At 42.7% G+C, this 57,671-nt stretch carries 48 protein-coding genes and 5 tRNA genes (2 of these 53 running past the window's edge); 26 read left to right on the forward strand and 27 right to left on the reverse strand.

Annotated features, from left to right (window positions below; genetic code table 11):
* Positions 1–1,023, forward strand: the 3' portion of a protein-coding gene (meaB, locus tag NBH14_RS10465; RefSeq protein WP_128132956.1) for a methylmalonyl Co-A mutase-associated GTPase MeaB. Its footprint begins 72 nt before the window's first position; the window shows 1,023 of its 1,095 coding nt (coding positions 73–1,095); its start codon lies beyond the left edge, outside the window; the stop codon is at positions 1,021–1,023.
* An 81-nt stretch (positions 1,024–1,104) separates the two neighbouring features.
* Here meaB and pfkA read toward each other — a convergent pair whose 3' ends face one another.
* The 4 genes from pfkA to porQ form a co-directional block, all read right to left on the reverse strand.
* Positions 1,105–2,085: a 6-phosphofructokinase gene (gene pfkA / locus NBH14_RS10470; protein WP_007654871.1), complete on the reverse strand. Its 981-nt coding sequence runs from the start codon at positions 2,083–2,085 to the stop codon at positions 1,105–1,107.
* A 96-nt stretch (positions 2,086–2,181) separates the two neighbouring features.
* Positions 2,182–3,054, reverse strand: a complete 873-nt coding sequence (locus tag NBH14_RS10475) for a 4-hydroxy-3-methylbut-2-enyl diphosphate reductase (RefSeq protein ID WP_128132955.1) — start codon at positions 3,052–3,054, stop codon at positions 2,182–2,184.
* 6 nt (positions 3,055–3,060) lie between these two features.
* On the reverse strand, positions 3,061–3,750 hold the full coding sequence (cmk, locus tag NBH14_RS10480) for a (d)CMP kinase (protein ID WP_128132954.1): 690 nt from the start codon (positions 3,748–3,750) through the stop codon (positions 3,061–3,063).
* A gap of 21 nt (positions 3,751–3,771) precedes the next feature.
* A complete protein-coding gene (gene porQ, locus NBH14_RS10485) occupies positions 3,772–4,773 on the reverse strand; it encodes a type IX secretion system protein PorQ (protein WP_250817413.1) in 1,002 nt (333 codons plus the stop codon).
* 220 nt (positions 4,774–4,993) lie between these two features.
* Here porQ and NBH14_RS10490 point away from each other — a divergent pair, with 220 nt between their 5' ends.
* The 8 genes from NBH14_RS10490 to NBH14_RS10525 all read left to right on the forward strand — a co-directional run bounded on the left by NBH14_RS10490 (position 4,994) and on the right by NBH14_RS10525 (position 10,160).
* Positions 4,994–5,683 carry an energy transducer TonB gene (locus tag NBH14_RS10490; RefSeq protein ID WP_128132953.1) on the forward strand — a complete coding sequence of 230 codons (690 nt, stop codon included), beginning with the start codon at positions 4,994–4,996 and terminating at the stop codon, positions 5,681–5,683.
* Positions 5,684–5,762: 79 nt separating this feature from the next.
* Positions 5,763–6,737 carry a polyprenyl synthetase family protein gene (locus NBH14_RS10495; protein ID WP_128132952.1) on the forward strand — a complete coding sequence of 325 codons (975 nt, stop codon included), beginning with the start codon at positions 5,763–5,765 and terminating at the stop codon, positions 6,735–6,737.
* Positions 6,738–6,739: 2 nt separating this feature from the next.
* Positions 6,740–7,525, forward strand: coding sequence for a TatD family hydrolase (locus tag NBH14_RS10500; protein WP_186959080.1), 786 nt, complete (start codon positions 6,740–6,742; stop codon positions 7,523–7,525).
* A 150-nt stretch (positions 7,526–7,675) separates the two neighbouring features.
* Positions 7,676–7,763, forward strand: a tRNA-Ser gene (locus NBH14_RS10505).
* 80 nt (positions 7,764–7,843) lie between these two features.
* Complete coding sequence (locus NBH14_RS10510; RefSeq protein ID WP_186959081.1) at positions 7,844–8,581, forward strand: MotA/TolQ/ExbB proton channel family protein; 738 nt, start codon at positions 7,844–7,846, stop codon at positions 8,579–8,581.
* Positions 8,582–8,590: 9 nt separating this feature from the next.
* Positions 8,591–9,064, forward strand: a complete 474-nt coding sequence (locus NBH14_RS10515; protein WP_186959082.1) for a hypothetical protein — start codon at positions 8,591–8,593, stop codon at positions 9,062–9,064.
* 35 nt (positions 9,065–9,099) lie between these two features.
* On the forward strand, positions 9,100–9,693 hold the full coding sequence (locus NBH14_RS10520; RefSeq protein WP_186959083.1) for a biopolymer transporter ExbD: 594 nt from the start codon (positions 9,100–9,102) through the stop codon (positions 9,691–9,693).
* Positions 9,693–10,160, forward strand: coding sequence for an ExbD/TolR family protein (locus tag NBH14_RS10525; protein ID WP_186959084.1), 468 nt, complete (start codon positions 9,693–9,695; stop codon positions 10,158–10,160). The genes NBH14_RS10520 and NBH14_RS10525 overlap by 1 nt, the downstream gene beginning before the upstream one ends.
* Before the next feature lie 68 nt (positions 10,161–10,228).
* Here NBH14_RS10525 and NBH14_RS10530 read toward each other — a convergent pair whose 3' ends face one another.
* Positions 10,229–10,780, reverse strand: coding sequence for a GNAT family N-acetyltransferase (locus NBH14_RS10530; protein ID WP_186959085.1), 552 nt, complete (start codon positions 10,778–10,780; stop codon positions 10,229–10,231).
* Between the two features lie 146 nt (positions 10,781–10,926).
* Between NBH14_RS10530 and NBH14_RS10535 the strand changes: the two genes are divergently transcribed.
* Positions 10,927–11,397 carry an Lrp/AsnC family transcriptional regulator gene (locus NBH14_RS10535; protein ID WP_007654892.1) on the forward strand — a complete coding sequence of 157 codons (471 nt, stop codon included), beginning with the start codon at positions 10,927–10,929 and terminating at the stop codon, positions 11,395–11,397.
* A 79-nt stretch (positions 11,398–11,476) separates the two neighbouring features.
* Here the strand turns inward: NBH14_RS10535 and asnS are convergent, their stop codons facing one another.
* The 3 genes from asnS to purB form a co-directional block, all read right to left on the reverse strand.
* On the reverse strand, positions 11,477–12,883 hold the full coding sequence (gene asnS / locus NBH14_RS10540) for an asparagine--tRNA ligase (RefSeq protein WP_186959086.1): 1,407 nt from the start codon (positions 12,881–12,883) through the stop codon (positions 11,477–11,479).
* Between the two features lie 67 nt (positions 12,884–12,950).
* On the reverse strand, positions 12,951–14,468 hold the full coding sequence (locus NBH14_RS10545; protein ID WP_186959087.1) for a pseudouridine synthase: 1,518 nt from the start codon (positions 14,466–14,468) through the stop codon (positions 12,951–12,953).
* 60 nt (positions 14,469–14,528) lie between these two features.
* Positions 14,529–15,872 (reverse strand): adenylosuccinate lyase, encoded by a 1,344-nt coding sequence (gene purB, locus NBH14_RS10550; protein WP_186959088.1) that lies wholly within the window; start codon positions 15,870–15,872, stop codon positions 14,529–14,531.
* Positions 15,873–16,109: 237 nt separating this feature from the next.
* Between purB and NBH14_RS10555 the strand changes: the two genes are divergently transcribed.
* The 3 genes from NBH14_RS10555 to NBH14_RS10565 all read left to right on the forward strand — a co-directional run bounded on the left by NBH14_RS10555 (position 16,110) and on the right by NBH14_RS10565 (position 16,388).
* Positions 16,110–16,184 (forward strand) — tRNA-Val (locus NBH14_RS10555).
* A gap of 26 nt (positions 16,185–16,210) precedes the next feature.
* A tRNA-Val gene (locus NBH14_RS10560) sits at positions 16,211–16,285 on the forward strand.
* A gap of 28 nt (positions 16,286–16,313) precedes the next feature.
* A tRNA-Val gene (locus tag NBH14_RS10565) sits at positions 16,314–16,388 on the forward strand.
* 491 nt (positions 16,389–16,879) lie between these two features.
* Here NBH14_RS10565 and NBH14_RS10570 read toward each other — a convergent pair.
* From NBH14_RS10570 to NBH14_RS10580, 3 genes are all read right to left on the reverse strand, one after another.
* Complete coding sequence (locus NBH14_RS10570) at positions 16,880–17,260, reverse strand: helix-turn-helix domain-containing protein (RefSeq protein WP_007654909.1); 381 nt, start codon at positions 17,258–17,260, stop codon at positions 16,880–16,882.
* Between the two features lie 617 nt (positions 17,261–17,877).
* The gene (locus NBH14_RS10575; protein WP_007654911.1) at positions 17,878–18,318 is read right to left on the reverse strand and encodes a DoxX family protein; all 441 of its coding nucleotides are present in this window, start codon (positions 18,316–18,318) and stop codon (positions 17,878–17,880) included.
* 728 nt (positions 18,319–19,046) lie between these two features.
* Positions 19,047–19,119: transfer RNA gene (locus NBH14_RS10580), tRNA-Arg, on the reverse strand.
* 228 nt (positions 19,120–19,347) lie between these two features.
* On the opposite strand from NBH14_RS10580, the gene asnA reads away from it, so the two are divergent.
* Positions 19,348–20,385, forward strand: a complete 1,038-nt coding sequence (gene asnA / locus NBH14_RS10585; protein WP_128132940.1) for an aspartate--ammonia ligase — start codon at positions 19,348–19,350, stop codon at positions 20,383–20,385.
* Positions 20,386–20,394: 9 nt separating this feature from the next.
* Positions 20,395–21,057, forward strand: coding sequence for a uracil-DNA glycosylase (locus tag NBH14_RS10590; protein ID WP_128132939.1), 663 nt, complete (start codon positions 20,395–20,397; stop codon positions 21,055–21,057).
* Positions 21,058–21,130: 73 nt separating this feature from the next.
* On the opposite strand, the gene NBH14_RS10595 is transcribed toward NBH14_RS10590, so the two are convergent.
* The 3 genes from NBH14_RS10595 to NBH14_RS10605 form a co-directional block, all read right to left on the reverse strand.
* Complete coding sequence (locus NBH14_RS10595) at positions 21,131–23,863, reverse strand: putative LPS assembly protein LptD (protein ID WP_186959089.1); 2,733 nt, start codon at positions 23,861–23,863, stop codon at positions 21,131–21,133.
* A 173-nt stretch (positions 23,864–24,036) separates the two neighbouring features.
* On the reverse strand, positions 24,037–24,579 hold the full coding sequence (locus NBH14_RS10600) for an HDIG domain-containing metalloprotein (protein ID WP_128132965.1): 543 nt from the start codon (positions 24,577–24,579) through the stop codon (positions 24,037–24,039).
* An 85-nt stretch (positions 24,580–24,664) separates the two neighbouring features.
* A complete protein-coding gene (locus NBH14_RS10605; RefSeq protein WP_186959128.1) occupies positions 24,665–24,847 on the reverse strand; it encodes a hypothetical protein in 183 nt (60 codons plus the stop codon).
* A 154-nt stretch (positions 24,848–25,001) separates the two neighbouring features.
* Here NBH14_RS10605 and NBH14_RS10610 point away from each other — a divergent pair, with 154 nt between their 5' ends.
* The 3 genes from NBH14_RS10610 (at position 25,002) to NBH14_RS10620 (ending at position 31,424) form a co-directional block, all read left to right on the forward strand.
* The gene (locus NBH14_RS10610; RefSeq protein WP_186959090.1) at positions 25,002–26,213 is read left to right on the forward strand and encodes an exo-beta-N-acetylmuramidase NamZ family protein; all 1,212 of its coding nucleotides are present in this window, start codon (positions 25,002–25,004) and stop codon (positions 26,211–26,213) included.
* Between the two features lie 192 nt (positions 26,214–26,405).
* Entirely contained in the window at positions 26,406–28,625 is a 2,220-nt protein-coding gene (locus NBH14_RS10615) for a sensor histidine kinase (RefSeq protein ID WP_186959091.1), read from the forward strand.
* 114 nt (positions 28,626–28,739) lie between these two features.
* Positions 28,740–31,424, forward strand: a complete 2,685-nt coding sequence (locus NBH14_RS10620) for an MG2 domain-containing protein (RefSeq protein WP_250817415.1) — start codon at positions 28,740–28,742, stop codon at positions 31,422–31,424.
* A 69-nt stretch (positions 31,425–31,493) separates the two neighbouring features.
* Here NBH14_RS10620 and NBH14_RS10625 read toward each other — a convergent pair whose 3' ends face one another.
* Complete coding sequence (locus NBH14_RS10625; RefSeq protein ID WP_186959092.1) at positions 31,494–32,264, reverse strand: hypothetical protein; 771 nt, start codon at positions 32,262–32,264, stop codon at positions 31,494–31,496.
* Between the two features lie 531 nt (positions 32,265–32,795).
* On the opposite strand from NBH14_RS10625, the gene NBH14_RS10630 reads away from it, so the two are divergent.
* The 5 genes from NBH14_RS10630 to NBH14_RS10650 all read left to right on the forward strand — a co-directional run bounded on the left by NBH14_RS10630 (position 32,796) and on the right by NBH14_RS10650 (position 40,529).
* Positions 32,796–33,563, forward strand: a complete 768-nt coding sequence (locus NBH14_RS10630; RefSeq protein ID WP_186959093.1) for a DUF4469 domain-containing protein — start codon at positions 32,796–32,798, stop codon at positions 33,561–33,563.
* A gap of 181 nt (positions 33,564–33,744) precedes the next feature.
* Entirely contained in the window at positions 33,745–37,014 is a 3,270-nt protein-coding gene (locus NBH14_RS10635; protein WP_186959094.1) for a SusC/RagA family TonB-linked outer membrane protein, read from the forward strand.
* A gap of 23 nt (positions 37,015–37,037) precedes the next feature.
* Entirely contained in the window at positions 37,038–39,020 is a 1,983-nt protein-coding gene (locus NBH14_RS10640) for a RagB/SusD family nutrient uptake outer membrane protein (RefSeq protein WP_186959095.1), read from the forward strand.
* A gap of 19 nt (positions 39,021–39,039) precedes the next feature.
* The gene (locus NBH14_RS10645; RefSeq protein ID WP_186959096.1) at positions 39,040–39,783 is read left to right on the forward strand and encodes a DUF5018-related domain-containing protein; all 744 of its coding nucleotides are present in this window, start codon (positions 39,040–39,042) and stop codon (positions 39,781–39,783) included.
* A gap of 113 nt (positions 39,784–39,896) precedes the next feature.
* Positions 39,897–40,529, forward strand: coding sequence for a hypothetical protein (locus NBH14_RS10650; RefSeq protein ID WP_186959097.1), 633 nt, complete (start codon positions 39,897–39,899; stop codon positions 40,527–40,529).
* A 56-nt stretch (positions 40,530–40,585) separates the two neighbouring features.
* Here the strand turns inward: NBH14_RS10650 and NBH14_RS10655 are convergent, their stop codons facing one another.
* From NBH14_RS10655 to NBH14_RS10665, 3 genes are all read right to left on the reverse strand, one after another.
* Complete coding sequence (locus NBH14_RS10655) at positions 40,586–41,029, reverse strand: META domain-containing protein (RefSeq protein WP_186959098.1); 444 nt, start codon at positions 41,027–41,029, stop codon at positions 40,586–40,588.
* Between the two features lie 5 nt (positions 41,030–41,034).
* A complete protein-coding gene (locus NBH14_RS10660) occupies positions 41,035–41,460 on the reverse strand; it encodes an META domain-containing protein (RefSeq protein WP_186959099.1) in 426 nt (141 codons plus the stop codon).
* Between the two features lie 206 nt (positions 41,461–41,666).
* Entirely contained in the window at positions 41,667–45,329 is a 3,663-nt protein-coding gene (locus NBH14_RS10665) for a BACON domain-containing protein (protein WP_186959100.1), read from the reverse strand.
* A 264-nt stretch (positions 45,330–45,593) separates the two neighbouring features.
* On the opposite strand from NBH14_RS10665, the gene NBH14_RS10670 reads away from it, so the two are divergent.
* Positions 45,594–46,868, forward strand: coding sequence for a M23 family metallopeptidase (locus NBH14_RS10670; protein ID WP_186959101.1), 1,275 nt, complete (start codon positions 45,594–45,596; stop codon positions 46,866–46,868).
* 131 nt (positions 46,869–46,999) lie between these two features.
* A complete protein-coding gene (locus tag NBH14_RS10675) occupies positions 47,000–47,368 on the forward strand; it encodes a YccF domain-containing protein (RefSeq protein WP_007654943.1) in 369 nt (122 codons plus the stop codon).
* Here NBH14_RS10675 and NBH14_RS10680 read toward each other — a convergent pair.
* From NBH14_RS10680 to ribD, 9 genes are all read right to left on the reverse strand, one after another.
* Positions 47,365–48,033, reverse strand: a complete 669-nt coding sequence (locus NBH14_RS10680) for a M15 family metallopeptidase (RefSeq protein ID WP_186959102.1) — start codon at positions 48,031–48,033, stop codon at positions 47,365–47,367. The two genes, NBH14_RS10675 and NBH14_RS10680, sit on opposite strands and share 4 nt — an antisense overlap.
* An 11-nt stretch (positions 48,034–48,044) precedes the next feature.
* Complete coding sequence (murI, locus tag NBH14_RS10685; protein ID WP_186959103.1) at positions 48,045–48,878, reverse strand: glutamate racemase; 834 nt, start codon at positions 48,876–48,878, stop codon at positions 48,045–48,047.
* Positions 48,879–48,959: 81 nt separating this feature from the next.
* Positions 48,960–49,463 carry an OmpH/Skp family outer membrane protein gene (locus NBH14_RS10690; protein WP_186959104.1) on the reverse strand — a complete coding sequence of 168 codons (504 nt, stop codon included), beginning with the start codon at positions 49,461–49,463 and terminating at the stop codon, positions 48,960–48,962.
* 69 nt (positions 49,464–49,532) lie between these two features.
* Positions 49,533–50,048 carry an OmpH/Skp family outer membrane protein gene (locus NBH14_RS10695; RefSeq protein ID WP_186959105.1) on the reverse strand — a complete coding sequence of 172 codons (516 nt, stop codon included), beginning with the start codon at positions 50,046–50,048 and terminating at the stop codon, positions 49,533–49,535.
* 154 nt (positions 50,049–50,202) lie between these two features.
* Positions 50,203–52,878 carry an outer membrane protein assembly factor BamA gene (bamA, locus tag NBH14_RS10700; protein ID WP_250817417.1) on the reverse strand — a complete coding sequence of 892 codons (2,676 nt, stop codon included), beginning with the start codon at positions 52,876–52,878 and terminating at the stop codon, positions 50,203–50,205.
* A gap of 14 nt (positions 52,879–52,892) precedes the next feature.
* Positions 52,893–53,636, reverse strand: a complete 744-nt coding sequence (gene uppS, locus NBH14_RS10705) for an undecaprenyl pyrophosphate synthase (RefSeq protein ID WP_007654955.1) — start codon at positions 53,634–53,636, stop codon at positions 52,893–52,895.
* An 8-nt stretch (positions 53,637–53,644) separates the two neighbouring features.
* Positions 53,645–54,364 (reverse strand): type IX secretion system protein PorG, encoded by a 720-nt coding sequence (gene porG / locus NBH14_RS10710; RefSeq protein ID WP_186959107.1) that lies wholly within the window; start codon positions 54,362–54,364, stop codon positions 53,645–53,647.
* A gap of 79 nt (positions 54,365–54,443) precedes the next feature.
* Positions 54,444–55,874, reverse strand: a complete 1,431-nt coding sequence (gene bamI, locus NBH14_RS10715; protein ID WP_186959108.1) for a BamI family beta-barrel-assembly machinery protein — start codon at positions 55,872–55,874, stop codon at positions 54,444–54,446.
* Between the two features lie 64 nt (positions 55,875–55,938).
* Positions 55,939–57,000, reverse strand: coding sequence for a bifunctional diaminohydroxyphosphoribosylaminopyrimidine deaminase/5-amino-6-(5-phosphoribosylamino)uracil reductase RibD (gene ribD / locus NBH14_RS10720; RefSeq protein ID WP_186959109.1), 1,062 nt, complete (start codon positions 56,998–57,000; stop codon positions 55,939–55,941).
* Between the two features lie 54 nt (positions 57,001–57,054).
* Here ribD and prmC point away from each other — a divergent pair, with 54 nt between their 5' ends.
* Positions 57,055–57,671 carry the 5' portion of a peptide chain release factor N(5)-glutamine methyltransferase gene (gene prmC, locus NBH14_RS10725; RefSeq protein WP_186959110.1) on the forward strand. It continues 241 nt past the right edge of the window, so the window shows 617 of its 858 coding nt (coding positions 1–617); its start codon is at positions 57,055–57,057; its stop codon lies beyond the right edge, outside the window.

A 57,671-nucleotide genomic window follows, 5' to 3' on the forward strand; every position in this document is an offset into this window, starting at 1 on the left:
GTAAACCCATACCTCAAAAAAAGACTACGCAGAGAATATACCCCTTCCGAGTTCGTCGAAGGGATACTGAAAGGTAATATAACCATCCTCAGCCAGGCTGTCACGCTGGTTGAAAGTGCGAAATATGAACATCAGCAAATAGCCCAGGAAATCATTGAAAAATGTCTTCCGCATGCAGGCAAATCAGTCCGTATCGGTATTACGGGTGTTCCCGGAGCCGGAAAAAGTACGTCTATCGATGCTTTCGGCATGCACCTGATCAAAGAGGGACGCAAACTCGCTGTATTGGCTATCGACCCGAGTAGCGAACGATCCAAAGGTAGTATTCTCGGTGACAAAACCCGTATGGAAGCCCTGTCACGTGAGAAAAATGCGTTTATCCGCCCTTCCCCCTCGGCAGGATCATTGGGAGGTGTCGCCCGCAAAACACGTGAAACGATCGTTTTGTGCGAAGCTGCCGGCTTCGATACCGTATTCGTTGAAACGGTTGGTGTCGGACAGAGTGAGACGGCTGTTCACTCGATGGTCGACTTCTTCCTACTCATCCAGTTAGCCGGCACAGGTGACGAGTTGCAGGGCATCAAGCGTGGTATTATGGAAATGGCAGACGGGATCATCATCAACAAAGCGGATGGCGACAATATCGATAAGGCAAAGCTGGCTGCTGCCCAGTTCAAGAACGCTTTGCACCTTTTTCCACCCGCTGATTCCGGATGGTTTCCCAAAGTGCTGACTTACTCCGGATATTATAATTTAGGTATCAAGGAAATCTGGGATATGGTCGGTGAATATATGGAATTTACTAAAAAGAACGGCTATTTCGGTTATAAGCGGAACGAACAAGCCAAGTATTGGATGTACGAAAGCATCAATGATACATTACGGGAAACATTCTATCACAATCCGGCTGTAGAAAGCATGCTGTCTTCCACCGAACAACAGGTGCTAAAGAATGAGATCAGTTCATTCGTAGCTGCCAAAAGAATGATGGACCTGTTTCTGGAAAACCTGTCAAAGAAATAAACTTAATTGATATATAAAAAGAAAGCCCGTCGGATCATTTGATTCAACGGGCTTTTTTATATTCTCTTTTTCAATGCCGGATCAGATAGAAGACACACGCAGTGTATTCAGCAGATCACGGTTGATCGGTTTGTCATTCTTGATCGCTTTTGAGAACGGAACATATACGATCTGGTCATTCTGGATACCCATCATGACATTACGCTGATCATCCAGCAAAGCATCAACGGCTGCAACTCCCATGCGGGTAGCCAGAATACGGTCCTGGGCTGTCGGAGATCCGCCACGCTGCAAGTGTCCGAGGATAGATACACGAACATCAAATTGCGGATATTCAGTTTTCACACGTTCGGCAACTCCCATGGCACCGCCGGTTACTTCACTTTCTGCAACCAATACGATACTACTGTTCTTCGATTTACGGAAACCGTTTTCGATCATTTCTGCCAACTGGTCTTTCTCCATGGAAATTTCCGGGATAATAGCCGCTTCGGCACCTGAAGCAATCGCACCGTTCAAAGCCAGGAAACCGGCATCACGTCCCATTACTTCGATAAAGAACAGACGGTCGTGGGAAGTGGCTGTGTCACGTATCTTATCCACACATTCCATGATAGTGTTCAATGCCGTATCATAACCGATCGTTACATCCGTACCATACAAGTCATTATCGATCGTACCGGGAACGCCGACTATCGGATAATTGAACTCCTGTGCAAAGATGCGCGCACCGGTCAACGTTCCGTCACCACCGATGGCGATCAGGGCGTCGATCCCCTCTTCCATTAACTTGTCGTATGCCTGCTTACGGCCTTCGGGAGTCTTAAACTCCAAACAACGAGCTGTCTTCAATATTGTTCCACCACGCTGGATGATGTTACTTACATTTTGTGTCTTGAACTCTTCAATCTCACCTGTAATCAATCCTCTGTATCCTCGGAAAATACCTTTAACTCTCATCCCGTTATAGATAGCGGAACGCGTCACTGCACGGATGGCAGCGTTCATTCCGGGAGCATCACCTCCGGACGTTAAAATGCCAATACATTTAATTGTAGACATAGCGTCTTTATTTTAAATTATTCGCGGCAAAAATAGTAATTATTTACCAACATTCTTTCATTTTCTCTTAAACTTCATGAAATCTTAACCGTTTTATCACCGGCTTGCATTCAACTCCCGGATACGCACGGCAACCTCTTCCATCAGCCATTTAGGGGTCGATGTGGCACCGCAGACTCCTACACGGCGGACACCGGCAGGCAGCGGTTCGGTTATCTCTTTTACCTCAGAAATAAAGAGAGTATTCGGATTTGCTTTCCGGCATTCTTCCAGCAACATCTTACCGTTCGAACTTTTCTTTCCCGCCACAAAATAAACCCAGTCATGGCTGGAAGCAAAGGCCTTTATATTTGGAAGGCGGTTTGCCACCTGACGGCAAATCGTATCGTGGTATTCAAAACGGGTATCCTCCGTTTTCCGTTTATATATTTCTTCCACGATCTTACGGAACCCGTCCAAAGACTTTGTCGTCTGGGAGAAAAGACAAATATCACGGCTGAAATCCAAACGGTCCAGGTCTTCTATCTTTTCAACCACAATGGCCGTACCATCTGTCTGGCCGACAAGGCCGTTTACTTCGGCATGTCCTTTTTTGCCGTAAATCACCAGTTGTGTTTTATTTTCACGCGTCTCTTGATAACATTTATGTATCTTCCGTTGCAACTGGAGCACAACCGGGCACGTTGCATCGACGATCGTTATCTCATTCTGCTTTGCAATCTCGTAGGTAGAAGGAGGTTCTCCATGTGCACGAAGCAAGACTTTTTTTCCTTTCAGCCTGGAAAATTCATGGTGATCGATAGTGCGTAATCCTTGTGCCTGAAGACGTTCTACCTCCAGGCTGTTATGTACAATGTCACCCAGGCAATACAGGATATCTGTGTTGTCCAGTTCACGTTCAGCGCTTTCAATAGCTGTAACAACTCCAAAACAGAATCCGGAACCTTTATCTATTTCGACTTCAATCATGATTATTTATTCCACCGCAGCTTTATTATATTGAACAAGAAGCCACGCTTTTTGTTCAGCGATAGTCATGTGCGAATTATCCAGCACCACAGCATCATCGGCCTGGCGCAGCGGACTTTCTTTACGGGTAGAATCGATATGATCCCGCGTCTTCACATTTTCAAGTACTTCTTCGAAAGAAGCGGCCTCCCCTTTTGCTTTCAGTTCATCCAGACGGCGCTGCGCACGTACTTCCGGACTGGCTGTCACATAAATTTTCAATTCTGCCTCCGGAAATACAACCGTACCTATATCTCTTCCGTCCATGATTATACCTTTCTCCTTGCCCATCTCCTGCTGCATGGCAACCAGCGCACGGCGAACGAAACCCAAAGTCGCTACCGGACTGACCCATCTGGCTACTTCCATTCCACGGATTTCCTTTTCAACCTTCACGCCATTCAGATAAGTATCCGGCCGGCCGGTTTCCGGATTAAACCGGAGAGATATATGGATATCATTCATCGATTCCTGAAGTTTCTCTTCATCGATCTGATCCCCTTTAAACAAATTATGCTGTATACAATATAATGTAACAGCACGATACATGGCACCGGTATCAATATATGTATAACCTATTTCCTTTGCCAAATCTTTTGCCATAGTACTTTTTCCTGTAGAGGAAACTCCGTCTATAGCGATTACTATCTTTTTCATTCTTACATTTATTTATATTTCCTAAGGTTTAAAATCGGCCAGCGTAGTCGAAACACTCATCATCATCGACATAGCCGACGGATGATATTTAGCAAAAGAGACACCGACATCAAACATCTTTATCTTCACGCCGGCTCCGGCAGAAAAGCCTGCCAACCCGTTTCCGCCTCCCTGCAATTTCATATCCATTTTAGTCTTCGGATTGAATCCCACCCCAATCCAGAAGTTTTCGCTGGGTATATAATCGATACCGATTACCAGATGCTTAAATAATGCTTTGGCAAAATTATCACCTTTATACTCTTTATCCGCATTATCTATATAATCAAATTTCCAACGATTCAGATACATAGCCGTTAGTGACAAACGCAAAGGGGCATGGTTCATCTTTTTAGAAATCCCCATCTGGATATCCCACGGCATTTTTTGGCGGTCTTCATAATAAGGCTTCAACTGTGCCCCGATATTTTTCAGTACGACACCGAATGAAAACTCCTTTTCCGAATTATAATAACTCAGCCCGGCATCGAAACATAATCCCAACGAGGTGTAAATATCATAATTGGAATAAAGGAACTTCATGGAGACACCGCCCCGCCAGCGTTCAGAGAGATCATACGAAAAGAAACCGTTCACAGCGATATCACTGGCTGTGAAGTCACCTGTCGACTGATTATTCTCATCCATTCCCTTGAATTTCCCGTTATGGAAATAATGGACTCCTGCTCCCCAGGCTCCACGTTCACGAAATGCTTTAGTAAACAGGGCGCTCCCCACGTTCACATCTGCAATATAATTCATGTAATCCAGATTGATCATCCCGTCCATTTCACCTCCAAGCAGCGCCGGGTTGTGAAAGATAAGGGACGGATCACGTTCTACCAATGACACGGTATGCCCCCCCAAAGCATTGGCCCTGGCAGATGATGGTAAAGTCAGAAATTCAAACACCTGATCTCCGGATTGTGCCGCGACCGATTGTAAAACGAAAGAAAAGAACAATATAATTAATGTATGTCTCATATTTTCTTAGCAAAATGCGTACAAAGATAAAATGCAGTTATAATATATTCCATAAAGAGAAACGGAAAAAACAGGAAAAAGGTATATAAACACCATTATTTTTATTTTGGTTCAAAAATAAAGTGAAAATATTGAAGTATTTCTCCCTTTTTATATTGGGATATAAAATAATTTGTATTTTTGCAGTACAGGAAAACACATCTTTAAACATTATAAGAGTATGGAAGTTAAGAAATCACCGAAAGCGGACTTGGAAGGAGGCAAAACACTCGGTATCCTGATGGGTATGATTGTTGGTTTGGCTGTTCTGTTCGTTGGGTTCGAATGGGGAACCCGTGATATCGAAATCGTCAAGAATGAAGGCGTAGCTGATATCATCGCTGAAGAAGAAATTGAAATTACAAGACCGGAGGACACTCCTCCGCCTCCACCGCCACCCCCTGCGCCAGCTGCCGTAGAACAGCTGAACATCGTGGATGACGACGTGGAACTGGACCAAGTGGATATCATCTCATCTGAGGACGACCAAAGTTCTGCACAGGTAGAAGCCTATGTAGCTCCGGCAGTCGTTGAAGAAGAAGAAGAATCCGCTCAACAGATCTTTACCGTTGTAGAAACAATGCCGGAATTCCCGGGTGGACAGGGAGCACTGCTTCAGTTCCTCGCCAAATCCATCAAATATCCGGTTATTGCACAGGAAAACGGTATCCAAGGTCGTGTTACTTGTTCATTCGTGGTTAATAAGGACGGTTCAATCGTTGACGCAGAAGTTATCCGCGGTGTAGACCCTTCTTTGGATAAAGAAGCTATCCGTGTGATCAACACCATGCCGAAATGGTCTCCTGGTAAGCAGAGAGGTAAACCAGTACGTGTTAAATATACAGTACCTGTTACCTTCAGATTGCAATAATATTTTTTTAACATACTAAAAAAGGCTGCTGTGAATTTGCAGCCTTTTTTATTTCGTCTTATCCGTAATTTTAATCTATATGTTGTCTTTCAATGAGATCCTGGAAAAAGTAGAACATGAAGTTTCCCAACTGAGTTTTGAATATCCCCCCAAAAGTTTATATGATCCAATAGAATATATCCTGTCGCTTGGAGGAAAAAGGATCCGTCCGGCACTGGCTTTAATGGCCTGTAATTTATATAAAGAAAATATTGATAACGTCATCAACCCTGCATTGGGTGTTGAAGTATTCCACAACTTCACCCTGCTTCATGATGACCTGATGGATAAGGCTGATAAAAGAAGAAATAAACCGACTGTCCATAAAGTATGGAACGACAATACGGCCATCCTTTCCGGAGATGCCATGTTGATTGCAGCTTACCAGCTGATCGGAAAAACAGAACCAGACTATTTAAAGGAAGTATTCGACCTGTTCACAGAAACAGCACTCGAAATATGCGGAGGACAGCAATATGATATGGAATTTGAATCCCGCATGGATGTTACCGAGCCTGAATATATAGAAATGATCCGGTTAAAAACAGCGGTTTTACTTGCTTGCAGTTTAAAAATCGGAGCAATTACAGGCGGTGCATCCAAAGAAGACGCTGCCAACCTGTATGACTTCGGTATAAACATCGGACTGGCTTTTCAGCTACAGGATGATTTGCTGGACGTCTATGGAGACACTGCCACTTTCGGAAAAAATATCGGAGGCGACATCACCTGCAATAAAAAGACATTCCTGCTGATACATGCGTTTGAACTGGCTTCACCCGAACAAAAAGCAGTCCTGAATGACTGGATCGGCAAAACGACATTTGTAGCGGCAGAAAAGATCGAAGCTGTCACTGCTATATATAATGAATTGCATCTGAAAGATATTACCATTGCTAAAATGCAGGGATATTACGATAAGGCAATGGAGCATTTATCCCGATTGAACGTTGCCCCGGAGAAATTAAACATATTAAAAGAGGTCAGTAACCGTTTAATGTACCGCCAGTCTTAAAAATGAAACTAATAGATACACACAACCATTTGTATCTGGAAGATTTCGATCCGGAACAAGAGGTGCTGGTAAACACCGCCCGTGAATCGGGCATCGACACACTTCTGCTCCCCAATGTAGATGTCGAAACTATCGGCCGGATGCATGATCTATGTGACCGTTTTCCTGATTTTGCCTATCCCATGATGGGGCTGCATCCGACCAGTGTGGACGGAGACTATGCCGGAAATCTAAAAACAACAGAATCCTATCTGGGGAAACGGGCTTACTGTGGAATCGGAGAAATCGGGATCGACCTCTACTGGGATAAAACCTATCTGAAAGAACAAAAAATAGTATTTGAAGAGCAGTTACGATGGAGTATCGACCTGGATTTACCGGTTGCCATCCACACCCGTGAAGCCTATTCCGAGGTATTGGACAGTATCCATAAAGTCGGTGCGGACAGATTAAAGGGTGTTTTTCATAGCTTTACCGGTACAACAGACGAATTGGAGGAGATCGGAAAGCTAAAAAACTTCAAACTGGGAATCAATGGTGTCATAACTTTCAAAAATTCGAAGCTGTCAGAAACTATTCAATGTACCGACATTAATCATATAGTGCTGGAAACCGATGCCCCTTACCTGGCTCCGGCACCCTACAGAGGGAGAAGAAATGAGCCTGTATATATATGGAAGACGGCTGAGAAGGTAGCGGACACATTCGGTCTTACACTTGATGAAACGGTACAAATAACAAGAAAAAACGCATTGAATTTATTCAAAATTCCAAATAAAAAGGCTTAGTTTTAAATTTTCAGGTCAGATGCAAAATTTATTCCCTCAGATATTGTGTATATGTCAAGCAAAAACTTTAGATTTGTGCACTGAAACGTTTGCATATGGGATTTTTTTCGTATTTTGCGCTCGTTTTAGAGGAGACGAAGGCTGAAAATTGGAGAGATGCTCGAGTGGTTGAAGAGGCACGCCTGGAAAGCGTGTATACGCCTAAAGTGTATCGCGGGTTCGAATCCCGCTCTCTCCGCTTAAATACCATGAGGATATTATTAACAACAAAAATAAAAACAAATAAGAGAATTATTAATCTTAAAAATTAAACACACAATGAAAAAGTATTTTGCAAAAACATTCTTGGGTATTTGCGCCCTTGGAACTTCTACCGTAGCATTTGCTCAAGACGCTACTGAACAAGTTGTTGAAGGTGGCATGTATCAGGCTTTAAAAGTTAAGTTTATTGAAGGTGGTGCCGACTTCATGAGTTTGGTTGCTATCGCTTTGATTTTCGGTTTGGCTTTCTGCCTTGAAAGAATTATTTATTTGAATCTGGCTGAAACTAATGCAAGCAAATTATTAAAAGGTATTGAAGATGCACTTGATAAAGGTGATGTAGAAGGAGCAAAAGCTATCGCTCGTGATACAAGAGGTCCTATCGCATCTATCGCTTACCAAGGTTTGATGAGAATTGACCAGGGTATCGACGTTGTTGAAAAATCAATCGTTTCTTACGGTGGTGTACAGGGTGGTCTTTTGGAAAAGAACATGTCATGGATCACATTGTTTATCGCTATGGCTCCGTCATTAGGATTCTTGGGTACTGTAGTAGGTATGGTTATGGCGTTCGACAAAATCGAACAGGTTGGTGATATCAGCCCGACGGTTGTTGCCGGTGGTATGAAAGTGGCTTTGATCACAACAGTAGGTGGTCTTGTTGTTGCTTTGATCCTTCAGGTATTCTATAACTATTTGTTGAGCAAATTGGAAGCTATCCTGAACCAGATGGAAGATGCTTCAATCACATTGATCGACATGGTTATCAAATACAACCTTAAATTCAAAAAATAATTTAGAATTATGGCAGTTACTAAAATAAGAAAAGTATCCAGCTGGACATTACTGATTACTTCTATTATCAGTCTTGTCGTATTGGGTATGTTCTACGCAGGAGGCGTTGTAGACCCTTCTGTTGAAATGAAAGAGCCTATTTATACAGGCTTATTGCTCAACTGGACCTCTGTACTGTTTTTCATTACAATTATCAGTACAGTAATATTCGCTCTTTGGCAGTTTACATCATTATTGAAAACTAGCCCGAAATCAGCATTGGCTTCATTCATTGTAATCCTTCTTTTCGCAGCAGTGTTGTTCATTACTTATTCTATGGGTGATGCTACTCCGTTGAAAGGATTGAATGCAGATTCACAGGAATACAATATTCCTTTTTGGCTTAAGGTAACAGATATGTGGATTTATTCATCAGCTATCCTGATGATTCTGATTATCGTGGCTGTTGCAGGTGGTTCTGTAAAAAGAATGCTTAATAGATAATAGTAATAACGAATCGATAAAACAAAAAAAGCGATATGGCAAAAAAGAAAAGAAAAGTGCCCGCAATGAATGCGACTTCTTCAGCCGATATTGCTTTCATGTTGCTTATCTTCTTCCTTATTACTACATCAATGGACACAGATAAAGGTTTGGCAAGACGTTTGCCGCCTCCTGTACCCAAAGATCAGAAGAAAAACGAAGAAATGGATATCAAAAAGAGAAATATCATGGTCGTGCTGATCAACAGTAACAACCAGATTCTCTGTAATAACGAATTCATTGATATTAAGCAACTGAAAGACAAGGTTAGAGAATTCATTGAGAATCCTTATAACGATGAGCATAAACCCGAAAAGGTAGAAATTGACGTACCGTTCTTTGGAAAGCAATTGGTAACAAAAAATCATGTTATCTCTTTGCAGAACGACCGTGGTACGGAATACCAGGCATACATTGACGTACAGAACGAATTGGCAGCAGCCTATAACGAACTGAGAGACAAAGTATCCCGAGCCAAATTCGGTAAAGCTTTCGCAGACTTGGATGAAGATCAACAAAAGGCTGTGCAGATGATTTATCCGCAAAAGATATCAGAAGCAGAACCTAAAAATTATGGAGACAAAAAGTAATGGGAAAATTTAGTAAAGCAGGCGGCAGAGAGATGCCTGAATTGAATACCTCATCATTACCTGACTTGGTATTTGCCTTCCTGTTCTTCATCATGATGGTTACATCTATGCGTGAAGTTACTTTGAAAGTTGTATTCCAGGCTCCTCAAGCTACAGAGCTTCAGAAGTTGGAAAAGAAATCTTTGGTAACATTCATTTATGTAGGTAAACCGACTCAGGAATTAAGAGCTAAAATGGGTTCTGAAACTCGTGTACAGTTAAACGATCAAATCGCAGACGTAGATGAGATTCAAGATTACATCGCTCAGGAAAAGTCAAGTATGAAAGAGGAAGACCAGCCGTTTATGACTGTATCCATCAAAGCCGATAAAGAGACTAAGATGGGTGTTATCACAGACGTAAAGCAGGCGCTTCGTGAAGCATACGCATTGAAGATCAGTTACTCAGCCAGACAAGCAGTTGATTAACTAATTCAACGATAATAAAAAAAGGCAGGACTTCCGTTCTGCCTTTTTTATTGGAGTAAATTCAGCACTTACTCATTAACACCATATACATATCGGTGGATACAATTCTTGACCTCTTCGAATGATTGTTTCAGATCGATAGCTCCGTAAGTCATCAGGCGCATTTCCAGCAAAGGTTCCCCCTGACGATAGGGAGGCTGAAAATAGACATGATCATCCAGCACATATCCCAGACGCTCATAAAAGCCTATTCTACGCTTACTCATCTCTTCGGTAGGCATTTCCACTTCCAGCACGACAGGAGCGTCACAAAGCGCCATAAACTGCTTCATCGACTCCCCTCCTATTCCGCCATTGCGGGCAGAAGCGTCAATTGCAAAATGTTCCGCATAAATAAACGTCCCGAAAGACCAGGCAGTAATAAAACCGGCATAAGCCTGATCTTTAAACAAGGTATAAACAGTAAAACGGGGCTCATCTTTGACCAACTCCCGCACCAGCGAGAATGCCCGTCGCTCCGCTTCCGGAAAGGAATCATTATATGTATTTTCTACTTTATCCAACAAAGGATCGGAAAAATCTTTTACCGGCCTGCATTCGATTACCGCACTTAAACTCATACTCTTATAATATTGATTGATTAATAAAAGAAAACTTACGAAATAAAATAATTGAGCGAATTATATCGTCCAATTATTATAGTTTGACTATATTTGTATCTAATTGTAATCATATAGAATAACAGAAATACAAATATACAGAAATTATGGCACACCATCAACTGGATGAATTGGATGAAAAAATATTAAAACTGATTATAGGTAATGCCCGTATGCCTTTCCTGGAGGTTGCCAGAGAATGTAATGTCTCAGGAGCCGCTATACACCAGAGAATACAGAAACTCACTAATCTGGGCGTTATCAAAGGCTCTGAATTCATTGTGGATAACACTAAAGTTGGCTACGAAACATGTGCTTATATGGGATTATTCCTGAAATCACCGGGACAATTCCCCTCTGTTACGGAAGCATTAAAGAAAATTCCGGAAGTAGTGGAATGCCACTACACGACAGGACAATACGATCTGTTCATCAAAATATATGCGAAGAACAACCAGCATCTGCTGAATATCATCCATAACAAACTCCAGCCATTAGGACTGGCACGGACAGAATCGCTGATATCTTTCAAAGAAGCATTTAAAAGACAGATACCGATCGACCTGGATGACGAATAAAAAAATAAGGGACTTTTGAAATCAAAAGTCCCTTATTTTATGTATGAAAGTTATATCTTTTACTTTCGAAAGTCCCTTATTAGAATTCCGCATTGTTCGGAGTTCTCGGGAAAGGAATCACGTCACGGATATTTGTCATACCTGTAACAAACAGCAACAAACGTTCGAAACCTAAACCGAAGCCAGAATGAGGCGCCGTACCGAAACGACGGGTATCCATATACCACCAGATATCTTTTTCGGGTACTCCCATTTCAGATGCACGTCTTGCCAGCTTTTCGTAATCTTCCTCACGCTGTGACCCGCCGATGATTTCTCCAATCTTCGGGAACAATACGTCCATGGCACGAACAGTCTTTCCGTCATCATTCTGCTTCATATAGAAAGATTTGATCTCTTTCGGATAATCGGTCAGGATAACCGGACATTTGAAATGTTCTTCCACCAGGTAACGTTCGTGTTCAGAAGCCAGGTCAGCCCCCCAGTATATCGGGAATTCGAAGGTATGTCCTTTGGCTACGGCTTCTTCCAGAATCTTAACACCTTCCGTATAAGACAGGCGGATAAAGTCATGTTTCAAGACAAATTGCAGACGTTCGATCAACTCTTTATCAAACATATTGTTCAGGAACTGGATATCATCCATACAGTTATCCAGAGCCCACTGTATACAATATTTGATAAAGTCTTCCGCCAACTGCATATTTTCAGCAATCTCATTGAAAGCAACTTCCGGTTCGATCATCCAGAACTCGGCCAGGTGGCGCGGTGTATTGGAGTTTTCGGCACGGAATGTCGGTCCGAACGTATAAATAGCTCCCAAAGACATGGCAGCCAATTCACCTTCCAACTGGCCTGAAACAGTCAGGCTAGCCTGCTTTCCAAAGAAATCGTCTTCATAAATGATAGAGCCGTTTTCATCCTTTTTCAGGTCATACAGATTCATTGTCGTCACCTGGAACATCTGTCCGGCCCCTTCACAGTCTGAAGCTGTAATGATCGGTGTATGGAAATAGAAGAAACCTCTCTCATGAAAGAACTTGTGGATAGCGATCGCCATGTTATGACGGATGCGGAACACGGCACCAAACGTATTGGTACGCGGACGCAAATGAGCTATTTCACGAAGAAATTCAAGCGAGTGACCTTTCTTCTGCAACGGATAAGTAGCAGGATCGGCTGTGCCGTAAATCTGAATTTCGGTAGCCTGGATCTCTACATTCTGACCTTGTCCCTGAGATTTAACCAATTCACCGTTCACACTGATACAAGCACCGGTCGTAATCGGTTTAAGGTATTCTTCACCCAATTTTTCCACATCCACAACGATCTGAACATTATTGATTGTAGAACCGTCATTCAGCGCGATAAAGCTAACCTGTTTACTACCACGACGGGTACGAACCCATCCCTTCACGTTAACGGTTGTACCGTAAGCTTCGCTTTTCAGTACATCTACAATTTTTGTTCTAGTAATTGTTTCCATGTTTATATGTTTATTCTTAGATAATCAAAACAAGATAGCCGGTATTGTCTACCGGCTAATCTTTGTATTATTCAAAAGCACCCATTCGGAGCGCGTTCACTTCACGTTCGTTCAGATAACGCCATTTTCCTCTTCCCAGGTTTCTTTTTGTAAGTCCGGCAAAATATACACGATCCAGTTTCGTCACATGATATCCCAGTGATTCGAAGATACGGCGAACGATACGGTTACGTCCCGAGTGGATTTCGATACCCACCTGGCTCTTGTCGTCTTCGCTTGCATAGCTGATTGCATCTGCATGGATTTCGCCGTCTTCCAGCTCCAGTCCGTTAGCAATCTTTTCCATGTCTTCGATAGAGACATTCTTATCCAACCATACGTGGTAGATCTTCTTCTTCTTGAATGACGGGTGAGTCAGCTTGGAAGCCAGGTCGCCATCATTAGTAAGAAGCAATACACCGGTTGTGTTACGGTCGAGGCGGCCTACCGGATAAATACGTTCCTGGCAAGCATTCTTCACCAGATCCATAACGGTAAGACGTTCCTGAGGATCGTCGGAAGTAGTTACACAGTTTTTCGGCTTATTCAACACGATATAGACCTTGCTTTCGATCTGTACCGGTTTGTCGTTGAATTCTACCTTATCCTGGCGGGTAATCTTCGTACCCAGTTCAGTAACCACTACATCATTTACTTTCACAGCACCGGCTGTGATAAATTCGTCAGCTTCACGACGTGAACAAACACCTGCATTCGACAAGAACTTGTTCAGACGGATCGGTTCGTTAGGATCAGCCAGTACTTCTTTATACTTCAACTGTTTCTGGAAGTTGTACTTGGCATTCGGGTTGTAATCGTTTGTACGGCGTTGCTGGCCACCCCCCGGACGTCTGTTGCCGTATCCGCTGTTGTTGCCATAACCACCGCCACGGTTATTATTACCGTACGAAGGTCTGCCGCCGCCACCGCGATTGTCGCGAGAGTCATAAGAGTTGACACGAGTATCACCCACTCTCGGTCTTCTTTTCTTCATGCCGTCACCAGCAGCATCACCTTCCTGCGAAGGAGTATAAGGTCTGCTTGGTCTTTCGTCATAGTTAGGACGAGAAGGACGGTTGTAGGAACCGCCACCACCATACGAACGGTCATTGTTGCCGTAAGAGGGGCGATTGTTGCCATAAGAAGGACGGCTGTTGTAGCCACCTTCGCGATTTGAGTTGTAACCACCTTCACGATTGTTGCCGTAACCGCCTTCGCGATTATTTCCATAGCCGCCACGGTTGTTGTCACGGTTGTTATAAGATGGTCTGCTGTTATAACCACCACCTTCGCGGTTGTCATACGTACGAGGACGGCTCGGACGATCTCCGTAAGAAGAGCGGTTATCCCCGTAAGAATTATAACCGCCGCGGTCATCCCGGCTTGGACGGTCATATGGTCTCCGTTCATAGTTGTTTCCCTCAGGTCTGTTGTAACCTTGATTGTAAGGTCTTCTTTCACCTTCCTGATCTGTGTTTTCCCGTCTGATACTTGGTATCACCTTTCTAGGACGCGGTTGAGATTCTTCTCTTTCTTCTGTGCTCATTGTTGTAAATTAATAAATAATTAACTAATTGGTAACCTCACGGTTACGTTTATTTTCACACTAAATACCTGTATAATTATGCGGCGTAATCGCCTTTAATTCAGCTTTCACTGCATCACTAACCTGCAACGTTTCGATAAAATCACTGATTGACTTTTCAGTGATTCCCTCATTTGTCCGGGTTAAGGCTTTCAAAGCTTCATAGGGCTTCGGATAACCTTCACGACGCAAGATCGTCTGGATGCCCTCGGCAACGACAGCCCAGCAATTGTCCAGATCCCGGTACAGGGCGTTCTCATTCAATAACAATTTACCCAGCCCTTTTGTTAAGCTCTTGAATGCGATTTCGATGTGTGCCAAAGGTACACCGACATTACGCAACACGGTAGAGTCTGTCAAATCCCGCTGTAGACGGGAGATCGGCAACTTTGTAGCCAGGTGTTCCAGAATTGCATTAGCCATACCCAGGTTACCTTCTGCATTTTCAAAGTCGATCGGGTTCACCTTATGAGGCATTGCCGACGAACCGACTTCGCCCGCTTTGATCTTCTGCTTGAAATACTCCATAGAGATATACTGCCAGAAGTCACGGTTCAGGTCTATCAAAATTGTATTAACGCGTTTCAAACCATCGAAAATGGCTGCCAGATTATCATAATTGGAAATCTGTGTAGTCCATTCCTCACGGCTCAGGCCCAGCACTTCATTCACAAACTTGTTTCCGAAAGCCCTCCAGTCATACTGCGGATAAGCCACATGGTGTGCATTAAAATTACCTGTCGCACCACCGAACTTGGCAGATACGGGAATAGCCTTTAATAAAGCGACCTGCTGTTCCAGGCGATACACAAACACCATGATCTCTTTACCCAGACGGGTCGGAGAAGCAGGCTGCCCGTGTGTTTTAGCCAGCATAGAAACATTACTCCATTCTCCCGCATACTTTTTCAGCATGTCGATCACTTCCTGGATGCCCGGATAATAAACTTCGTTCAAAGCATCTTTTATAGACAATGGAACCGAAGTATTATTAATATCCTGCGAGGTCAATCCGAAATGGATAAACTCCTTGTAATCCTGCAAAGCCAGCAGATCGAATTTTTCTTTGATAAAATATTCAACGGCCTTTACATCATGGTTGGTTACGCTCTCGATCTCCTTAATACGGGTTGCGTCCTCCAGACTAAATTCCTTGTAAATTTTACGCAACGCTTCTTTGTTTTCCACTGTAGCCAGATTATTCAGCTGTGGAAGATACTCAGCCAGAGTAATAAAATACTCTATTTCGACTTGCACTCTATACTTGATAAGTGCATATTCTGAGAAGTAAGCCGCCAGGTTTTCGGCTTTATTTCTATATCGACCATCTACGGGCGATATGGCAGTTAGTGTTGAAAATACCATATTCATTTAGTTTATACACCTATATCCCTGAGTGTCCGGGCGATATACCAACGATATCGAATACTTATATACATTAATAATATAGAGATGCAAAGTTACTACATTTCTTCAGATTAAATGGTAGTAATGAATTTTTTTTCGACTTTTTTGCTGAAATGTTTGGAGGTAATAAAAAAAGCCGTATCTTTGCAGCGCTTTAGAGAGATAAGGCATACAAAATTTACTGATGTAATGAAAGGGCGTTTAGCTCAGCTGGTTCAGAGCATCTGCCTTACAAGCAGAGGGTCGGCGGTTCGAATCCGTCAACGCCCACCTTTCATACCAATTGATTTCAACTTGGGCGTTTAGCTCAGCTGGTTCAGAGCATCTGCCTTACAAGCAGAGGGTCGGCGGTTCGAATCCGTCAACGCCCACTCATTTATACCAATTTGATTTCAATTCGGGCGTTTAGCTCAGCTGGTTCAGAGCATCTGCCTTACAAGCAGAGGGTCGGCGGTTCGAATCCGTCAACGCCCACTAAAAAAAGACTTGCAAGTAATTGTAAGTCTTTTTTTATTCTATATAATTCAGCTATAGACGCATCTGCTTAATTGATCCAAGAATACTACCCAAAATTTCTCGATGACAACAAAGATTCATGTGTTTTTTACCTACCCAACAATACTTCAATAACTTATAGGCTTATCAGACACTAATACATTCAAATCTAGAAATGTGAGCTATTTAGCGACATTGTGGACCCGAAGGGTTCAATTGTGAATAGCCCCCGGTGAAGCCGGGGGATCCCGATATATGCCGGATGGTGCGTCCCAGAAGGGGGCGAATAATACGTTGTGATGAACCCTTTCAGGGCTCATCGGCTGGATGCCATTCCCAATCCCCCGGCTTCACCGGGGGCTATTCACAGTTAGTCCTTTCAGGACAAGCAACAACACTTAACTAGTTCAATTCTGATAATAACTGAGCAGTTTAAATATAATGTCCCTAATCTATAATACCTATATAAATCATCTCTTATCCCTTAAAACCTCCTGCAACATAGCAACCTTTTCTTTTTCTGCTTCCAGAAGTTTATCATACAGTTCCACTATTTTATCTAATGGATTAAAGGTTGGAGAATAGTTGATCGAACCTGAATTATCATAAGCATTTACAATATTAATAGAAGCATCATTCCCTAATTCGGTAATGGCCTCAACAGGAATATTTAAAGCTTTAGCAATCTTTTCCAGTATTTCTATTTCCAATTTATCCCTTTTCTCATAACCGGACAAAGTAGCCTGTGAAACACCTATCTGTTCTGCAAGCACATCCTGATTAACATTTCGCCATTCCCTCCAACGACGAACATTCGCTCCATGATTACTTTTCTTTACTGTTGCCTCCATATTAATTATTGTATATGATTTACCTAATGCAAAAGTAAGTATTAATCCTGATAATATTTTATTTAATAGAATAATATCAGCCGATAAGACTCCGAATAATATTACTACCACATTTAATAAGAAATCAGCTTACCTGATGAATCATACCGTCTACATTTTATTCCTTTGCCTATCATTCATTAAACAGACAATAAAATGACTCAAAAAAACAATAGGAATTATGCAGAGCAAATAACCCTGGGATGCCTCGCAATCAACAAACCCCTTAGTTTTGTAAAAACGATCTTTCTTAACAGAGAGCAGAATGAAAACCATTACATATTTAATGCCCAGAAAGAAACCAGCTTGGAAATCCGGTTCGAGTCTTCGACACTGACTTGCTTATTCGATTCCAACAAAATATGCAAAGGGGCATTTCTTTTCCTCGACGATACAATGGAGCTTATTCATTATATCGATTATTGCAGTAAAACTTATCCGTGTGATCGACTCCTTGAAGGATGGATCACACAGAATACCATAATCCAAATAAACATAGACACAAAAGAATGTAGTCTATTAATAGCACCTATCCGGCAAAACAAGGGATCGTAACCCTACTCTGCGACACCTGATTTTTACCTTCTCTTCTTCGACAGCGGCACAGAGATGAACCGGTCTATCGAGAATTTACCCGGTCCGGTTATATACATCAGTATAAATACCACCAGATAAACAAAGGCCAGCTCTTTCACCGCAAAAGGATCACTCCCGTGGATAACAAAAAAAGCCATACACATAGTAAATATCATCGGTATCATTGCCAGACGATATAATGCGCCAAAAATAAATCCGATCGAGCAGGCTAGTTCACCAAAGATAGCAAGCCCCAACGACACATTACTCCCCACCCCCAGCGGATCAGGAAAAACAGCAGACATCTCCGCATAATTATTCCATTTCTGGATACCATGACTCAATAATAAGCCACCGAAGAGGATGCGCAACGCCAATAATAACAAGGAAATAGTAATTCCGTCAGGCTTCGACGGAAACAAAAATCTGTATATCGCCAACATAGTATTTTGTTTTATCTTAATTAATAACTTATATATAAAACAAAAGAAAAAATGAAAAGTTCATTCAATCCTGATTAACACCCCAAACGAAAGTAAAACTAAATATCAAATTGTCAACTCACCCCACCCCAGAAAGAGATGTACGATCCCAACCCAATACCCGTTATAATTCACGCACTTCTCGGCGACTTAATGAATAACAGTTGAACACACTTAAACAGCATAAAACATCATTATAAAACATACAAGCAAGAATATAGAACAATCGGACCCGCATCAATCGAAAACATCACAAATATGCCAATTCAAAACCTGCACCTGTTTACCCTGCTACAGAAAATAAAAATGTTGTTCAACATACTTTTTCCACACAAAACAGCTTCTGAAAAAGCCAAAATCAACACTTATTAACAGAAATCTTACTTTAAATAAATCCTCATCTCATTTAAAATGAAAAAAAACTCGTTTTAAACGAACCCCCAAATTATTTAAAACAAACAGAAAAACGCGCATGCCTCAACACCATTGTTAAATTATGTATTCAACACTCTTCTACAACACCGATCCAAAGCAATACGCTCGTCATAAAAAACGGCCAAATAAAACCATTTTACTCTGCAACAGACCAATATCACTTCATTTTGTCAATTATATTATTTTCAAAGAGAAAGTAAACGAGAAGTATTTAAACAAAAAAAGCGACATCATACGACATCGCTTTTTCGTTGTGACCCGGGAGGGATTCAAACCCTCGACCTTCAGAACCGGAATCTGACGCTCTATTCACTAAGCTACCAGGCCAAAGACGGGGCAAAAGTAAATATAATATCGGAGGAAAGCAAATGTATTGAGGATGAGTTTTCACATTCTTTCTTTTTTCTGCCGAAAAACATAACTTCTGATATTTTGCAACTTTCTTTAGTGGATATACTGCCATTTTGCAAATAAAAAGGGCTGCTATATTGCTATTTTGCCATTAATCATTATCTTTGCCACGCATATTTAACAAACACAAAGCACAACAAGTATATGAGCTATCTAATTAAACCTGCGGGATATAAGGCTTTGCTTAACCTGTCTCAAACAGAAATGGGTATCAAAAAAATCAAAGACTTTTTCCAGCAAAACTTATCTTCCGAATTACGCCTGCGTCGTGTCACGGCTCCTTTGTTTGTTCTGAAAGGTATGGGAATCAACGATGACCTGAACGGAACCGAACGGGCTGTTACTTTTCCTATCAAGGACCTGGACGATTCAAAAGCTGAGATTGTCCATTCGCTGGCTAAGTGGAAACGCCTCACTTTAGCAGATTATAATATAGAAGAGGGTTATGGTATTTATACCGATATGAATGCTATCCGTTCGGATGAAGAACTGGGGAACCTGCATTCTTTATACGTTGACCAGTGGGACTGGGAACGTGTTATGAGCCCAAAAGAACGCAATATTGAATTTCTGAAAGAGATTGTGCGCCGTATCTACGCCGCTATGGTACGTACGGAATATCTGGTCTACGAAATGTTCCCGCAGATAAGGCCGTCTCTCCCCCAGCAGATTCATTTCATACATTCCGAGGATTTATTACAAAAATATCCTACCTTTACACCGAAAGAACGGGAAGACGCTATTGCCAAGGAATACGGAGCCGTATTCATCATCGGCATCGGATGCCAACTGAGCAATGGACAGAAACATGACGGACGTGCTCCGGACTACGACGACTGGTCGACTGTCGCTGAAAACGGACAGGTCGGACTAAACGGCGACCTGCTTGTCTGGGACGACGTACTGAACCGCTCGATGGAACTATCCTCTATGGGTATCCGTGTGGATAAAGAAGCACTGCTACGCCAGCTAAAGGCTTGTAATGCGGAAGAAAAGAAAGAACTATACTTCCACAAACGCCTCTTGAGCGGCGAACTGCCCCAAAGCATCGGCGGCGGTATCGGACAAAGCCGTTTGTGTATGTTTTATCTGCGCAAAGCTCATATCGGAGAAATCCAGGCAAGCATCTGGCCGGAAGAAATGCGTCAGGAAGCCCGTGCTGCCGGAATGCTATTAATTTAACTTTCAATTATGGACGTAAAGATCGAACAAAGCTGGAAAGAACGGTTAGCCCCCGAATTTGAAAAAGATTATTTCAAAGAGTTAATCAACTTCGTAAAACAGGAATACAGTCACGGAGCAGTCTATCCTCCGGGACCATACATCTTTAATGCTTTCGAGCATTGTCCTTTTGATAAAGTAAAAGTAGTCATACTGGGACAAGATCCTTACCACGAACCGGGACAGGCTCACGGGCTTTGTTTCTCTGTTCAGGACGGGACTCCTTATCCTCCATCCCTGATCAATATCTTTAAAGAGATAGAAAGCGACCTGGGTACGCCTATGCCTAAAAGCGGTAATCTGCTGCGTTGGGCAGACCAGGGTGTTTTATTGTTGAATGCAACACTGACGGTCCGTGCACATCAGGCCGGTTCACACCAGAACCGGGGATGGGAGGCATTTACGGATGCGGTTATCCACAAACTGGCAGAAGAGCGCAGCCACATTGTTTATATCCTGTGGGGTTCATATGCACAGCGCAAAGGTGCTTTTATCGATGCTTCGCGTAATATGATACTCAAATCAGCGCATCCTTCCCCCCTCTCCGCCTACCGCGGATTCTTCGGGAACAAGCATTTCAGTAAGACAAACGATTATTTGATAGCCACAGGGCAGACTCCTATAGAATGGTAAGATACCAGGATAAAGAAAGGGCGGTGAAAATAAATTCATCGCCCTTTCTTTATGTCTTTTCTTTCCTATGAGATCAATACCAGTCCTGACCTGAACGAACGCTGCTGCTCTGGTTATACTTCAAGTCTTTCAGCAGGGAAGAACTTACTGCTACAGAGAATGTGTACGACTTATATCCTCCCACCGGAACGATACTTGCCGACATCTGGAAACAGTGCAGGTTACGGGTTATATTACAGGTCATAAACGAAATCTTTTTGTTCTCGACATCGTAAGTGGCATTGAAGTTAAAACTCCAGTTCTTTGTCGGCTGGATATTTCCGTTAAAGCTCAGTGCATGTGTCAGCTTATATTTATATTCCAGCTTATTCGGATCGAAATCGCCATAACGCAACTGCATACTGTAATTGAAAGAAAGGCTCCAGGGGATTTTCGAGATCAAATAACCATCTGAATCATATTCTCCGGTATCTTTCTTCTTGCCACGCAAACGGCCGCCTTCCTGAGTTCCTTCCGCATCCGCATTCTCACCATCCGCATTCTCGGCTGTCAGATTTTCCAATTCGCCGTCTCCTGCATTCTCTTCCGGGATATTACTATCCGTTTTACCTCCGAACCACTTCTTGAACGTATCGTTGTTGAAAGTATAGGAGAAGCTGGTTCCTGTTGAACGCAGACGTCCGATACCTTTGCCGGCTTTCCAACGGGGGATATCCAATCTTATCGGCTTCCCGTTTTTATCCGCACCATAGGTATAAGTATCGAATTGTCCGTTCAGATTCAATGTATAACTCTTTGAGAACTTCAGACGCAATCCGACAGAGAGGTCACTCCATTTGAAAGAGTCCGCCGCCATATTATAACTCATCCCCAAGGATAACTTATCGATCAGGCTGATCTTTTTAAAGCCGGTAGTATCTTTATCCGACTTAATTTTCATTTCCAGGTTATTATCCAGAGAGAAGTTCAAACTTCCCTGTTTTCCGCTTGGGATAGAACCATTGTGGGAAAAAGGAGAATAAACATAATCGATAGGATCGCCATTCGCATCTATATACTGATAATGATCATAGAAACCAAAGATGCTACCGCCAAAGTCAGGCGCGGCACTAATGCTGACAGAAGGCTCGAAACGATGGCGGATCATCTCCACTTTATCTCCCAGGAAAGGAAGCGGCTTGTAAAAACCATACAACGTAGTCGAAGCTGATAACGACGCACTGTAGTTATAAATACGATAGAATCCGTAAGTAGTATCACGGTTTACCAAAGTATTCAGGTGCGGATCGAACTGCTTGGTGATCTTACTGGTATACCAGCTTTCCTTGTAATTGAAAGACGGAGATATATTGATATACTTGAATGCTGTAAATGTGGCACTGACCGGAATGCTATGATCCATCGAGTTCTTCCAGTCCTTTATGATATTCGACTTAAACAACTGATTTTCCTTCGTTGTGATGCTATTCTTGAAATATCCCGAATAACTCATGGAGATCTTTTCATACCACCGTTCCTTTCCCACCGGATTCTTACGCTTGAACGGGAATATACGGCTCAGCGTAATAGTCAGGTCAGGCAATGTCACGGAAATCATGGAATCTTTGGAATTCTGGTTCACGTTCATGGTTGCCGAAAGCGTCAACGGATTGTTCGGGAAACGCTGCGTGATATTGATACTGGAACCTTTTGTATTGTTTGTCGTATTCGGGTTATAAATACCCATCGCGCTGTTACGGTCGAAACTGGAAGTCGCAAAATTGACGCTGGCAGAAAAAGTCCGGTACGGATTCGCTTTCGGGTCCTGGCTATGCGTCCAGTTCAACCGGAAGTCTTTCGACAGACTATAGTCGTCGAGCCCCTTATCACCATACTTGCTGACCTGGTAAGCCGCATTGAAATTACCCGAAAAAAGATATCTCTTTTTATAGGAAGACTGTGCCTGAAGCCCCCAGGAACCTTTCGTATAGATCTCACCGGTCACCGCCAGATCGACATAATCGCTCAGTGCAAAGTAATATCCTCCGTCGCGCAGACCAAATCCCCTCTGAGAGTCATCAGTATAGGTCGGCATGATCACACCGGAAGAATAAGTACTGGAAAACGGGAAGAAGCAGAAAGGCAGACCGATAGGATATAACGGTACATCCTCGATCACCATATAGACCGGACCGGTCACGATATTCTTTTTAGGACGGACCTTCGCCTTGGTCATCTGGATATAAAAGTGAGGGTGATCATGCTCGTCGCAGGTGGTATATTTACCGCCCACCATATTCAGGACATCGTCGTCCATTTTCTTTGTACGGCCGGCAGTTACGAATCCCTCTCCCTGTTGGGTGATCACATCGGTAATATACCCTTTCTTGGTATTGAAGTTATAACGCATCGTTTTCGATTCGTACTCCTGATCACCATCCTTAAACAACGGGTAACCGAACTCTTCACCGATAGAGTCGAGACCGAACTTGGCAAACACCAGGCTGCTGTCCAGGCTCATCTCTATATTTTCAGCCTGTAATCCGATCTGTTGATATTTTACATCACTTTCGCCATAGAGATACGCCCAGTTGCCGGCAGTCATTACCATAGAGTCTTTCGCCTGGTAAACAACCGGTGCATCGAGACCGACCTTATTGTTCTTGGTAGAGTCGGATACAAGGACTGTACTATCAGTGGCTGCCAGCGCTATCGTATCCCCATTGACTGGCAATACGGTATCACGCGGGGCAACCAGCTCCTGCGAATACATCATCAAAGCCCCTGCGAGAAAATATAAAAGGATAAATAAGCCTCTGTGTCTCATTAATTAAGTTGACAGTTGACAGTTGACAACTGATAATTGAAGATTGAAAATTGAAAATTGAAAATTAAGATTATCCTAATTGCCAATCGCCAACTGTCAACTGTCAACTGTCAACTGTCAACTGAATCGTTACAGCGTGCAAATGTATAATAAATTAATGAGCCCTATAGCTTTTATTCCCCTAAAAAGAGTTTACACCAGTTATCAAAACGTATTACAGTATCTTCTCCGTACTTTGAAAGGCCCTGTTTTACCTTCTCAACGGACTTTTCCTTATCCAGTTTTGTCTTGCTGTAAAACTTATCGGCAAAACAGATCAGCTGTTCTTCCAGTGAAACCGGCACCATTACACGTGAAGGAAGCGGAAGATGCCGTTCCTCTATCATTTCACGGGTTATACCGGTTCCGGTATGCCGTTCACAAACCAATGCGTGGCGGGGAAAGCCTTCTTTACGCATCAGGTCGGCTCCCAGATAGCCGTGACAGATGTATTCGGCATCTCCAAAACAGCCGATCTCCGGAGCATTACACAGGAAAATACCTATATCATGCAGCATGGCGGCTTCTTCAATGAACGGAATGTCCAGATTCATTTCCGGATGCATCCGGGCCAGACTCAATGCTTTGTCGGCGACACTCCGGCTATGGGTAACCAATATATGATAAGCATCCGATTCTGCCGGATAATATTTTGAGATAATATCAATAGGATTCATTTTATCCATACCTTGTTTTAAGTTAATCCGGTTGCGAAGATACAGATATTTTATATTGGCTATCCATTATCCGGCCGATAAAATACTATCCCCTGCTGCCGAGGCTATTCAGGTCGGGATTGATTTCCTTAACGGCTTCTTTCACCTCTTTCTTTGTCACTTTACCGCCTGTTGCTACCTGCTGCACCGGATACCGATCTTCTTTGTGATCTAACACTAACGCTTCGGTTTTCGCTTTTTCTTTGATTTTTGGAAGTTTTGTTGTCATATCATTATTCTTTTTGTTTATATTAATTCAACACGAAATCAAGTATGATGGTTCAAGGCAAACATGTTAAATAGAAACACATTTAATCCATTCATAGCTTTAAAGAGACGAACATTTGCTACTTTTGCAAGCAATAAACAGTAGGAAACGGATTATGAAAACAGTTTTCAGGCTTACACTTTGGTTTATCGGCATATTGCTCATGCCCGTATTACAAGCCGCAACAACTCAAGGACCTTTGGTTTTAGGTGCCGAGCGTATGGATGTGATTACCCGCTTGCTGAAAGACAAACAAGTGGGACTGGTTATCAACCAGACTTCTATTCTGGAAAAACAACAGAAACATTTACTGGATGCCCTGGTTGAAAAAGGCATTCAAGTGAAAAAGGTTTTTGCACCCGAACATGGTTTCCGGGGAACAGCCGATGCCGGGGAAGAAGTAAAAGACAGCCGTGACCTGAAAACCGGCATTCCCATCGTATCCATTTACGGTAAAAACAAAAAGCCGACAGCCGAACAGCTAAACGGACTGGACGTTATCGTATTCGACATTCAGGATGTGGGAGCCCGTTTCTATACGTATATAAGTACCATGCATTATGTAATGGAAGCATGTGCGGAAAACGGTGTCGAGTTTATCGTACTCGACCGTCCGAATCCCAATGATTTTGTGGACGGCCCGATCCGTCAGAAAGGTTTTGAATCGTTTGTCGGTGTCGATCCGATCCCATTATTGCACGGCCTGACGGTTGGCGAACTGGCCTGGATGATCAACAGTGAAGGCTGGCTGAAAAGCTCTCCGGACAGTTGCAAACTGCATATCGTTAAAATGGAAAACTGGAAACATGGCGATCCGTACTGGTTGCCGGTCAAGCCTTCGCCTAACCTGCCAAACGACCAGTCGATCCGCCTATATCCGTCGTTATGCTTCTTCGAGGCAACCAACGTCAGTGTCGGACGCGGTACTTACTATCCGTTCCAGGTGATCGGATACCCGGACCGGAAATACGGCGATTTCGCATTCACTCCCGTTTCATTACCGGGTTTCGATACGAATCCTTTGCAAAAAGACAAGGAATGCTACGGTATCGACCTCCGGGAATATCCTTTCGAGGGAGGATTAACACTGCGCTTTTTCCTGGATTTCTATAATAAGGCGGGAAACGAACAGGCTTTCTTTTTCTCCCGTCCGCAATGGTTCGACCTGCTGGCCGGCACCAAAGAACTCCGTTACCAGATTGTCAGAGGACTGACAGAGGAGGAAATACGTGAAAGCTGGCAACCGGAACTGGACAAGTATAAACAAATGCGAAAAAAGTATTTATTATACCCGGATTATCCACAAAAAACAATAAAGAATCGATAACCGTTGATTTTGCTAGTCTTTTAATTATCTTTGTTCCCTCATAACATAGTATTAATATAAACAGTGTTATCTCTGGTAATTGTCGGATATAACACTGTTTGTTGTAATAGGAAAATAACTACAAGGGTAATAACAGGATACAATTCTTTGGAACGCTTTGGGCACATATTGCTATTATTTCTTCTGATTTCTTTGGGAACAGGAAGAAATATGGAGGCTGCTACCAGCAATACTCCATATAAAGTACTTATTCTCCAGTCCTATACGGAGGATCTTATCACTTACTCCCAATTCGGCGACATGATTGCCGGGAAACTGGAGAAAAAGAATATTCAAACAAATATCAAAACATTCTATCTGGATTGCGAGCGTTATAATGAAAAGGAAGAGAATGAGCGGATGTTCCATTATTTAGACTCGATCCAGAGTTGGGATCCCGATATTATCCTGTCAAACGACGATCAGGCCACTTACACATTGATGGCATGCAACCATCCGCTGGGGAAAACCAAGCGGGTCATTTTTTCAGGAGTAAACTTCCCGAACTGGGATTTACTGGAACAGTATCCGAACTTCACCGGATTTTGGGACAAGCCTAATTACCTGAAAACGATTGAACTTATAGAAAAATTATATGGCCCTTCCAAGATACTGTTCTTCAAAAATGCCCGTTTCATGAGCCGGGAATCGTTCAGAACCATTCAGGAAGAGGTAAAAGGGACAGGCAGAGCATTGCGGATCGGTCTGTATCACCAAAAAAGAAATGAATACCCCGAAGATCTTCTACCGGGTGAACCCGATAAATCAGTTTTATACACTACTGAAACAGCATACCTTTCCGCCAAAGGCTTGCTCTCGATTTTCCAGAACAAACCATACACAGCATGTTTGCAAATCATCCTCGATTTTGATGTACTAACTATAGGCCGCCTGGCCAATGTTCCCAATTTCACAGTTATCAATAATGGGTTTAACGATGATAAAGGTATTACCGGTGGATATTTTACCACCCTTGATATACAAACGGACATTGTAGCTGAAAGAACGGCCGAGATTCTGAATGGTGCCCTGACAACAGATTATACCATCACTGAAAGCCCGAAAATATATGCTTTCGACTGGAATGAAATGGTACGTTTTAATCTCAGTAGAAATGATTTGCCGGAGGACAGCGTTATCTATAACCTCCCGTTCTACGAGCGTTATCATAAGGCAATGATCATCACATGTGCTCTATTCCTGTTACTGATCATATACGTCATCTCACAATTGACCCTGATGTATAGAAGGGAGTTCAAACGTAAGAAACAGATACAAATCAATCTGTTCAAAGAGAAACGGTTCCTGAGACTGGCGCTGGAGGGCGGAAATACATATGCCTGGAAGTTGGAAAACGAATTATTCATTTTTGAAAATGACTTCTTTACGGCAAATCAAATGGCTCCCCGGAAAATATCTCTTGCCGAACTGTTGTCTATCACGCATCCCGATGACCAGGGACACCTGCGCAGCCATATTCAGGATATCTATTCCGGAATCTGGGAAGAAACGACGATACAATGCCGTTTCAATTTCAACGGGAAAGGTTATTGCTGGTGGGAACTTCGTTACAACCAGGGAGAAGACAAAACGGATCCGGAACAGACAGTTATAGGCTTATGTCTGAATATCCAGGCATTTAAAGAAAAAGAAGAAAGACTGAAGGTGCTACAGGAAAAAGCGGAAGAAGCCAATAAAATGAAATCTGCTTTCCTGGCTAATATGAGTCATGAGATACGGACTCCTTTGAACGCCATCGTTGGCTTTTCGAATCTGTTGCAAGAAGACGACGACATCACCGCAGAGGAAAAAGAGTTGTTTAAAGATACGATCAATAAAAACTGCAACCTGCTATTGAAACTGATCAATGATATCCTGGAATTGTCGCGCATTGAATCCGGCCGGATGACATTCAGCTTTGAGACATGCAGGTTAAGCGAGCTGGTCGATGAAGTCTACCAGACCCATCACCTGCTCATACCTCCCCATATTCAGTTTATCAAGGATATGCCTCCGTTGAATATCGACGTCCACGTCGACCGTTTCAGGTTTACCCAGGTGATCACGAACTTTATCAACAATGCAGTCAAGTTCACCAGGAAAGGATATATCAAACTGGGATATGAATACAAAGAAAAAGAGGGATATGTTTATATTTATGTAGAAGATACCGGTATCGGAATCGCCAAAGAGGCCCTCGAAAAAGTATTCGAACGCTTCTACAAACAGGATGAATTTGCCCAAGGAACAGGGTTGGGCCTTGCTATCTGCAAAACAATTGCCGAACGCCTGGACGGGGATATCCTGATCTCCTCTGAAGAGGGCAAGGGCAGCCGGTTCACATTAAAGATACCGGCTCGTACTTCCAGGTAATCATCGTATTTTACATATCCTCCCAAACCTTACCGGCAAGAAACTGCAAGATATTCATTGGCAGAAACATTTTACTGATAATAATTGTATACATTTACAGCCAAACTTACGACCATGATCAAAAGTACATTTTCCATAATAACAGCATTCTTCATTGTAACACAGTCTGTTGCTCAAAACAATCATCCCGACACGATCAGCAACAGGATATGGCAACAAACCTGCCTGTTCCCCAATGAAAAGATACATTTGCATACCGACAGATCAGTATACGCCGGAGGCGATACCATCTGGTTCAAAGCCTATCTGGTTAATGCGCTCGACAACAAACAAGAAACAGCCAGCCGATATATCTATTCGGAACTGCTCGATCCTTTCGGAAAAAATGTCCGTAGAGTAAAGATCAAACAGGATAAAAACGCTCAATTCTACGGTTACTTGCCGATAGACGATGAAATACCGGCCGGGCAGTATACAGTAAGAGCCTATACCCGTTACATGGAAAATGCCGGAGAGGAGTTCTTCTTTCATAAACCTATACACATCGTGTCGCCTCTCAGCAAATCACTCTCCACCGAAATTTCTTTCGAAGGAGAGCCGGGGCAAAAGCAGATCAAAGGTACAATCAAATTAACCGACAACGCGACCCAGGAAACTATCCCTCTGGAAACAATTAACCTGTACGACGAAAAAGACAAAATAAAATACTGGACGAAAGACAAACTAGTAAAGTTCAAACTGTCACCAGCTGAATGCAAACACAGAACTATCAAACTGGAAGCAGCAAACTACCAGCAATTCCTGCCGGTCTCGCTCCCTGCTAACGACTATCAGGTCGACTTCCTACCCGAAGGCGGTAACCTGCTGGCCGGAGTCTTATCGAAGATGGCCTTCAAGGCGCTGAATACGACCGGTTTTTCCGAAGAGATAACCGGTAACGTCAAAGACGAGACGGGGAAAACTGTTTGTTCTTTTCAAACAACCCACGCCGGCATGGGTACTTTCAACTGGATACCGGAAGCCGGCAAAAAGTATTATGCAGAGTGTCTCTCCAAAGCTGGCGTTGAAAAACGGTTCGAACTGCCTGTTGCCGAAACAAACACCTGCACGCTGAATGTGCAGGAAAGCGGGTACGAATACCATATATCCATCCTCTATCCAAACGGAGTCGCCACTGACGAAACACAGACTTTGCTCATCCATCAACGAGGCTTCCCGCTGTTAGTACAACCTTTCCGGCAAACCCATCGGATCAGTATCGAGAAGAAAGCGCTCTCGCCTGGTATTATACAATTGTTATTACTCTCTTCGCAAGGTCAAATAATCAGCGAACGCCAAGTATTCGTTCAATCCGAAAAACAGGCCACAGCCCATATACAGACTGATAAGGAAGCATATACCCAGAGGGAAAAAGTACGTCTGGATATCACATTACAGGACGAGGAAGGCAAACCCGTACAAGGCAACTTCTCCCTCTCCGTTACCGACAATGCCGATATCCTGCCTGATTCCTCCTATACCATATACACCTCTCTCCTGCTCTCTTCCGATTTGAAAGGGTATATCGAAGACCCGGGATGGTACTTCCGAGGTGATAATAACGCACGTAAAGAAGAACTGGACCTGTTGATGCTGACACAAGGATGGCGAAAATATAATGTAGAAAATGCATTGACAGCCGACTACAAACGGCCGTCTATCCTCCCGGAAACCGGCCAACAAATTACCGGCTCCGTTAAACGCCTGGTCGGCAACAAAGCGATTGCCAATGCCAAAATACAAATCCATATCCCCACAGAAAGGGTCTTGGAAGAAATTCGCGCCGGAGAAGACGGCAGGTTCAAGTTCGATTCTTTCGAATTCCCGGACAGCACGGTCTACAACATACAGGCAACTACCCCTAAAAATGGAAAGAATGTGCTGCTGTCGCTCGACACGGTAGCCTTCCCGAAAGCCGATCAAATATGGCCCATCCATTCTTATATTTTCCAATGCACAGCAAACAACATCTATTCCGACCTTCCGGCATCAGTTGAATTTTTGGACAAGACAAACAGAAGAATGACATACGAAAACGGCGTGCGTAATATATTCTTGGAAGATGTTGTGGTAACAGCCAGAAAAAAAGTATATAAGACGCCTTATGAAAGGATACCCAGTATCATTACCATCAGAGAAGAGGATTTGAAAAACACGCCGATGCAAGATCTTCCTACATTCCTAAACTCTAGATTACCGGGTGTTAATTTTGACATTGCCGGTATGGCAAACGGAAGGGCCATTATATATTCCGGAAATAAGAGCAAGGACCTGGAACCTAGAGGAATAAGAATCATTTTAAATGGTTTCCCTATTAACGATCAGGAATTAGCTCTACTCACATTACAAAATTTACGTATACAAGACATTGCACAAATTGATTACAACAGGCACGAAACGGATGGACTAGCTTGGTTTCCAATGACCGGAGCACATTTTATTGCCATTACATTAAAAGATGGAGTAGAATCGTACGATTATATACCCAAAAACATCCGGCAGATACAACTGTTAGGTCATCAGAAACCAGCAACTTTCTATTCTCCAAAATATGAGACTCCACAACAGAAAAACAGTGAAACACCTGATTTGCGTACTACTATCTACTGGAATCCCAATTTTCAAACCAATAGACGAGGGGAAACATTTGTCGAGTTTTATACGGCAGATGGAGATAGTCCTTATTCGGTAGTCATAGAAGGGATTACTCAAAAAGGCAGGCTTATACGCTCCGAGAAAGAGATGATAGTCAGAGAATAGTTATTATTATGGTAAACAAAAAGTAGTCGATAAATCTTTCTATTTTATCGACTACTTTTTTCTTTTCTACTATATTCCTGTTGTAATAATAGGAGGCCAAGATCCATCTCCAACCTCTTGTGTCTCAAGCCTAGTATAACCGTCTTTTATATTAACAGAGCCAGTTATCATAAAATGTTCATGACTAATTGAAGTAAAGCCAGAAAGCGAACCAGTCCAATTCCAATACGTTGTTTGGTTTGCCCATATCGTAAGAGCAACACTATCACTACTCCAACTGCATTCATAATATGCAGTTGAATATAGTACTAGTTTTCTACAAGAACCACATTCTATACCTTCTTTACTCCAAATATTAGATTCAGAACTAGTACCACCAAAAGCATAAATTATATTACCCCTTTCATCCAAATCATAAAAAACTTTTATCGGAACCTGATTACAAGTATTTGCTGAACAATATCCATAAGTTGCATACACTATTGTAGATCCACCAGATGCAGCCTTCGTTGTAAGTTTCGAAGCAAACGGCAATAAAAATGCATACTGATTTCCAACCAACACTATTTCAATCTCCCGTTCCTCCTTCCTTGGATAGCCAGAGTACTTGTGCAAATCTTCTTGGAAACTCTTTATCTCTACCTCCGTCAACGGAGTTGTTCTATCCCCTTCCTCCACTTTCGGAGATACATGCCAGCCAGAACTCGCCGCTACTTTTTTTAATTGATTGATATTTATCTCATTCTGATTAACAACTTGATCCAACACAGAATCACTTTCTTTTGTACAGCCAACTAAAGCTGAAACAATTAATATGAAATATAAAAAGATTGATTTCATAAGTATAAATGTATTAGAATATAAAATAAAGATATATACTGAGAGGCGTTAAAACAGGCTACATCTTCCCACCTATTTTCTTAGATGCAGCCTGCTATAGGGAATTTTCTATTACAACTAAAGCGATTCATAATATATATTCTAAAACTCTTCAATCAAGAACTCCGCAAACATATAAAAAAAATCACAACGCACACAACATTATTTATATAAATAAACACAACGCAATATTTTACCCAATAAAAAACAATCCTACAAGACTCTTTGAATAATTTGCATTATAAAACAAAACAACCTTAGTCCTTGGAGAACTAAGGTTGTTTTATCTCGCAAAAGTATGGATTAATTTTAAATAACAATAATATTTATTTGAAATATGGTTTTTTTAACTAAACCAATTAACACTTCATCTCTATAAGTACATGCAAATTCATATCAAACTTCATTTTTGGACCTTCAATCCACTTCGAAAGCAAATAAAAACCATAAAAGTACTTAGTTCTCCAAGAACTAATTAAAACTAATATCAATATGGCAGCTACAGAACCCAAAATGCGCAGTATTACAGGAAAATTAACTCCTAACGAGTTGACTGAACGCGAAGACGATTTCACTTGCAATGTGATTTACCAAGCAAAACGTACTATTAAAGACCTTTGCCAGCTAACATCTGCAAACAGTAAATTCACTGCTTCTGAATTAGAGAGTGCCTACAATGATTTGAAAGAACAAGCAAAAATCGAACTTTACAATGCCTCTACAGTTGAATTTGGCTTCGTTACAAACTCCTTGGGTGTCGATGGTCCGTTTATCGGTCCGGATGCAAAATTCGACCCGGCGAAAAACAATGTAGTTCTTCGTAGCGTACCCTTGGTTGAAATGAAAAAAGATCTGGGAAATATCACCGTAATCATTTCCGGCACAGCCGAAGGATTACCCGTCATAACAACCGTTACAGACGTGGCGACAGGAAGTGAAAACAACCAGATCACTCCGGGCGGTGGCTTGAACGGCAAAGGAAACCGCGTGAAAATCGCTGGTGAAGAAGGCAAGGATGTTGGTTTCTATTTCGTTTCTACAACAAACGATACAGAAACGAAAGTTCCGGTTGCTTCGCTATTACGCAACGATCCATCCTATTTCTCTTTTATCATTCCGCCTTTGGCTGCCGGTACTTACTATCTGGAAATAGCAACTCAAACCAGCGGAAATGCTAAGATTTTATTAAATGAACCCCGTCGTAACCGTTTCCCTTACATACTGACAGTCGGAGGAAGCGACAGACCGGAAATTGAATAATTCTTTTTCCGGTGATCGGAACAGTGCTTTTCCGATAGTAGGAACAGTACTCTTCCGATGACAGGAAGAACGCTTTTCCGATAGTAGGAACAGTACTGTTCCGACGAATGGAAAAAACCAAAACAACATCAGAGAGTTTTTTTACCTATTACATATTAATATTAAACTAAAAACGCACATTATGCTAAAAAACTTCAAACCGATTGGTTTAATGCTGTTTGCAGGCATATTATGTTCTCCTGAGAGCATAAAAGCCGACACTACACCCATTAGACCGAGTGTGAACATTTCCCAGCAAAACGGGAAAGTGACAGGAACTGTAGAAGATGAATTCGGTCCCGTAACCGGAGCTTCAGTGATTGTGAAAGGAACCACAAACGGTATTATTACCGACCTCGACGGTAAATTCACTTTAGAGGGTGTCAAACAAGGAAGTATCATCCAGATATCTTTCATCGGTTATACTACGCAGGAAATCAAGTACACCGGCCAACCTTCCATTAACGTTAAGTTAGCAGAAGATTCACAAGCGTTGGACGAAGTGGTAGTAACCGGATTTAGCGGTGCCCAGAAAACCAAGACATTGACAGCCGCCGCCGTTAATGTAAAGATGGAATCGATAGCCAGACTACCTGTAACATCCGTCAGTGACGGTTTGGGAGGCCGTGTTGCCGGTATCATCTCGCAAGCACGTTCAGGTGCCCCTGGTGAGACTGCCAAGATTTGGATCCGTGGTGGCAGCAAGATTCTGTATGTAGTCGACGACGTAGTGATGGAAACTGACCAGGGTGAAGTATTCTTCAATCGTCTGCGTCCTGAAGATATTTCTTCTATGACTATTTTGAAAGATGCATCGGCAACAGCCGTATATGGTCCGCGCGCCAGTGACGGTGTAGTTGTGGTAACAACAAAAAGAGGGGTGGAAGGCTCTCTGGACATCACTGTTAACCAGAAATTCACACTCATGACTCCCTCCTACAGACCTAAATCAATGGATTCATGGGACTATGTAAATATGAAGAATGAATTGTATGCAGCTAATATGGAAGAAAATCCGGCATACAACACAACACAAATGTCTAAGTATTACATGGGGCATCTGAGCCAGCAAGGGTATGGTCGTCAGGAAATCACCGATATGGTCAATCAAAAATACAATATGGGATACTCATTGCAGGACGTAAACGACCTGTTCAATCCATTTGTAACCCAAGGCGGTGATATAAATAACTACTACACCTATCAGGACCCATGGGACTGGTTCGATAATACACAGCCAATGACACAAACAAACATTAGTGTACGCGGCGGTGGCGAACGAGTTAGATACTATTCCAGTTTGGGATATTTGAACCAATCCGGTATCAGCGAAACATATAACTACGAACAGTACAACGCTATCGTCAATACGGAAGCTTTTTTGCTTAAAGATAAAAGCCTGAGATTCACAATGAATCTAAACGGGATCATGGCAAAAAAGAAACAACCGGCCGGTGGTGACGGTATTTTCAACTCTGTCCTGATCGAAGGAGATGAAATTCATTCAATACCAAGAAACTGGACCACAGGTTTAGAAAGAGCCGGAGGTTTGGATTCCAGATTGCGCACAGGTTTCAACAATACTGACGACTATCGTCTGCAAGCCAGTATGGGATTAAAATGGAATTTGCCTTGGGTGGAAGGTTTATCTGCCAGTGCAACTCTCAACTTCAACCATAGTTATTCAATGAACAAAACGTTCAACCATCCGGAAGAAGGAGTATATGCCAATCCATACGCAACCCAAGAAAACAATTTCAACCCGGACGATGCTAATTTATCACAAACCTGGAATAATTACTCATTGACAACCGGTGTTTTCCAGGTTGATTACAATCGCTCTTTCGGCAAACATAATCTATCTGCCATGGCCAACTACCAAAGCCAGGTAAGAAATACCAACAGCACAATGGCTAAAAAATATGGATACCCAACGACTTTCTATCCGCAAATAGACGGCGGATCAAGTATGAAAGAGATGAGTGGTACAGAAGGGCAATGGGGGTCTGCTAGCTGGGTTGGACGTGTTTCATATGATTACGACAGCAAATATTTGTTGCAATTAAGCGCAAACTATAATGGTTCTTTATGTTACCACCCGGACAAACGCTGGGGATTTTTCTATGCAGTATCAGGTGGTTGGGTACTGACAGAAGAAAGCTTTATCAAAGATCTCATCAACACGGATTACATCAATATGTTCAAGATCCGTGCCGGCTATGGCGTTGTAGGTAATGAACTTTCAAAATCATTCAGTTATATGAATCAGTACGGATTGGCAAAAACAATCCTAACCGGAGAAAACATGAGTGCAAGTTCTGCCTGGAAAGAAAGTAACGTATCCAGCAATCTGACCTGGGGTGAATCGCAACAGATCAGTGGCGGAGTTGACTTCGGATTTTTCAAAGATCGGTTAAGCGGTTCATTCGATACTTATTTGTATCTGAACAAAGGTGACGAAATGGATATGAACCCTAAACTGACTTACACTCCTGTCTTGGGTCTACCCAATACCCCGAAAATGAATGCCCCTTACGTGACCACACATAAAGGAGGTGTCGAATTCGCATTAAACTGGAATGACCAGATCGGCGATTTCACCTATAAAATCGGAGGTAACTTTACCTATTGGGATGAAATAACGGTAAGACACACCAAGGAAGAGACTGAATATTATTACCCGAACCTAACGAATTTGGGTAAAAGAGGCCAGGTGAAAACTTATACTCAAGCTTGGCAAACAGACGGTCTGTTCACATCTTATGAAGATATGTATAACTCATACCTGCATTTCACTCGTAACCATACTCTTGGAACATTCAAAATGCAAGATGTCAACGGCGACGGTGTATTGAATGGCGGTGACCAGGTTTGGGATGAAAGAGGTGGCGAAGTTCCGCAAACTCTGTATGGTATCACACTTGGCTTGGGTTGGAAAGATTTCAGCTTTGAAATCTTCCTGCAAGGAGCTACCGACGTGACCGGTGACGTAGTTTCACCTGCCCGTTCACAACAGGATTACTATTGGAAATATGCTAAATATCTGTGGCAGGAATCTTACACACCAAGCAACCCGATCACAAACAAATTACCGTTGCCGACCAATTCTACTTATGGCTGGGGATATAGTTTTGTCGATTCCTGGGTATATGACGCTTCTTACCTGAAGATCAAAAATATCAGCATTAGTTACGATTTGAAACGAAGAGTACTTAAAAATGTAAGCTACATCAAAGGTTTACAACTGAACTTTATTGCTAACAATGTACATACTTGGGTAAAGAAAAGCAACCCGTTCAAGGACTTAACGGATCCTGAATACCTGCCGGCCAACTCGATCTGGGGCGGAAACAAGTTCGGTAGCTATCCTACCCAACGATCTTTCACACTCAGTGCTACATTAACATTGTAATCACAACAGACAAAATAAGAAATATGAAGAAAATAAATATATTCGCGTTACTCGCAGCCGTATGTTTCTCGAGTTGCGATCCATTAGGAATCGAACCGACCACCAGCGTTTTCGAAGACCAGTTCTGGGAAAACCCACAGTTGTCCCGTTCCTTTGTCAATCAATTTTACTTGTGGGCACCTGCTGGTGCCAACGATGCTTTCAGATCAGAACAATGGTCCGACAACGCAGTTGGTAATGTTGACCGTGATCAGAATACATTTCGTCAATATGATTTTAACAACAGACGATATGATGAGTTAAACGGCGTTACTGGTCTGACTGGAGCTCCCTGGGAAGACGGCTATAAAAATATCCGCCAGGTTAACCTTGCCATTGAGCGAATCCCTAGTGTTCCGAATATGACGGAAGAAGTAAGAGATCAGCTACTGGCAGAAAGTTATGCCTTCAGAGCTCAGTTTTATTTTGACATGGAAAGGTACTGGGGAGGATTACCTATCATTACAAACTCCATGACCATATTTGATGAAACAATGCTTGCGCAAAATACCCGTGAAGAAGTCTTCGACCAAATTTTGGCCGATTATGACAAATCATTGGAATACTTTGGCAAAACAACAGGCAAACCGGCATTAGGCCTGATCAATGCAGATGCTGTTCAAGTGTTGAAATCGCGTGCTGCCCTGACTGCTGCCTGTGCTGCGGAAGCGTCATCTAAAGGTTTGTATGATAAGTTAGCTGGTTCGGCCGAAAGCAAAGCACTCTACAAGTTTAGCAAAGATGCGACTCAGTATTATCAGATTGCTTATAATGCTGCCAAGTCTGTTATCGGTAAGTATTCATTAGACCCTGATTACCGGAATTTGTTCAATGGAGCAACAGGCCATACCTCTGTCGAGTCTATTTGGCCGATGATGTTCAATGAATCTAACAGATCCGGATTTAACCCGGCTAATTATGCACATCCAGGAGGCAGAATGTATGGAGCAACAACCGATCATAGTCCGGACTGGGGTGGTAGCAATGGCGGCGCTTATCCCACCCAAGAGTTGGTTGACTGTTATTATCAAAAAGATAAAGCTACCGGTAAATGGATGCAGTGGTGGAAAACACAGCAAGCTAAAGAGATAGGCGTTGAAGCCGGTGCTAACGGTGCTTTAAAAGCAACAACGAAAGATTATCAGTTGATGTATACCGACAGAGATAAACGTTTCTATACGACAGTACTTTACGATGGCTCTTATTATGCAGATAAAAAAGGAGTAGAAAAATGTCTGGTAGGCGTATGGATTGATTATTCGGTACCGACAAAAACTGAAAAATACAGTGCATTGCATACAACGTTCAGATCCACAGAAAAACTGGAAGTCGGAGGACGCGGACAGTCGACTATGACCGGATATTATGCAGCAAAATATGTTCCTGGAAAATTTAAGGAAGACGGAACCTTGGAGGCAAAACAAACATCCATTTCATTCTTCATGGTACGTTACGCCGAAGCATTACTGAACATGGCTGAAGCTGCATACAAACTGGGAGGAAAAGAAAGTGAAGTAGTAGATGCCATCAACCAGATCCGCAATCGTGCCGGTTTGGATAACTTCGATGCTTCTGTCGTAGGTCATAATTTATGGGAAGAATACCAACTGCAACGCCGTATTGAATTTGCATTCGAAGTACCGTCTCACCGCTATTTCGATTTGCTCAGATGGGGTGAGTCAGAAGGTAAAACTGTAATCGAAGAATTGAACAAGCCTTCTTCAGGTATGTTTATTTTCCGCAAAGGTATTGAAAGTGAAAAAGTGGAAGATAGCGGTTATCCGGCACCGGAAACTGATCCCCAATATTTCACTCCGTATTTCGAAGTGCGTCCGATAGATAACACATACTATGAACGCAGATTCAACGATGCTGTGTTCTATAAACTTCCTTATCAAAAAACGACTTTGGAAAGTGACAAGAACCTGGTTCAGAACCCGGGTTGGGAAAACAGAAGTTATCAATAACATTTAAACAGAAATAAATATGAAATTCAAAAATATATTAGTCGCAGCAGTATGTTGCCTGACAGCTTTATCCGGTTGTCAAAGCGGATTAGTCTACGATGAAGTACCCGAATCCATTTATACAAATGTAAATTTGGGATCTGGTCTGGCTAAAGTTCGTGTCCGTGAACTGTTTACAAACAAGATCTGGCAAGTAAACCATAACGACGGAAAAGGTCAGTGGCTGGAAAACTGGCTTGCACAAACGCTTATCAGCGAAAGTTTCCAGAGCGGTTACGATTACACCAATAATACCGGAGCGGATGTAACTATTTTAGGTAAAGTAGTAAAACCGGGAGAAACCATGTTTGTACAAAACACCTTGGAAATCGTAGACGATAGTTCTGCCCCTGACGGGAAAAAGTACATTGCCCATATCTTTTCTCCTGCGAACGTGATGTACACAACACCAAACAAAGGGCATCTGTTTGTAGCATCTGCTTTTGATGGTGATAATTTACACCCCGTATTCGTCGAAGAAGTTGAAACAGGCAAATATCGTTCTGCTATCGTACCGGTAAGACAAGATGCATTGGTCGTAGAACTTATTCTGGAAGATATGTATGCAGCCCGAGTTGAACCTGTAAATGGTGCACCTACCCTGGGTACTCCCGGAGATTTCACAAAGCCACAGCAGTATATGGTTATTAATACAACTTTCAGACCGGAAGGTGCTCCGGAAACAAGACGGTTGTATGAAATCCAGGTTCAGTTACTGAAATAAGAACGATAATTCCTTATCTTTTGTATTAGTAGAGTTTCACGACTCTACTAATACTATTATTTACGAGAATCCTATTACTACAACATTCATTCACCCCACAAATAAATCAGAATATGAAATACATTCTAATTCTTTTATTTACTTGTTTCGAATTATTCAATGTTTATTCGCAGGAAGATAATACTCCTTATCTTTTTTCGGAATTTACAAAAGGATATGTGTATTACAAAGACGGAAGAACATTCCATGTACCACTCAACTACAATTTGTTTAATAGAAAATTTTTCTTCATCGATAATGATAATATAAAGAAAGAGTTTTCCGATCCTGATAAGGTCAAATCTCTTAAAATAGGAGAAAGAATATTTCTACCGGTCTCAAACAAAGAAACAGCAGAATTAATACAATCAGAACCTAAAATACTTGTTCAATACAGCGGAACGAGAAAGGTCAAAAAAAATCTGACATACGGTGGAAAAACAGAAACAGCCTCTGTTGATAGTTATAGTAACCTCATATATGGTTCGGGAGATAACGAATCAAATACTTTCTTAGACAAGATCAAGTATAAATTCTACATTGAAAAAGGCAAACGGCTAAAGGGTTTCTCTACCGAAAAACAATTCCTTAAAATATTCTCTAACCACAAAGAGCAGCTCAAACAATATATTGATGGTAATAAGATAGATTTTGAGACTATTGGCGAAGTCAAAAAATTATGCAACTACGCTCTATCTTTGAACTGAAAAGAGGTGGCCTCCTTCAACAGGGCCACCTCTTCAATTGTGTAATGTTTGTATTATTATTTCTTTTCGATAACCATCAGCTTTCCATTATCGGTCCCGTAAAAAGCAATCGTATTCACGGGCTTTACATTTCCTTCCGCTTCGAAACGAACGACTTTGTTCAGAGCTTCCAGAAACTCCTGCTCGCCTTTCAGATCAGGACACGCCATACGCGTTGTGGCGACTTGCGGAAATTTAATGATGTTCTTCCGGGCTTCCGAATATTCGATATTACCGTTCATCCGGTTACAACCGGCATTCCCCGACAAATGGTTACGGGCTACATCAATGACAATAAGCTGTTTGCTGTCTGCCGGATCAAGTTTCTTACCGTTCAGTTCCACTACACTCCATTCGCCATTCAGGTCTGAATAGGAAGCCACCACGGCTTTTTGTGATTTACAGGAAGCAAATACGGCTATCCCCACAACTGCCAGGCAGAGATATAAATACTTCTTCATACGGTTTAATTTTTAGATAAAACAAGCAATACGTTGCCGTCCTGGTCCACCAGAGTCATTTCGCTTTCAGAATTACCGGCTTTAACCGCTTTCACATCACCCATCGCTTTCATTATCGCATCTTCCGTTGCCATATCCGGACAAGCCATCATTGTAGCAGCACCCGGTGCAATAGTGATCGAAGAAACATCGTTGGCATCTAATGTAATGGTTGTATTGAACATATTACAACCGGCATTACCATGCAATTTATTCTGAGCCATATCGAATTCCATATAGGGCAGTCCTTCTTTCAGAATCTTCTCGCCTTTTACTTCCACCACATTCCATTTACCTTCCAGTTTCTTTGCGTCTGTTTTGGCTTCAGAACAAGAAATCATCATCCCAAGTACCATCGGGAGCATCAATACATAAAAAATCACTCTTTTCATAATCTATACTATTTGTTATATCACTTACAAGGATAAGACGCCAAATCCGTCCAAATTGTTCCCCAAAGATATTCTATTTAGTCAATATTAACAAACCGGCACAAACCAGACAGATATAGCCTGTAATCCTTTTCCGTTATTTTCAGAACTTTACAGGAACATTCTTCAAAACATCACAACAAATAATTAACCGCAATATTGTTATTTCAAAGACGAGTAATGATTTTTTGCACAGTAGTCCCCTGTTCCGTTCTTACTTTCACGAAATAAATGCCAGCGGATAATGCCGAAATATCGATCCTATCACCACCATTCTGCTGTCGTACCAGCGTTTGACCGCTAGTCCCATACACGGTAATATCCATAACAGGGTAAGGGGAATCTATCCGAACTATACCATCTACCAAGTATATCCTGACAGGCGATTGTGCATTCGTTTGTATATTTTCATTGGGAAGCGGATCATATTGCCCTGACATATCCTTTTTCGTATGCACGGTAAAATCCTTTTTTTGATTTCCGATTTCCATATGCAGTGTAAAGGTTTGCTCTTCATTTTTGGAAATCTGTTTATCTTGCATGATCCAGACAGTCCCCATGTAACGCCATCCCTCTTCATATTGATCAGGTCCTACCGCAACAGAGATGCCTTGCGTCTCACCTGATAAAGTACATTTCAAGTCTTCATACTTCGAGGTACTTACCGGCACCTGAATTACAGAAAAAGAAAGTGGAGCCGTTACCTCCGATAAAGGAAGATATAAATAAGGATCCGTGGAAGAACCCTCCTCCGTATATTGAACCGGATATGTATATGCACCCGAGTGCAACGTAATAATAGCGTTGCGAGACAAAGCTCCGTCATATCCGGTTTTGCGGATGCTGAATCCATTTTCTTTCATATCCCATTCCACCCAAGACTGATCACAAGTAATTTTATCGATCATATAGAAGTTTTGAAAAGTAAAATCGATAGGCAAACTTGAATAAGGGCCGGCGGGGGCTATCCAACTCGTTAATTCATTTATAAAGATTGTAGGGTCTTGAGTTATGTCGATTGGCGCAGCAAATACCCTGTGAAATAAAGAATAGTTTGTCTCTGTCGCAGTCAAACAATACACATTCGCATCAGGTTCATCTACCGGTTCAATTTTCAATCCCTCCACTTGCAAATCTGGATAATCGGTTAAAAAACGATCGCCAACCGTCATGAAAGTAGAGTTATTCTTTTCGGGAGGAAGACTGTTAATCGAACTCTCTTGATATAAATCGGATTTATCCTTTGATTCTATAGACTTAAGGAACGAGTAGTCATCCAGGCTAATCTTCAAATCCACGCTAACATCACCAAGTCTGTTGGGGGTGAATGTCAATGTTCGGTTTACCGCATTATGAACAAAAGACAAGCCTGCATTTTCCCTGTCATATTCAAACTTGATATTATCTGCGTTTGTCTTATATTCCCAGATGGTAGACATCCCTTCTCCATTCACAACCTGAGGGCATTTCAAAAAGTAGAAATCAGGAATAAAAGATCTCTGGTTAACAACAATCGGCTTAGACATCAAGCCGGCGCGGATACTGAACTGAGCCATACGGGGGCCCGTAGAAGTATTATCTGCAACCTTTAATGACAGTGACCGTTGATCATCGCTTTTCTGTACGGTCAACCATTCAGGTATCGTACCCTCCAGTTGATAATCCCGGGAGCTTTCTATCCCGACCGTTTGTGTCCGTATATCGGTAGCAAGGAACTGAACCATATTTCTTGAAAACGAGAGATCCTGAGAAACTACTTCTACCGCGCGCTCAATCGTAAGTGGCTTCTTTCCGAATGTGGCCAGGACTAGTTTACCTTCTACTTTTGACGCTGGTTCGACAGGCTCACTGATATACAAGAAGCTAGTTTTACCCACTTCCACTGCCGTGAAAATCTGCGAATGAACGTTTCCGGATGCATCCAATATACGCATCGAATAGTTTTCGCCTATCACATGCAAAACTCGCTTGGCTCCAGCATAGTTACCGATCGGAAGGATTGGTTCCTCATCTACCAGAAATAATAAATCAACTTCCGGATCAAACGATTTCTGGGCCAGATAATAGTTTTGGGCAGGCACACCTTCTGCTTCCACCCGTATCGTTGCCAACCGGGGATCTCCTGTATTACTTTCCACCTCCAGCCGGATCTCACCCGACTTCGCATCGCCAGAGACCGTTGCCCACTTCTCGGAAGAAGTCGCTTTCCACCCCGCCACATTAGACATCACAGGCCAAATCTTTTGTCCACCCGCAGCAGATATAATCTCGCTCTCTTGTGTCACACGAAGGAAAGGAGCCGAAGCAAAATTCAATTTAAAAGTCAACTGTCCATTCTCTTTCTTTATATCAGAGATACTTATGCCACCATCCTTACCATCCGACAGGAAAAGACGGTTTCGGGAAACATCCGAAATGCCGGAAGCCGGCTGCTGGGCCTGATCAATCTTACCATTCCCCACCAGTGATCCCCCCGGCCGGAAGATGTACACCTCATCCTTAAAGTCTCCCCAACCTCCGTCCGAATTTCCGGTACTCGCCGGATTAATCCGATATAAAAGCAGGCCATCGTCTTCAAAGTGATTCTCGATAAGAGGATCCGGCTTCCTGTATTCGACTACGAAAAACTCCGTAGACGAGTTCGGTGAAGGGATCTTATATCCGACCTTCTCTTCTGTCGGTGAGTTGAGCGGATTCAAGGTATAAACGCCGGGGTCCGACAGCACGGGTAAATCGCTGATCCAATTACCATACATATACTTCATATATGCTCCATGATGACCTTTGTTGTTTGATTGCATATCCCATTTCCCCACCGGTTCAAATCCGTCTTGTGTATAATGATAAAGATCCGGATAACCGAATGAATGCCCTATCTCATGAGCGGTTGTAGATCCTAGCGAATAATCCATCGGGAGGAAATTGTAGCGGCCTACTTTTTTCCCGTTTACCAAAACCTCCGGATTTCCCGAATAAAATGTGGCATGCCCCCACAACAATGAGCTCCATCCATCCGGTTCGCAAGCAAAAAGTATGGTTACATTATCGATATAGCCATCCCCATCCTGGTCCATATCCATATTCGAGGGAATTTCTTTTGCCGCTTTCATCAAAGCAGCAGAAACCAATTCATTCTCCCTTTTAAAACTTTCCTCCCCATCTTTATAACCTTCGGGATTAGTGACCACATTGTATGGGCTGTAATAGCTGCGCGGATGGGCATCTATATATACACTGCCCGATTTTGGGAAAACAGGCGATTCCACAGTCATTTTCCCGTATGAATCCGCTAAATAATTTGTTCTCACGCTCCAAGCCGTCGGATGATTGTAAATACTATCCAGCTGCACATACGAATAGTCCATCTTCACCACATCGCTGAAACCGATTAAAACGACTAAATTCGTACATTTACCCTGTTTTTTCGTCGAGGTACTTTTCAATGAGCTTCCACCATCTTTCTTCCGGACCGGTATCTGCCGACTTAGCCGGGTCTGTACTTTTCGCTGATAAGCTGCTGCGGAAATATTCAAGCCTGTCTCTACGGAGACTGGAGCCAGCTCCTTATCCTTCACGATAAAGGAGGTAGGAAGCAGTTCATCTCCCACTAATTTAGCATACACATAATATCCGCTTTCCGGGTCTTGTACAATCGTTTGTCCTTTCTCGTTGTGGAGCCAGTTATGGAACTCATCACCGGAGGCAAAAACATGGATCGTTTCGCCCGAAGGCTGGACAAGTCTCTGAGGCACATTTTTCCTGAATGAAGACCAGGAGAACATATTGACAGATACCAACAGAACTGCAATGAACAGTAATTTATTTCTCATAATACACAATATTATATCTGCCATCCAGACAAAGTACAGATGGGTAAAAGTAATGACTTATATACTCTCCACAAAACATTCCTCAATAAAACAGACGCTGAGCAGCGCAAACGGCACGGAGACAGTTTTGACCGTTGATCTTATCTGCTTTCATAACATTCTTGTACTCAGGTTATTCAGCATCACTTTCCCTTTTTCATTCGTTTATTCCAGAGATTTTCTGTAAGTTTGCAGTCTGACGGATAAACACTAAATGAGGATATAATGAAGAGATCAGGCATTGCACCTATTTTGATTTTACTATTCATAGTAGGTATCTCCTGCAAAAACACCCCTAAACAATGCGAAGAAGAAGTTGACAGCGAATGGATCGACAGCCTCCAACGCGTATATCAATACGGCATCTGTATCGATACACTTGACCTGAAAGAGTATAAGATGAAAAACGGTGATAATCCGGCTGCAATCTTCTCTAACCTCGGCTTCTCTGCTTTAATGGCTGACAGTATCAGCAGATCGTCTAAAGAAGTTCTGGACCCTACAAAACTTCAAGCGGGCATGCATTATTATACATTCACGATGCAAGACAGCACTGCACAGATACGCTACATTGCTTTTGCTAAATCGAAAACTGACTACGCAGTGATCGACTTTACCGGCGATACGATCAGTGCCTACGAGTTTAACAAGCCTATTACTTTAAAACGCCAGTACGTAGAAGGAACAATCAATTCTTCCTTATGGAACGTATTACAATCGAAAAGCGTAAACCCGTTGCTGGCGATCAATATTTCCGATGTCTTTGCCTGGCAAATAGACTTTTATGATGTAAAAGAAGGTGATTCTTTCCGTGTACTCTATGATATTGCTTATATCGACGACACAACTGCACTGAATATAAGCAGTATCCAGGGAGCAATTTTCACTCATCAGGGAAAAGACTTCGTCGCTATCCCTTTTACCCAGGACAGCGTATTCGAATACTTCGACCAGGACGGGAACAGTCTGCGTAAAGAATTCCTGAAAGCCCCGCTGGATATCTTCCGTATCACGTCACGTTTTACGAATGCCCGTTTCCATCCGATTCTGAAACGCTATCGCGCTCACCATGGGGTTGATTATGCAGCACCGGTCGGTACCCCGGTTAAAAGCATCGGAGCCGGAACCGTTATTGCCAAAGGATACCAGAATGGAGGCGGAAATTTCCTGAAAGTAAAACACAACTCCGTATATACCACCACTTATATGCATCTCAGTAAGTTTGCCAAAGGCATACAGGTGGGCAGTCATGTGCAGCAAGGTGAAGTGATCGCCTATGTGGGTTCTACGGGCCTCTCAACCGGTCCCCATCTCGATTTCCGTGTACACAAAAACGGCCAGCCGATAAATCCCCTGAACATAGAGGCACCTCCTTCATTACCTGTCAAAGCGGAACTCCGCGACAGTTTTGCTATCGTAAAACAACAGGTACTTGCCGAATTGGACAGTATGCAAACACGGCATATAGAAGTTGCCGATACACTTCTGATAACGGAATAAATATCCGGACAGGAAGGTTTCAAACGGATGCCTACCCGCGGATGAAGCGGTGCCTATCGGTTTCAGCTCCGATAACTATTGCTTTTAAGTAGAATTATGCTACATTTGTAGGAACTATAAATCATGCAAGTATGAAATTTTTAGGTAATATCATCTGGTTAATATTCGGCGGACTGATCACCAGTATTGAATATCTGGTTTCAAGTCTCCTGCTGATGGTTACGATCATCGGCATTCCATTCGGACTACAGACATTGAAACTGGCTCTGCTGGCTTTGTGGCCTTTTGGCAGCACGGTTACGGATAACGGCAACTCCGGAGGTTGCCTCTGCATTATCATGAACATTCTATGGATCATACTCGGAGGTTTCTGGATCTGCCTGACACACCTGGGATTCGGGTTACTGCTGTGCATCACCATCATCGGTATCCCCTGGGGAAGGCAACATTTCAAGATGGCAGCCCTTGCCCTGACTCCTTTCGGTAAGAATATCAACTAATCCAAAACAGGATAGCTTTGCCGGGCTTCTGCCCGGCTGCAAGCATTGAAATGCCACCATTCATAAAGAATGATGCGGAACCCGGCATTTCTCATGATCCGGCGAAGCAAACGCCGGTTATTATAGGCTGTGCGATCTATTTTCCCGGCATCCAATAAAGCCTCTTCATTATTCGTATGAGCCTCTTCGCCAAAGAAATCGAATGGCGTTCCCATAGGAAGGGGAGCGCCTGTTTTATCAAGGATAGTTACATCTACCGCCATTCCATAATTATGCAATCCGCCGCCGTTAGCCGGATTGCTGACATAATTCACCTTATCGGTTCCGCGAACAAGTGCCCACATTTTACGTTGTACAGACATTGGCCGGGCCGCATCATAAACAACCAGCGTAAGGTCGGGATTTTCTTTTTTCAACAGCCGTTGAGCGGCCACAAGTTTCCCGGCGGCATCCGGATGAAGCCAGGCACGTGTGATTCCGGAGTAAACAGCTTCTCCCATAAAATTATCGGGAGTTGCATAAACCAGTTGTACACGAATGGTAGAATCCTGTGCAGAGATGTCGACCAGTCCTTTATTGCGCAGATAGGTATCCAGTTCTTCCGCATCGGCACAGGCACAAACAAACAGTACCGCTAACAGGAATATATGCTTCGGCCACTTCATCGGATTCTTTTTTAATCAATAGATATCTGCTCCACTTCTATCGGATCATTCAGGAAGACTGAGGCTGCCTCCGAGAATTTCGCGGCAGACTCCGTAGTCAGGAAACGGCATTCTCCGCTACGGGTAAGTCGGCAGTCCATTTCCGGATGCCTGTTTAAATAATCTTTCAGGCTCTCTGCCACGTATTCTCCCTGCGCAAAGACGGTTATCCCCTGCGGCAAATACTGTCTGATTTTGCCGATTAAAAGCGGATAATGCGTGCACCCCAGTACCAGCGTATCTATCCGGGGATCGACCGACAGAATATGATCCAGATGTTTTTGTACAAAATAATCCGCACCGGGAGAACCGAACTCATTGTTCTCAACTAATGGAACCCACATCGGACAGGCCTCTCCCGTCACAGTGATATGAGGAAACATTTTCTCTATCTCCAGTGAATAGGAATGTGAAGATATTGTTCCAGCCGTCCCCAGGATACCTATATGTTTTGTAGTGCTGACCTGATCCATCATTTCCACCGTCGGACGAATAACTCCCAACACACGGCGGGCAGGATCCCAGTCCGGCAGATCACGCTGCTGAATGGTACGCAGGGCTTTTGCCGATGCCGTATTACACGCCAGAATCACTAACTGACACCCCTCGGAAAACAATTTCATTACGGCCTGGCGGGTGAAACGGTAAACCACCTCAAATGAACGTGGCCCATACGGTGTACGTGCATTATCTCCCAGATAAATATAGTCATACTCAGGCATTGCCTGGCGAATTTTATCAAAGACTGTCAATCCACCATAGCCGGAGTCAAAAATCCCGATAGGTCCTGCTTTTTGTGAAAACATATTTCTTCCTTCTTTATATAATACAACAAAGGATGCCCTCCATAGAAAGGCATCCTTTGTTATATCTCTAATTAGAATCTATTATTTCAAGCCTAATTTAGCTTTTACCAACGGAGTAGCATCGATTGCAGCATTGCCGGTATAAAGTACGATACCAGGATTGTTATCGATGATATAAGCATAGCCTTTTTCATCACCTACAGCTTTGATAGCATTTCTAAGCTTATCCTGGATCGGAGCCAACAATTCCTGCTGTTTTTTATTCATATCCTGTTGTGCAACCTGTGTAAAGTTTTCAACACGCTGACGAATATCTTCCAATTCCTGTGTTCTTCTCAGTTTGATGTTTTCAGTCATTGAATCCTGCTGAGCGATATAATCTGTATATTTCTTTTGGAATTCATCCTCCATCGTCTTCATTTCGCCCGCATATTTGTCATTCATCTGCTTCATTGTTTCCTGCATAGCAGTTATTTCCGGCATAGCCATCATAATTTCCTGCGAATTAACAATTGCCACCTTTGCTTCCTGAGCAAAAACTCCTAACGGGAGGATCATCAACAAAAAAATAATCAGTTTCTTCATTTTCTATAAAATATTATTGTTATTAATCAATCATGTTATTTTGTGCATAAAGCGCACAAATGTAAGCATTTATTTTGAATATCCTAACTTTAACAGCACTTCATTGCTGATATCTATCTTCGGAGAAGCAAAAATAATACTCATCGCCGAAGCACGGTCAACAACGAGTTGATACCCCTTGTCTTCCGAAATCTCCTTTACGGCATTATAGACTTCATCCTGGATAGGTTTCATCAAGCTTTCACGCTTCTTGTACAACTCGCCTTCCGGTCCGAAATACTGACGTTTCAGGTCCTGTGCTTCCTGCTCCTTCTTCACTATCTCCTCTTCACGCTTCGTTTTCATCTCAGCAGAAAGGAATACCAAATCACTCTGATAGGTCTTATACATGTTTTGTGCTTCCTGCTGGATAGCTTCCACCTCATTCTGCCATTTCTTCGATACCTGGCTCAACTGTTCGTTCGTCATCTCATAAGCCGGAATATTTTTTAGTATATACTCCATATCTATCAAGGCAAACTTTTGTGCCATACCGGCAAAAGAGCAAAGGAGCATCATACAACTCAAAACAATAATCTTCTTCATACGCTTTCTTTTTATAGTTTCACTCTCTGACTGCAAAGATAAGATAATTGAATATTGAGAATTGAAAATTGAAATTTAATAAGAGACTATTAACACTTTAACAGAATTAACCGTTCCCCTAATTTTCAATTTTCAATTATTAATTTTCAATTAATTAGAATTCCTGTCCGATGATGAAGTGGAAGTTGCTTCCACCTGCACTACGTTGTCCATCCACCTTGTCGAAACCATACGCCCAGTCGATACCCATCAAACCGATCATCGGTAAGAAGATACGTACACCGACACCGGCAGAACGTTTCAGGTCAAACGGATTGAAGCTCTTCAAATCCTTCCATGCATTACCTGCTTCAGCAAATACAAGACCGTAAATTGTAGAAGACGGTTCCAACAGGAACGGATAACGCAATTCCATTGCCAGACGAGAGTAAGCATAACCGTAAGAGTTATATCCACCGTTACCGGCAATACTACCGTTTTCGTAACCTCTCAAACCAATCGTTTCAGTCGCATAAGTACTGGAATATCCACTCATACCGTCACCACCCATATAGAATGTTTCAAACGGAGAACGTTTGTGCTTGTTGTAAGATCCCAGGAATCCGTATTCAACACGTGTCATCAATACCGGTGTACGTTTGATTGCTCTCGGAGCCAACGGAGAGAAGATCTTTGCTTTGAACTTCCATTTATGATACTCGATAAACTTGAACTTATCAGGATTATCGTCCGACATATTAGCATAGTCCTTTCCGTCCCATAAAGAATAAGGAGGAGTAGCACTAACTGACAGAGAGAACTGCGAACCGCTACGAGTATACAACGGATTGTCGATAGAGTTACGCTGCAACATCAATTCCAGGTTTACATTGTGGCAAGTACCGTTCTGCACCAGGAAGTATGCCCAGTCATGCATGATATACATCTGATAATTCAATGTAGCCATAAACTGGAAATAGTCATCCGGCCAGTTCAGACGCTTACCGTAACCGGCAGAAAGACCGAACATCATGATAGATTTATCCGGGTCGTATGCCAATTCATAATTGTTATTATTATAATAACCGCCATAATTACCATAGTAACCGCCATACATGCTATTTCCATAATAGGGATAGCCACCGTAATAATTCGACATGCTGTTATTATAGTAGTTACTACTGATATCAGTCTGTTTGGAGAAATAAGCACTTACAGAAAGTGTATTCGGACGTCTTCCGCCGAACCACGGGTCCATAAATGAAATACTATAAGCCTGATAGTAGCGACCGTTAGTCTGTCCGCTCAATGTCAGTGTCTGACCTTCACCCTGCGGGATAATACCTTTATAAGTTTTCGGGTTCAGGAAGTTCTTCATGGAGAAGTTCGTAAACTTCAGACTCAACTTACCGATCACACCTGTTTGTCCCCAACCGGCCGAGAACTCAATCTGGTCGTTCGCCTTCGATGTCAGGTTATATTGGATATCCACTGTTCCGTTATCAGGATCAGGTAACGGCTTCGGCTCCATATTTTCCGGGTCGAAATGTCCCATCTGGGCAATTTCACGAACGGAACGCATCAAGTCTTCACGGCTGAACAACATACCTGGCTTGGTACGAAGCTCACGACGTACGATATCTTCATACAAACGGTCGTTACCATTAATGATTACACGGTTGATGGTAGCCTGCGGGCCTTCCTGGATACGTACTTCCAAAGAGATAGAGTCGTTATCCACATCCACTTCTACCGGGTCGGCACTGAAGAAGATATAACCATTATTATAATACACATTGGAAACCGCATCTTCGTCTGTCGTCAAACGTTCATTCAACTTCTTCTGGTTATACACCTCTCCCGGTTTCATACCCAGGATTGCTTCCAGATAATCAGAAGCGTACTGCGTATTACCCACGAAACGGATATCTTTCAGATAATATTTATCACCTTCTTCTACCTTCAGGAAGATGTCGACTTTCTTTTCATTAAAGTTGACAACACTGTCCGATAGCAGCACTGCATCACGATAACCGTGTTCGTTGTACTTAGCGATAATATTATTCTTATCGTTCTCGTATTCTTCTGTAGTGAACTTCTTTGTACTGAATGCTTCCAGGATACTGGTTTTCCAGTCGTTCGGAAGACTGAACTTTTCATTCGTCTTCTTCATCGCCTTCTTCAGGTCCCTTGCTGATAGAGCTTCATTACCTTCGAAGTAAATACGGTGGATCTTTGTCTTTTCGTTCTTATCGATATTAATATCAACGATCACCTCACCTTCTTTCGACAAGTCGTCACGCTGTACAATATCAACGTCTACATTCTTAAAACCTTTGCCGTCAAAGAACTTCTGAATAACGATCTTTGCACGGTCCATCAGGTTGGGAGTCACCTGAAAACCTTTCTTCAAACCCAACTTGGCCTCAAGGTCTTCCCTCTCTCCTTTCTTGATACCATGATAATTTACTTCCGATATACGGGGACGTTGTTTCAACTGAATTTCCAGCCAAACTTGGTCACCTTCAATCTTGGTTGCCAGGATTTTTACATCCGAGAACAATCCGTGTTTCCAAAAACGCTTTACCGCTGTTGTAATCTCACCTCCGGCGTCGGGGATAGTAACCACGTCACCTACCGATAATCCGGAGAAACCGATTAACACGAAATCATCATAATTCTTAATACCCGTCACCTTAATATCGGCAATCTTATACCGCTTCGGCGTCGACGAATAATTAATGACCGGCACTTCTGCCGGTACTTCAACCTGGGTAGTGTCACTTTCCTGGGCAAATGCTCCGCAGGCAAAACCTAGGAAAATAAAAAACAGCACTATTCTTTTGTACATATAACAGCTATTGTTTATAAGATTAATTGCTCACTTGTCTTACCGAAACGGCGTTCACGTTGCTGGTAATACAATATAGCTTCATACAACTCTTCTTCTCTGAATGCCGGCCAAAAAACATCGGTAAAGTAGAACTCCGCATACGAACATTGCCACAGCAGAAAGTTACTGATGCGTTTTTCTCCTCCGGTTCGAATCAGCAGATCCGGATCGGGAATGCCTTTGGTCGTCAGGTGGTCCGAGACCACTGTCTCGGTTATATCGTTGGGGTTTATTTTCTTTTCCAGTACTTGGACGGCGAGCTGTCTGACAGCTTCTGTTATTTCCCAGCGGGAAGAATAACTAAGAGCCAATACCAGGGTAGTTCCCGTATTAGCAGAAGTTTGTTTAATACAATCCAGCAACGTTGCGTGCGCATCCTCCGGCAGACGGTCTAAATTACCGATCGCCATCAGACGTACATTATTTTTCATCAGATCCGGAGTTTCACGATGGATGGCAGAGACGAGCAGGCTCATCAACGCTTTCACCTCCGCTTCAGGCCGGTTCCAGTTTTCTGTCGAAAAGGTGTACACTGTCAGGTACTTCAGTCCAATCGTCGTTGCCGCCTCTACCACTTTACGCACGGAAACAACGCCCTCCTGGTGTCCATAGCTCCGGTCTTTCCCTTGCGCTTTGGCCCAACGTCCGTTTCCATCCATAATAATCGCCACATGTTGCGGCAAGCGATCTTTGTCTATTTCCTCTATCAATGACATAGTGTTTCTCAGTATCTAAACGTACTGTTGCTGTTTATACTATTACATGGCCTGTTACGCGGACCGAAGTCCCAGGTAACAGATAGCAGTAAAAATGAATACCAATCTTTGTTCTTCAAGAAACTGCCACTTATCTGATACGGATTATCCAGTATTGCATTATCCCCGTTCGTAACATCGAATTTATCTCCGAACAATTTACGGAACGAAAACTCGCATCCCAGGTTAATCCTGTTCTTGATCTTATACTTCACGCCTACCCCTAACGGGATATTCGGTCCGAAAAACGCTTCATTACCTGTTCCATATGTAATTCCTAATCCCAAGAATACATAAGGAGTGAAGCGCTTCGCCCCTGCATAAGCAAATTTATCACTGTACGGAAAGAAGTTAAACTCCATCTGTCCGCCCAGTTCTACCAGGCTACGGCTGAACGATGCCTGCGCATTGTCCGGAAAAACATTTTCCAGTCCTTCCGTGCTGCCTGAAACCTGTCCCCACATCAGATTGCCTTTGAAAGCCCATCTGAAGTTGGCATTATAACGGAATACTGCTCCCACTGCCGGATTCATTCCTTTAAAGAAAGCATTCTTGTTGGCATCCCCCATATAGAAAGCGCCACCGGCCATTCCGCCTATTTCATATTTATATTCCTGTGCGTGGAGACCGGTAAATAAGCCGGCCATCAGTATCAGTATAAGAATCCGTTGAAAAAAAGTTGAAGTCATATGCAATGCTGTTATGTTCTACACCTCTTTTTCTAACGCTAAATTCTTCCTAAAATTATACTTTCCTCCACGAACTTTCTCAATCCTTAAAACCTAAACGGTTTATACGGCCTTTCCAGATCTGGTCCAGATCATTTGCATTATTATTCTCTTTGCCGCCGAAAATTAGCATAAATTTTTCTTTATCTACTAAAACGGAAGCAAAACCTCTCGCTTTATAATCTTCCGGCATCACAGTCAGCGTGTCCGACAATGTCCATGTCACACCTCTGTCTATGGAGAAATAAATATCTTTAAACGCTTTATTCGATTCACCGATACCACCTATCAGGCAGAACTTATCATCATAAGCAGAAAGCATTACACCTTCTCTCTTATCGAAATAATCAGATTCTACATCAGTCAGCAAAACCCATTGTTTACCATTCATAGTGCCCCAGGCTGAATTCTGCAATTTACCGCTCTTGTCTTTACCGGCAACCACTGTCAAACTGTTTTGCTTGCTACTACTTGAATAAGAAGCCAAAGAACCAAAACCACTTACTGGGAATTCATCCGGAACAACATCACCGGTTGTCCATTTCATATCCTTATCCATAAAAGCAAAACTCCGTGTACCGTTATCTTCTACGATTGCAGACAAGAACGAAGTCTGGCCTAAACCTATTTCGTTATTAATTGCTCCCAACAATGCATTTACAGACGGTGTTTGATCTACAAGCGTCCAGTCCTGTCCGTTAACAGAGCGATAGAGCGCCCCTTTGGTTGTAGGCACAAATAAAGCGTCATCATACTCAGTTATCTGAGAAAGACGAACCTCACCAGCCGGCAGACCGTTCAATGTCATTTCCGTCCAGCTTTTTGCATCGGAAACAGAAGAACTATATAATGAATATCCTTTGCTTGCATCAGTTCCCTGTACGTACATATAATAATATTCATTATTCTCTTCACCCCATGTAACCACTTTTTGTTCTTTCACCGGGAATCCTAAAACGCTAGAATCATACAGTTCCCAACTCATGGAATCGGGCACCACCTGATGAACATTTATTTGAGCGTTATACACTTTCTTTGTAATACCATCGTATGCGGCAGTTACAAATTTAACGGGTTTGGAGAAGTCCAAAGAGTCTTCCCTATTCCAGAAAAAAGTAGAGTCAGGCAAAGCATCCTGAGTCACTTCGATTGTATAGGTGCCCGTTGCTACAGACACTGTACAAATAACTTTCTCGACCTCTGTACCAAACGGCAGAGAGTCCGGGTTAAAAATACGTCCGTTTACCTGATCGATCACAAACTTCACTGTATCCACCTTGACACCAAGAATTGAATCATTCTTCACAGAAAACGAAGTTATCTGACAATCCTTAGGTATCTCATACTCCTGATCGTCTGAATTCAGACAAGAAGACAGAAACAATGCAATACATCCCGCTACAAATAGTACTATTCTATTTTTCATCCAAAAATAAGTTTGTTGCATATAAAGCCACAAAAGTAGAAACATTTTTTGCTTTATTCCCAATATCGGCTAATATTTATAATATTTTAGTTCCGTTAAACTACTTCGCTCACTGATTTTTCCGTGAAAAAACAGTGATTACGTGGTTCTGAACTTTTTTCACGTCCGTTAACGACAAAGATGCCACCCTGTTCAGATCCGGCGCTTTTACACCCGATTCCAGATTGACAGGGGCTGTTTCAACAAATATCTGATCCCATAAATTCTCCTCCAGAAAATGCTCAAGAAGCACAGCTCCCCCTTCCACCATCAACGAATTTAATTTACGGATATACAATTCGTACATCACCTGCGGCAAGACTGGCTGTGAAAAATCGAGGGTGACATACTCCACATTCTCCCGGTTTTCCGCTTTTCCGGCGGTAAAGACCAGTGTTTTCACTGTTCCATCAAACAAATGATAATGCGAGGGGATACGTAAAGTCCGGTCGAGCATCACCCTGACAGGTGAGTTTCCAGCCCAATGCCGTACCGTTAACGAAGGGTTATCCAGAAAAGCCGTCTGCGTCCCGACCATGATAGCCGCCGCATTCGCCCGCAAGCAATGTACCCTGCGCATCATCTCCGGTGAAGACAATACGACAGCCGGTGAGGTATTATCCGTCCGCCCACGGTCCATAAAACCGTCCGCACTCTGCGCCCATTTCAAATAAATGTAAGGCCGCCGCTTTTCCTGAAAAGTCATAAACACCCGGTTCAACTCCCAGGCTTCCTTTTCCATCACACCGGTTACCACTTCCACACCTGCTTCACGCAGCATCCGCACCCCTCTTCCCGACACTTCCGGAAACGGGTCCAGACACCCGATCACCACACGCGGTATCCGCTTTTTTATGATCAACTCCGCACAGGGAGGTGTCTTCCCATAGTGCGAACAGGGTTCCAGGCTAACGTATATCGTAGCCTCTTTCAACAAAGACTCATCACGAACCGAAGCGATTGCATTCACCTCGGCATGTGCTTCGCCATATTTCCGGTGATAGCCTTCTCCAATAATTTTACCCTGATGCACGATCACGGCTCCAACCATCGGATTCGGTGCCACATTGCCCGCTCCGCCACGGGCTAGTGAAATACAACGAGCCATATATTTATTCTCAACCTCGACCATTTTCTTTGCTTATAAATGGTTTTTGCATTACTTTTGCATTAAAATTAAATTGATATGACTGGGACTGTCGCCTATATACAAAATACGCTCAAAGATTATTATCCGCCAAGTGAAATTAAAGCATTCATTCGTTTGATAATGGAACGCGTTTGCGATATTCAGCCGCACCAATTCTTACTTTGCAAAGATAAAGAATTATCTGAGACGGAGAAGACACAGATTTATAATATCGTAGAACGATTGGTAAAATATGAGCCGATCCAATATATTTTCGGTAAAACAGACTTTTACGGATTTGAGTTTCTAGTGGACCCGTCAGTGCTGATCCCCCGTCCGGAAACGGAAGAATTGGTGGAATTGATCGTACACGATTATGCCAAAAAGAGTATTGACATTCTGGACGTAGGTACCGGTAGCGGCTGCATTGCCATTACTTTAAGGAGATTACTGAAGAAAGCACAGGTTTCAGCACTCGACATCTCTCCGGAGGCGTTGAAAATAGCCAAAAGAAATGCCGGGATCAACCGCGTACAACTGACTTTTTACGAAAAAGATATTCTCCAGCCATCCAAAACGGCCGATTCCATTGAAGACGAATTCGATGTCATCGTCAGCAACCCTCCCTATGTCATGGAGAAGGAAAAAGCGGAAATGGAGAAAAACGTGCTCGA

The organism is Parabacteroides caecihominis (assembly GCF_023656785.1).
GTDB classification, from domain to species: domain Bacteria; phylum Bacteroidota; class Bacteroidia; order Bacteroidales; family Tannerellaceae; genus Parabacteroides; species Parabacteroides segnis.

Excerpts from the sequence above, each read along its gene's own strand:
- pfkA (WP_007654871.1), bottom strand. The coding sequence starts at position 2,085 with ATGTCTACAATTAAATGTATTGGCATTTTAACGTCCGGAGGTGATGCT.
- NBH14_RS10475 (WP_128132955.1), bottom strand. The coding sequence starts at position 3,054 with ATGATTGAAGTCGAAATAGATAAAGGTTCCGGATTCTGTTTTGGAGTT.
- cmk (WP_128132954.1), bottom strand. The coding sequence starts at position 3,750 with ATGAAAAAGATAGTAATCGCTATAGACGGAGTTTCCTCTACAGGAAAA.
- porQ (WP_250817413.1), bottom strand. The coding sequence starts at position 4,773 with ATGAGACATACATTAATTATATTGTTCTTTTCTTTCGTTTTACAATCG.
- NBH14_RS10490 (WP_128132953.1), top strand. The coding sequence starts at position 4,994 with ATGGAAGTTAAGAAATCACCGAAAGCGGACTTGGAAGGAGGCAAAACA.
- NBH14_RS10495 (WP_128132952.1), top strand. The coding sequence starts at position 5,763 with ATGTTGTCTTTCAATGAGATCCTGGAAAAAGTAGAACATGAAGTTTCC.
- NBH14_RS10500 (WP_186959080.1), top strand. The coding sequence starts at position 6,740 with ATGAAACTAATAGATACACACAACCATTTGTATCTGGAAGATTTCGAT.
- NBH14_RS10510 (WP_186959081.1), top strand. The coding sequence starts at position 7,844 with ATGAAAAAGTATTTTGCAAAAACATTCTTGGGTATTTGCGCCCTTGGA.
- NBH14_RS10515 (WP_186959082.1), top strand. The coding sequence starts at position 8,591 with ATGGCAGTTACTAAAATAAGAAAAGTATCCAGCTGGACATTACTGATT.
- NBH14_RS10520 (WP_186959083.1), top strand. The coding sequence starts at position 9,100 with ATGGCAAAAAAGAAAAGAAAAGTGCCCGCAATGAATGCGACTTCTTCA.
- NBH14_RS10525 (WP_186959084.1), top strand. The coding sequence starts at position 9,693 with ATGGGAAAATTTAGTAAAGCAGGCGGCAGAGAGATGCCTGAATTGAAT.
- NBH14_RS10530 (WP_186959085.1), bottom strand. The coding sequence starts at position 10,780 with ATGAGTTTAAGTGCGGTAATCGAATGCAGGCCGGTAAAAGATTTTTCC.
- NBH14_RS10535 (WP_007654892.1), top strand. The coding sequence starts at position 10,927 with ATGGCACACCATCAACTGGATGAATTGGATGAAAAAATATTAAAACTG.
- asnS (WP_186959086.1), bottom strand. The coding sequence starts at position 12,883 with ATGGAAACAATTACTAGAACAAAAATTGTAGATGTACTGAAAAGCGAA.
- NBH14_RS10545 (WP_186959087.1), bottom strand. The coding sequence starts at position 14,468 with ATGAGCACAGAAGAAAGAGAAGAATCTCAACCGCGTCCTAGAAAGGTG.
- purB (WP_186959088.1), bottom strand. The coding sequence starts at position 15,872 with ATGGTATTTTCAACACTAACTGCCATATCGCCCGTAGATGGTCGATAT.
- NBH14_RS10570 (WP_007654909.1), bottom strand. The coding sequence starts at position 17,260 with ATGGAGGCAACAGTAAAGAAAAGTAATCATGGAGCGAATGTTCGTCGT.
- NBH14_RS10575 (WP_007654911.1), bottom strand. The coding sequence starts at position 18,318 with ATGTTGGCGATATACAGATTTTTGTTTCCGTCGAAGCCTGACGGAATT.
- asnA (WP_128132940.1), top strand. The coding sequence starts at position 19,348 with ATGAGCTATCTAATTAAACCTGCGGGATATAAGGCTTTGCTTAACCTG.
- NBH14_RS10590 (WP_128132939.1), top strand. The coding sequence starts at position 20,395 with ATGGACGTAAAGATCGAACAAAGCTGGAAAGAACGGTTAGCCCCCGAA.
- NBH14_RS10595 (WP_186959089.1), bottom strand. The coding sequence starts at position 23,863 with ATGAGACACAGAGGCTTATTTATCCTTTTATATTTTCTCGCAGGGGCT.
- NBH14_RS10600 (WP_128132965.1), bottom strand. The coding sequence starts at position 24,579 with ATGAATCCTATTGATATTATCTCAAAATATTATCCGGCAGAATCGGAT.
- NBH14_RS10605 (WP_186959128.1), bottom strand. The coding sequence starts at position 24,847 with ATGACAACAAAACTTCCAAAAATCAAAGAAAAAGCGAAAACCGAAGCG.
- NBH14_RS10610 (WP_186959090.1), top strand. The coding sequence starts at position 25,002 with ATGAAAACAGTTTTCAGGCTTACACTTTGGTTTATCGGCATATTGCTC.
- NBH14_RS10620 (WP_250817415.1), top strand. The coding sequence starts at position 28,740 with ATGATCAAAAGTACATTTTCCATAATAACAGCATTCTTCATTGTAACA.
- NBH14_RS10625 (WP_186959092.1), bottom strand. The coding sequence starts at position 32,264 with ATGAAATCAATCTTTTTATATTTCATATTAATTGTTTCAGCTTTAGTT.
- NBH14_RS10630 (WP_186959093.1), top strand. The coding sequence starts at position 32,796 with ATGGCAGCTACAGAACCCAAAATGCGCAGTATTACAGGAAAATTAACT.
- NBH14_RS10635 (WP_186959094.1), top strand. The coding sequence starts at position 33,745 with ATGCTAAAAAACTTCAAACCGATTGGTTTAATGCTGTTTGCAGGCATA.
- NBH14_RS10640 (WP_186959095.1), top strand. The coding sequence starts at position 37,038 with ATGAAGAAAATAAATATATTCGCGTTACTCGCAGCCGTATGTTTCTCG.
- NBH14_RS10645 (WP_186959096.1), top strand. The coding sequence starts at position 39,040 with ATGAAATTCAAAAATATATTAGTCGCAGCAGTATGTTGCCTGACAGCT.
- NBH14_RS10650 (WP_186959097.1), top strand. The coding sequence starts at position 39,897 with ATGAAATACATTCTAATTCTTTTATTTACTTGTTTCGAATTATTCAAT.
- NBH14_RS10655 (WP_186959098.1), bottom strand. The coding sequence starts at position 41,029 with ATGAAGAAGTATTTATATCTCTGCCTGGCAGTTGTGGGGATAGCCGTA.
- NBH14_RS10660 (WP_186959099.1), bottom strand. The coding sequence starts at position 41,460 with ATGAAAAGAGTGATTTTTTATGTATTGATGCTCCCGATGGTACTTGGG.
- NBH14_RS10665 (WP_186959100.1), bottom strand. The coding sequence starts at position 45,329 with ATGAGAAATAAATTACTGTTCATTGCAGTTCTGTTGGTATCTGTCAAT.
- NBH14_RS10670 (WP_186959101.1), top strand. The coding sequence starts at position 45,594 with ATGAAGAGATCAGGCATTGCACCTATTTTGATTTTACTATTCATAGTA.
- NBH14_RS10675 (WP_007654943.1), top strand. The coding sequence starts at position 47,000 with ATGAAATTTTTAGGTAATATCATCTGGTTAATATTCGGCGGACTGATC.
- NBH14_RS10680 (WP_186959102.1), bottom strand. The coding sequence starts at position 48,033 with ATGAAGTGGCCGAAGCATATATTCCTGTTAGCGGTACTGTTTGTTTGT.
- murI (WP_186959103.1), bottom strand. The coding sequence starts at position 48,878 with ATGTTTTCACAAAAAGCAGGACCTATCGGGATTTTTGACTCCGGCTAT.
- NBH14_RS10690 (WP_186959104.1), bottom strand. The coding sequence starts at position 49,463 with ATGAAGAAACTGATTATTTTTTTGTTGATGATCCTCCCGTTAGGAGTT.
- NBH14_RS10695 (WP_186959105.1), bottom strand. The coding sequence starts at position 50,048 with ATGAAGAAGATTATTGTTTTGAGTTGTATGATGCTCCTTTGCTCTTTT.
- bamA (WP_250817417.1), bottom strand. The coding sequence starts at position 52,878 with ATGTACAAAAGAATAGTGCTGTTTTTTATTTTCCTAGGTTTTGCCTGC.
- uppS (WP_007654955.1), bottom strand. The coding sequence starts at position 53,636 with ATGTCATTGATAGAGGAAATAGACAAAGATCGCTTGCCGCAACATGTG.
- porG (WP_186959107.1), bottom strand. The coding sequence starts at position 54,364 with ATGACTTCAACTTTTTTTCAACGGATTCTTATACTGATACTGATGGCC.
- bamI (WP_186959108.1), bottom strand. The coding sequence starts at position 55,874 with ATGTTTCTACTTTTGTGGCTTTATATGCAACAAACTTATTTTTGGATG.
- ribD (WP_186959109.1), bottom strand. The coding sequence starts at position 57,000 with ATGGTCGAGGTTGAGAATAAATATATGGCTCGTTGTATTTCACTAGCC.